Genomic DNA, 53,186 nt, shown 5'->3' with positions numbered 1-53,186 from the left:
GAGCTGCTCGGTGCCGGCCGTACGGACCTTGACCAGGACGGAGGCGGGACCGGCGATGATATGGGCCTCCTCGACGCCGTCGATGGCCTTGAGCGGCTCGGTCGTGCCGCCCATCCACACGCTGCCGTCGACCAGGACGTAGGCGAGCACGCCCCGTCCTGTGGCGACCGGGTCCACGTCGATGGTGGTGCGCCGGATGACGCCGCGTTCGCGTAGTTTGCGGACCCGCTCGTGGGTGGCGCCGCTGGACAGCCCCACCGCCTTGCCGAGCACGGCGTACGACCGCGTGGCGTCCTCCTGGAGCTGACCGATCAGCATCCTGTCAATGTTGTCCACAACAGGATGGTAGTCGGCCATGGCCTTCCATTGCCGGATGAGGTTTGCTTCTGCTATGACGACCGTGATTCCCACCGAGTTCGAGCCGTTCGACCCGCGCGCCGCCGAGATCCGCGGGGACCTGTGGACGGAGGTGCTGCACACCGGCACCCGCTGGGCCGAGGGCCCGGTCTACTTCCCGGCCGGACGCTTCCTGGTCTGGAGCGACATCCCCAACGACCGCCTGCTGCGCTGGGACGAGATGACCGGCCACGTCGGCCCCTTCCGCGAGCCGGCCGACTACGTCAACGGCAACACCCTCGACCGGGTCGGGCGGCTGATCTCCTGCGAGCAGGGCACCCGCCGGGTCACCCGTACCGAGGCCGACGGGCGCGTGACCGTGATCGCCGACCGGTGGAAGGGCAAGCGCCTCAACAGTCCCAACGACGTGGTCGTACGCTCCGACGGCTCCATCTGGTTCACCGACCCGCCCTACGGCATCATCAGCGACTACGAGGGCCACCGGGCCGAGCAGGAGATCGACGGCTGCCACGTCTACCGCGTGGACCCGGGCACCGCCGAGGTACGCGTCGTGGCCGGCGACTTCGAACGCCCCAACGGCCTCGCGTTCTCCACCGACGAGAAGCAGTTGTACGTCGCCGACACCCAGGCCAACCACATCCGCCTGTTCGACGTGCACGAGGACGGCCGGCTGACCGGCGGGAAGGTCTTCGCCGACACCGAGCACGGCAGCTTCGACGGCCTGCGCCTGGACGACACCGGCCGGGTCTGGGCGGCGTGCGGCAAGGCGGTCAACTGCTACGACCCCGACGGCACCCTGCTGGGCCGCCTGAAGTTCCCCGAGCAGGTGGCGAACCTGGTCTTCGGCGGCCCCAAGCGCAACCGCCTGTTCGTCACCGCCACCTCGTCCCTGTACTCGATCCTGTCCGGGGTACGCGGCGCCCGCCCGGTCTGGGGCTGAGTCACTCCCACCGGAACAGCCGTACGGCCAGCCCGCCGAACACCAGCAGCCCACCGGCCATGACGGCCAGGTGCGGCAGCTGGGGCGCGTTGCCCGCCCAGGTGTCGCGCAAGGCCTGGGCGAACGGCCCGGCCACGGAGAAGTCGCCGATCGTGCGCAGGACCGGGGACATGAGCTCGCGCGGGATCCACATGCCCGCGACGAACATCAACGGGAACATGATCACCGATCCGACCGGCGCCGCCACCTTGCTGGTTTTCAGCATCGCCGCCACCACCAGGCCCATGGCCAGGAGCGCCGCCGTACCGAGGAGATAGACGAGGGCGAAGGCGACGAGGGCGCGCGGCGGCACGGTGCCCAGCACGAGACGGGCGCAGACGATGAGCAACACCGTGGACAGGACGGCGATCGCGAGGTTGATGACGAGCTGGGCGGCCAGGACGCGGGCCGGGTGCACGGGCGTGGTCGACATCCTGCGCAGCACGCCGCGCTCGCGGTAGGCGGTCAGGGTCGAGGGCAGGACGGTGAAGGCCAGCGTGAGCAGCGCGAGCATGGTCATCATGGCCGGCATCTGGGTGTCGTTGAGCGACTGGCCGCTCAGCTCGGGCTTGCGCTCGGAGAAGCCCGGCATGCTGCCCAGGACGAGCAGCAACGCCAGCGGCAGCGCGACGGTGAACGCGATGCCCGGCCATTCGCGCAGCTGGAGCTTGGTCTCGACGGCGAGGATCTTCATCATGGGATGAGCTTCTTTCCGGTGATGGCGAGGAAGGCGTCGTCCAGGTTGGCCTGCTCGATGCGCAGGTCGGTGGGGACGATCTGGTGTTCAGCCAGCGCGAGCGTGACGGCGGGCGCGAGGTTGCCGGAGCCGGTGACGACGAGCCGGGCGCCGCTGCGCTCGACCGAGCGCACCTCGGGCAGGGCGAGCAGGATCGCCTCGTCCACGGGGGAGGAGGGCCGGAAGCTGACCTCCTGCTCACCGTCCACGGACGCCACCAGCCCGGCGGGGGTGTCGATCGCGGCCACCCTGCCCCCGTCGATGAGGGCCACGCGGTCGCAGAGCCGTTCGGCCTCTTCCATGAAGTGGGTGACCAGCAGGACCGTCACGCCGTCGGCGCGGATCCGCTCCACGAGCTCCCACACGTCGCGCCGCGCCTGCGGGTCGAGGCCGGTGGTCAGCTCGTCCAGTACGGCCACGCGCGGCCGCCCGACCAGTGCCAGCGCCACCGACAGCCGTTGCCGCTGGCCGCCGGAGAGCTTGGCGAACATGGCGTTCCGCTTGGCGGTCAGGCCGACCAGGTCGAGCAGTTCCGGCCAGTCGGCAGGATCGGGGTAGAAGGAGGCGTACAGGTCCATGGCCTCCCACACCTTGATGCGGTCGGGCAACTGGGAGCTCTGGAGCTGGGCGCCGAGGATACGGCGCAGCCGGTCGCGGTCGCGGCCGGGGTCGACGCCGGCCACGCTGATCCGGCCGCCGTCGCGGCGGCGCAGGCCGGAGACGCACTCGACGGTGGTGGTCTTGCCGGCTCCGTTGGGCCCGAGGATGCCGAAGATCTCGCCTTCCTCGACGGAGAACGAGACGTCCTCGACGGCCACATGGTCTTTGTAGCTCTTGCGGAGGTTGGTGACTTCGATCAGGTCCATGCCTCAGACGCTAAGAACACCCGGTTCCCTGGGGAATCGCGCTAGCTCCCAGGCAAGGGTGTACTTAGATGCAGTGTCTGATTCGCCGGGTTCCTGCACACTGAAGGGCATGAGATTCGGTCGCGCGATGCTCCTGCTCGCGATGGCGTTCGTCGAGGTCGGCATGGTGCTGGTCGCGTTGCCGATGCTCACGCTGGCCTTCGCGTTCGGCATGGTGTTCCTCTATCCGCCGCAGGTCATGATGATCCGGTGGGCGGCCGAGCTGACCCGGCGCTGGGCTCGGGAGTGGGCCGGGGTCGAGATCGCCTCGCCGTACCTGCCGAAGCCGCCGCCGGCGCAGCCTCAGCCAGACGGCTGGTACCGCCACGACCGCACGCTCTACAAGACCCCGCGGATTCCCGACTGGAGCAACCGCTGGAAGTGGCTGATCAGCGACACGGCCTCCTGGCGGGACTCGCTGTGGCTGCTGTGGGACCCGGTGGTCAAGTTCACGCTCGCGCCGCTGCTCGTCTTCCTGCCGCGCGTGGGGGTCCGGCTGTACGCCCTGTGGGCGCGCGCCCTGCTGGCGCCCACCGCGGCGAGCCTGCTGGCGGGGCGCGTACGCCACCTGGACAGGGTGCGCAACCTGGCCAACGACACGCAGGCCGCCGAGATGCGCAGGATCGAGCGGGACCTGCACGACGGCACCCAGGCCAGGCTGGTGGCGCTCGGCATGACGCTCGGCGCCGTCGAGGAACTCGTCGAGAAGGACCCGGCGGCCGCCAAAGCCCTGCTGGCCAAGGCCCGCGACGCCTCGGCCGACACGCTGACCGAGCTGCGCCGCGTGGTGCGCGGCATCCATCCGCCCGTGCTGGCCGAGCGGGGGATCGGCGACGCCGTACGGGCGATGGCGATGGACAGCCCGCTGCGTGTCGAGGTGGACGTGGACCTGCCGCACCGCCCCGAGGCGCCGGTGGAGGCGGCCGCGTACTTCGCCGTCAGTGAGCTGCTGTCGAACGCCGCCCGCCACGGTCAGGCCGAGTGCGCCCGCGTCGACATCAGCCAGCACGACGGCGACCTGCGCATCACCGTCGAGGACGACGGCCTGGGCGGCGCCGACCCCGCCAAGGGCAGCGGACTGGCCGGGATCGAACGCAGGCTGGCCGCCTTCGACGGCGTCCTGGCCCTGCACAGCCCGCCCGGCGGCCCCACCACGGTCACGATGGAGCTGCCGCGCTCCCTGCCCGAGAAGTGGTCGTCCGGCGCCCTGCCGAAGATGCCGCTGTGGAAGACCTGCGTGGTCGTCTTCCTGTGGCTGACCGCCTGGTGCCCGTTCTTCCCGCAGGGCATGGTGGCCGCCATCTTCAAGGTCTTCTCCGTCGACGAGAAGGCCTGGTTCCTCGCCCTCTACCTGCCGGAGCAGTGGCAGTGGCCGGTCATCGCCCTGATGATGCTGGTCGGCGGCACCATGTACGTGGCGGCCGTCCTGATCCCCGCGACCCATTCCCACAAGGGCCAGTGGGCTCCGCCCCGCCTATCATTCAACCGATGCTGAACCGCGTTCTCATAGCAGAAGACCTGTACCTGCTCCGCGACGGGCTCGTCCGCCTTCTCCAGGCGCACGGCTTCACGGTCGTGGGCGCGGTGGAGACCGGTCCCGAGCTGCTGAAGGCCCTGATCGAGCTGCGCCCCGACGTCTCCGTCGTGGACGTACGGCTGCCGCCCACCCTCACCGACGAGGGCCTCAAGGCCTCCCTGGAGGCGCGCAGGAAGATCCCCGGCCTGCCGATCCTGGTGCTGTCCCAGCACGTCGAGCAGCTCTACGCCCGCGAACTCCTGGCCGACGGCTCCGGCGGCATCGGCTACCTGCTGAAGGACCGCGTCTTCAACGCCGACCAGTTCGTCGACGCGGTACGCCGCGTGGCGGCCGGCGGCACCGCCATGGACCCCGAGGTCATCTCCAAGCTGCTGGCCAGCAACGCCCGCAACGAACCCTTAACCGCCCTCACCCCGCGCGAACGCGAGGTCCTGGAGGTCATGGCCGAGGGGCGTTCCAACGCGGCGATCGCGCAGCGCCTGTACCTGAGCGAGAGCGCGGTGGCCAAGCACACGGCCAACATCTTCGCCAAGCTCGACCTGGCGCCGTCGGACGACGACAACCGCCGTGTCCTGGCCGTTCTCACCTACCTCAACAGCCGGTGACGGGCTGCTTTGTCGGTGGCACCGGATACCTTCTTAGGAGGCAGGTGACACGAAAGGGTAGATCAGGTGAAATTCCGGGTTAGCCGTGATGTGCTGGCAGACGCGGTGGCATGGGCGGCCAGGGTGTTGCCCAGCCGGCCTGTCGTCCCCGTGCTGTCCGGGCTGCTGATCGAGGCGAGCGACGAGCTGAGCCTGGCGGCGTTCGACTACGACGTCTCCGCCCAGGCCAGGGTCGAGGCCGACGTGGCCGAGCCCGGCAAGGTGCTCATCCCCGGCCGCCTGCTGGCCGAGATCAGCCGGAGCCTGCCCGCCGAGGACGTCCAGATCGTGACGGAGGGCGCCGAAGCCATCCTGACCTGCGGCAGCGCCGAGTTCGGCCTGATCACGATGCCCGTCGACGACTTCCCGACCCTGCCCACCATGCCGCCGGGCATCGGCGCCATCGGCGGGGGAGTGTTCGCCAGCGCGGTGACGCAGGTGGCGCCCGCCTCCAGCCGTGACGACACGCTGCCCATGCTGACCGGCATCCGCGTCGATATCGAGGGCGAGAACGTCGCGATGGCGGCCACCGACCGCTACCGGATCGCCGCCCGCGACTTCACCTGGCGCCCCGCCCGGCCCGACGTGGCGGTCTCCGCGATGGTGCCGGCGCGGGTGCTGGTCGAGGTGGCCAAGTCGTTGCGCGGCGGTGAGGTGCTGATCGCGATGGGCGATGGCGTGGCCGGCTTCGAGAGCGTGGGCCGGAGCACGACGGTCCGCCTGCTCGACGAGCAGTTCATCGACTACCGCACCCGCCTGACCGCCGACTGGTCCATCCGCGCCGACGTCCGCGTGACGCCGTTCGTGGAGGCGATCAAGCGCGTGGCGCTGGTGGCGGAGCGCAACACGGCGATCAGGCTGACGTTCAGCAAGAACCAGGTGCTGATCCAGGCGGGCGGCGGCGACATCGGCCGCGGCACCGAGGTCGTCGAATGCGAACTGCGCGGCGGCGACGACATCCAGATGGCCTTCCAGTCCCACTTCCTGCTCGACGGCCTGACCGGCGTGGAGACGGAGCTGGCCCGCATCAACATGGAATCCTCCACCCGCCCGGCCCTCATCCAGGACGTGCCCGGCGACGCGGAGCCGGATTTCCGCTATCTCGTGATGTCCCTTCGCCAGGGGTAAACCCTCATTTCCATTACGGCGCAGCCACCCCCACGCCACCCGCCGCCGTGCGCGGGCGCCGATCGGGGGGATCGCTTCTCACGTCGGACAGATGCCCCACCGCAACGGCCCTCCGATTCCAGCGCCGGGAACCCCGCCTCGTGTGGGCCGGCAGGTCAGGTGGTGATCTCGCGGAACACGCGTTTGAAGGCCGCCCACTCCGCGTCCCCCACCTTGGCCGCGTGGCGGTGTTCGATCTCTTCCACCAGCGCGTCCGCCTTGGCCATCTGGTCCAGTCCCAGCTCCGTCGGCACGATCAGCTTGGCCCGCCGGTCCTTCGGGTCCGGCCGCCGTTCCACATACCCCAACTCCACCAGCTCGTCCACCAGCGTCCCGATGACCTGCTTGTGCTGCCCCGACTGCGCGGAAAGGTCGGTGGCGCGGCTGCCTTCGGGGTCCAGGTAGGCGAGGACGGCGCCGTGCCGGGGCCGGATGCGGCCGTGGCCCTGCTTGGCGATGGTGGCGAACAACTCCCGCTGGAAGGCGAACAACGTCCGGCTGGCGAGGATCCCCAGGTCGGGGTCGATCTTCTTGTGCTCGCTGCGCCGCACGGCAACCTCCATATAGTCACTAATCTTGACTATCATCAATCGTTACTATACTTTAGCCGCATGACGACCACTGTGGAACTCACCCGTTTCAAGGCGGCCAGAGCCGACGAGCTCCTGGCCGCGCGCCCCGCCATGTTGGCCGACTTCGCGAAGGACCGCGCGGGGTTCCTGAACGCCCGCCTGGTGCGCCTGCCCGGCGACGAATGGCTGGACGTCGTCGAATGGCGATCGCCCGCGGACTTCGCCGCCTCGCGTGAGAAGGGCGCCAACCTGCCCGGGATCGCGGCCTTCTTCGCCGCGATCGACGCCCTTGTGGTGGCCGAGGAGGGTACCCGTGAAGACTGAGGAGGGTCAGCTCTCGTCGGTGAGGGCGATGAGAATGTGCTCCATGCACGCGTGCCCGGCGCGCTCCGCCGCGGCGGCGTCGCCGGCGGCGATGGCGCGGGCGATCGCGTCGTGCGGGATGTAGCTCTTGTTGAGCGAGGTGCCCGCGGCGGTGATGCTGGCCCGCAGCGCGGCCGAGAAGTCCTCGTACAGGTCGATGAGCACCAGGTTGTGCGTGGCATGCGCGACGGCCATGTGGAAGGCCAGGTCGGCCTCCACGAACGCGTCGGGGTCGTCGGCCTCCCAGGCGCGGTCGCGCTCGGCCAGACGGCTCTCGATGTTGAGGATGTCGGTGTCGGTGCGGCGGGTGGCGGCCAGGCGGGCCGACTCGACCTCCAGCGCGCGGCGTACTTCGAGGATCTCCAGCTGTTCAGCCTGACGCAGCCGGCGCAGCATGGCCCCGGACAGCTCGCTGGTGGCCCGTACGTAGGTGCCGTCGCCCTGGCGGCAGTCGAGCAGGCCGGCGTGAGTGAGCGCGCGTACGGCTTCCCTGACGGTGTTGCGACCGACTCCGAGCTGCTCGGCCAGAACGGTCTCCGTCGGGATCTTGCCGTTCAACGGCCACGACCCTGACGTGATCTGCTCCTTGAGCTGATCGATCACCTGGTCCACGAGCGATGCCCGCTGTGCCGTACGCAGACTCACAGTCTGCCTCCTCCGGGGAAACCAATCATCCTATGAGTCAATGACTGGTAGACCCTAATTATTCCTGCCTGAGAGGCGCAAGTCTAAGCCTGCCGGGCAGGTGCCATCACCAGGGCCTCCACCCGAAAGGCCCTGGTCAGCGGAGTCGGCTAACTACTGCCGTGCGTGATCTGGGCGTCGGTTGTAACCCCCGCCATGAACGAGCGTACGCCTGCCGCTTCGAGCGCCCTGCGGTAGGCCGCCGTCTGCTGGTCGGGCGCGTTCGCCTCGCCGTAGAGGTCACCGAGCTCACGCCAGGAACGCGCGGCCTGCCGGTCGGAGCCGTACATCGGACGGCCGAGCCCGGCGAGCACGTCGCGGGCGGCGTTCAGGTGTACGGAGGCGTCGCCGCCCAGCCCCATCGAGACCTTGGCGGTCACCAGGTGCGCCTCGGCCTTGATCGGAGAGCTCGCGAGCAGGTCGATCGCGGCTCCGGCCAGCTCGCCCGCCTTGGCGGACTCGCCGGCGCGCAGGCGTACCTGGGCGTGGGCGACCAGGCTCTCGCCGTGCTCGGCCGTCATGCCGGGCAGCCCGGCGAAGACGGTCGTCGCGGCGGCGGCGAGTGTCTCCGCCTCGTCGACCGGAGACGTCTCCAGCTTCGCCCACCGCATGGCGGTGACGGCGAGCTGGCGCCCGATCCGGCCGGCGCGACCGGCCATGATGGCATCGTCGGCCAGGCGGACCGCCAGAGCGGAGTCCTCGCCCGCGGCCGCGGCGATGCTCGCCTGCCACAGGGCGTGGATCTCTCCGGAACGGTCCAGAACAAGCGATACGCCGCTTACGTCCAGCACCTGCTTGACGAAGGTGATCGCCGCCGAGTCGCCCTCCCCCTGCGTCTCGATCAGCGCCGCGGCGAGGTCCACCGCGAGCTCACCCTGCATGATCGCCAGCCTCGACGCCTGCGCGAGCGCGTTCGCGGCCAGGTCGCGTGCCCTGAGCCGGTCGCCGGCCCGCTGGTAGCAGCGGCTCAGCGCGACGGTCAGCGGCAGGTCGGCCAGGCGCTCGGGGTGGGCGGCGGCCTCGCGGCGCAGCCGTTCGAACGCCTCGACGGCCTGCCCGAGGCGGCCCTGTGCTTCGAGTGCGCGCGCACGGCCGAAGCGGGCCTGCGCGGTGAGCATCGCGTTTTCCTCGTCCGCGGCCTTCACGATCTCGGTGAAGCGCTCGGCTGCCGTGGCCGCGTCGCCGTGCTGCAGCTCCAGCTCGGCGTGTCTCAGCCCGAGCTCGGTGTCGATGCGCTGCCTTGGCTCGATGCCGTGCAGAAGGAATTCGGTGGTGCAGCCCAGCCGTTCGGCGAGAAGGCGGGCCACGACAGGAGTCGGCGTACGCTTGCCTGACTCGATGAGTGAGACGTAACTGTCTGACAGGTCGGGCCCGGCCAACTGGGCCTGGGACATCCGCCTGTTCAGCCGCAGTCCTCGGACGCGGTCACCGATGGTTCCCTGACTCGGCATCTCATCTCTCAAGGCGGGGAAGGGTCAACAACACGCAAATGATTGCATGAAGTAGCCGAATCGGGTATCCCCGCCCGAAGAATTCCCTACGAGGAGATTAATCGTCCCCCTCGTCCTTGCTGGGGAAAAGCATCTGGCAGACCTCCAGATACAGGGTCTCGGGGTAGGGAATGTACTCCACGTTGGACAGGGCCTGGTCCTGGCCCGCCGACTCGAGGATGAACTCCCCGTAACCGAGCATGCGCCCCAGCAGGGACCGCTGGAAGCTCATGTCCGTGACCTTCTGCAGCGGCATCATCGCGACCTTACGGGTGATCAAACCCGTGGTCAGTAGCATCCGCTTCGAAGTAACCACAAAGTAGTCAACCGACCACTCCGCGACTTTCCATACAAAACGGATCAAGAGCAGCAGCCAGAGCCACCAGACGACAACGAGGGCCGTGCCGCCCCCCTTGTCGCCGAAGAACTTGCTCAGCAGCCCGGCGATGATCAGGCCGCCGAAGACCTCGGCGACCGGACGGAGCAGCACGGCTGGGTGACGCCGCACCATGATGACCTGGTGTTCGTGGGGGAGTAGGTAGCGGTTGACCGACGACGGAGCAGAGTCCCCGTGGGTCACAAGTCTCATGCGAGGCTGTTCACAAATTGAGCCAGCGAGTCGGCCGCGTTGAAGACCGTGTCGAACGCCCCTCTGACCGCGTCAGCGGCGTCCGCTGGTCGCGCGAACAGGTAGTACGCAACGAATGCGATACCACCGTAGGTGAGGACTTTTTTGACCTGCACTGTCGCCTCCGTACCACTTACCCACTACACCCGCCGTATACGTTACCCACTACCTAGCCGGGGTAAAGCGCAACTGCGCCGGTTAGTTGTGATCTTCTTAGCCGCGCTCGCTGGCCACGAGCGCCAGAACGTGAAGGTGCTTACGCGCGATCCGCTCGACGAGGCCCGCATGGGCGTAGCCGGTCACCTCTAGCGCACCGTAATGAGCGGCTTCGACGCAGCGTGTGACCGTGGTCGCGGAGTGGACGCCGGCGAACTCGTCGCGCAGCGCCGTCTCGACGTCCGCGTACGGACTCGGATCGGCTTCGGTGCGATCGCTCATCGTGCTCCCTCACGCCCGCATCCCGGAAAATGGGACGGCTTCCTTACTCTTCGTACCCACACAAACACAGTATGTAACGAAGAGCAGGTCCATGGAGAGGGAAAGAGGTTCTCAGACCACGCCGTAGAGACGGTCGCCGGCGTCCCCGAGGCCGGGCACGATGTAGCCGTTCTCGTTCAGCCGCTCGTCAAGAGCGGCCGTTACCAAGCGGATGGGCTTGCCGGAATTGGCGAACACCTTGTCCATGTGCGCCAGGCCCTCCGGCGCCGCCAGGAGGCAGAGCGCCGTCACGTCGACCGCGCCCCGGTCGAACAGAAACTGGATCGCCGCCGCCAGCGTGCCGCCGGTGGCCAGCATCGGGTCCACGACGTAGCACTGCCGGCCGGACAGGTCGTCGGGCAGCCGGGTGGCGTAGGTCTCCGCCTGGAGCGTCGACTCGTTGCGGATCATGCCGAGGAAACCGACCTCCGCCGTGGGCAGCAGCCGCGTCATGCCCTCCAGCATGCCGAGCCCGGCCCGCAGGATCGGGACCACCAGCGGGTACGGCCGCGCCAGTCGTACACCATGGGCCTCGGCGACGGGCGTGCGCACCGTGACGTCGGTCACCCGGACGTCACGAGTGGCCTCGTACGCGAGCAGAGTCACCAGTTCGTCCGCGAGCCTGCGGAACGTCGGCGAGTCGGTGCGGACATCCCGCAGCGCGGTGAGCTTGTGCGCCACCAAGGGATGATCGACGACGAGGGTTTCCATAAGGGACAACGCTATCTTGTGTGGAACGTACCGGCACGTCGCGGAACTGGTTTTGATCACAATTTGGTCGGAGCCGCCCACGGCGGGTAGGCACGTCTGGAACGATTGGGTGCCCTACTAGTGGCCGTCAGGTCAGGGATCGGGTGGATGGACGATGGCAGACGAAGACGCCCTTGATTTTGCCGTCGTGGTCTACCGCGAGGACGGCTGCTGGGACGCCGAACTACTTCCTATCGGGCTCACCTCCGACCTGCACGGGCTGATCCACTCGCTACGCCAGCAGCCGAGCGAGAGCGGCACGATTGGCCTGGTCGCCGTTGGGGATGAGTTCTTCGTGGCGCTGCGCGTTCTCGGAGAGCGGGTCGATGTCTTCCTGTCCGACATCGCCGCCTCCTGGGATTTCCCGCTCGCCCAGCAGGTCCTCGAATACATCGACGTCCCGATCCCCGACGAGGATGAGCTCGACGAGATCCTCCAGGACGAGGACACGGTGCTGCCCGCGGGCGACCTGTCGATCTTCGCCGACCTCGGGCTCGACGAGATGGAGCTGGGCATCCTGTCCGGCGACATCGACCTGCTGCCCGAAGACGTCCTGTCCAGCATCGCCGGGCGACTCGGATTCTCCGAGCCGTTCGAGCGCGCCATCGAATCGGTCTTCGGCTGACTCACGGGAGTTCGGGATGGCCTCTAACACCTTCTCTGCGGCTTTCGTCAGGACCGAGGACGGCTGGAGCGGTGCCGAGGTCGACCTCAGCGCGGCCGAGTTCGTCGACGATCTCGGCGACGCCGTACAGGAGAGTCTGGGCCTGGCCGGCGATGAGCTGGCGCTGCTGTGCGTCGAGGTCGAGGACGAGTGGTTCGCCATCGCCCGCTACACGGGCGAGGAGGAGCCGCGCGTCTTCCTGTCCGACGCGCACGCCGGCCTGACCGACACCCTCGGCGAGCTGTTCGCCGAGTTCGCCGGTGTCGCGCCGGAGAAGGAGGGCAACGGGCTCGGCGTGAAGCCGTCCGGCGACTTCGAGCTGCTGAGCGACCTCGGCGTCAGCTCCGAGGAACTCCTGGAGCTCAGCATGGAGGAGGGCGTGCTGCCCGCCGACGTCCTGTCGGTCATCGCCGAGCGCCTGGCCTTCGCCGACGAACTGGACCGCCTGCGTTGACCCACGCGGCCGCCATGCGCCTGGCACTCCAGGAGGCCCGGCAGGCCGGGGCACGCGGCGAGGTCCCCGTGGGCGCCGTGATCCTCTCCGCCGAGGGCGAGGTCCTGTCCCGCGCGGGCAACGACCGCGAGGCGAGCGCCGACCCCACCGCCCACGCCGAGATCCTCGCCGTACGGCGGGCCGCCACGGCACGCGGCTCCTGGCGCCTGACCGGCTGCACGCTCGTGGTCACCCTGGAGCCGTGCACCATGTGCGCGGGCGCCGCTGTGCTGGCCCGGGTGGACCGGATCGTGTACGGCGCGGTGGATCCGAAGGGCGGCGCCGTGGGTTCCCTGTGGGACGTCGTCAGGGACCGCCGCCTCAACCACCGCCCCGAGGTCGTCATGGGCGTGCTCGCGGATGAGTGTTCCGCGGTACTTAAGGAGTTCTTCGCCACTCGGCGGATCCGGTAAGCTCATCGGCGGTGGTGTCGCCTAGTGGCCGAGGGCGCACGCCTCGAAAGCGTGTGATGGGGCAACTCATCCGTGGGTTCAAATCCCACCACCACCGCACCAAAAGAGCCGTTGACCTGTGTGTACAGGTCGGCGGCTCTTTGTGTCTCCAGGAAACGGTCACACCAGGGGCCGCGCGGAGGCCGGTGGCTCCCACGGAAGAACGACCAGATCGTGGCCAAGAGGGATTCGGCATCCGTGCGACGAGGCCGATGGAACGGCTGGTCCGGGCCCTCGATCACCGCACAAACGCCGGCGGGGAGGGGTGGACGTCGGGGGAAGCACAAGGAGCCGGCGGGTAAATGATCGAAAATGAACACGTCGGCCTGACTCTTCAGGAACAATTGCTGTTATGCGGGCATTGGGGAAGTTAATCGGCGCTGCCCTGATGGTTGCGTGGGCAACATCGGGGTGCGGGGTTGTTGACAGGGTGCTGGGTTCGAAGAGCTATACGGCCGCCAGCATCTCGATGGAACCGACCATCAAGGATGGTGAACGCTTCTCCGCCAGCTTGGTCGGCGACGATTACGTGCCGAAGATCGGCGATATCATCGTCTATCGCGAGCCGCCGGCCTGGCGCGAGAACCCGGAAGACGGCGAGGTCACCGCGGTCTCCCGCATCATTGGAACGCCCGGAACCTCCGTGGAGTGCTGCACCAGTTCGGGCAAAATCCAGGTGGATGGAAAGCCGCTCGACGAGCCATACGCAGTGGGAGATACCGCGGACTTCTCCTTTAGCGCGAGCGTCGGCAGCGGACGATTGTGGATCATGTGCGATAACCGGGATTCCTGTCTGGACTCTCGTACGCACCAGAACAAGGGTGCTCCCGGTGGCGGCACCATCGCCCTCTCCGATGTGGTCGGCGTTGTCGATCGCATCGGCGAACGGTAGGCGAGCCACGGAAGGTGGCCGCGGCGGTGAGCGGCCCGTACGGGTCGCCTCTTCACGTTTCTTGTGACCGTCCGCGATGACGTGTGATCATGGCCCGACTTGACTGTTTCTTTACCGGGGGTTTTTCGTGAAACGTCTGATCGCGCTCGTCTCCGGCCTGGCCCTGGCCGGGACGCTCGTCGCGGCACCGGCCCAGGCGGCGGCCGCGCCGGTGCGGCTGAAGCTCAGTTTCGGATGGTGCGAATCGGCCTGCGCGATCCGCATCAAGGTCGTCAACAACAGCCGTCGCAACATCGCCTGGGTGGGCGGGACCTGCCGCCTGCACATCAACGGCCGGTACGTCGGCAAGGGCACCATCTACGTGGGCCCGATCAAGCGCGGCCACTCCCGCACCAGCACCTGCAACGTCGTGGACGACCGCCTTGAGGACGCCTGGTACGACTTCCAGGACAACGGCGGCCTCTGGCAGCGCTACGCGAGCGTCAAGGCGAAGCCGTACTACCGTCGCTGAGCGTCAGCTCGGGGGCAGTTCGAGGACCCTGGCGTGCAGGATGGACCGCTGGTGCAGCGCGGCGCGCAGCGCCCTGTGCAGGCCGTCCTCCAGGTAGAGCTCGCCCTGCCACTGGACCACGTGCGGGAACAGGTCGCCGTAGAACGTCGAGTCGGCGGCCAGCAGCGAGTGCAGGTCGAGCATGGCTTTGGTGGTGACCAGCGAGTCGAGCCGGACCTGCCGCGGTGGTATCTGCGCCCACTCGCGGTGCGTCAGACCATGTTCGGGATAAGGACGTCCGTCGCCGACCAACTTAAAGATCACCCATTGATTTTAGGAGAGAATCCGATTTCTTGCGCTCTCCACCGCCGTCGGCCCAGGTCGGCGCGCGTCGCATTCGCCGCGAACACCGGCGGTGTGGCCGCCGGGGAAAGCCCTCAGATCGCTCCGGTGAACGTGTCGCAACGCTTGGGGTCACCGCTCTGGTAGCCGACCGTGAACCACTTCTCGCGCTGCTGTGAGGTGCCGTGGGTGAACGCGTCGGGCGTCACCCGGCCCTGGACCTTGCGCTGGATGCTGTCGTCGCCGACCGCGGCGGCCGCGCTGAGGGCCTGGTCGATGTCGGCCTGGGTGAACGGCTGGCTGTAGAAGCCGGTCTTGACGGCGTTGTTCGCCCAGACCCCGGCGTAGCAGTCGGCCTGCAGTTCCAGGCGTACGGCTCCGCTGCTCGCGCCCTGGCGGCTGTTGCCGACCCGGTTCATGGTGCCCAGGAGGTTCTGGACGTGGTGACCGTACTCGTGGGCGATGACGTAGGCCTGGGCGAAAGGCCCGCCTTCGGCGCCGTAGTCGCGCTGGAGGGTGTTGAAGAACGTGAGGTCGAGGTAGACCTTGCGGTCGCGGGGGCAGTAGAAGGGGCCCACCGCGGAGTCGGCCGCGCCGCAGGCGGTGTTGACGGCCCGGGAGAAGAGCACCGTCTTGGCCGGGGTGTAGGCGCCGCCGCCGCGCGCGGCGAAGGCCTGCTTCCAGTACGTCTGGATGCTGTTGACGATGCCGACGATGCGGCAGTCCTCGGACTGGTCGGCGTCGGCGCCGGTCTTGCAGCGCTCGGCCAGGTTCCCGCTGGGCGTGGCGGCCGGCGCGGGCGGCGCCTGCCCGCCTCCCTGCGGTTGCTGCTGGTCGCCGGTGAACGGGGACGGGACGATCTTGAACACGAACAGCGCCGCCACCGCCAGGATGATCAGCAGGCAGCCGCCGCCCTTGCCGCTGATCGGCAGCGACGCGCATCCGGCCGGCAGCATCCCTCCGCCGCCGCCCTGCTTCGGGCCGGTCGCTCGTACGTCCTCGATCTCGGACGGGTCGAGCTTCGCGTCATCGTCGAACTGCATGTGAGACGACTTCCCGGGTAGCAGCCCGAATACGCTCCGTAATCAGCCATTTCTGGCACCAGGTTACCCTTGTGGGGTGACAGCTGGTTTGGTGGGAATTGCACTGGTTTCGCTGGGCATGGTGCTGACGCCCGGCCCGAACATGATCTACCTGGTCTCGCGGTCGATCACCCAAGGCCGGCGCGCCGGTCTGATCTCTCTCACGGGCGTGGCGCTCGGCTTCACCGTCTATCTGACGGCGACGTGTTTGGGTCTGACCGCTCTGTTCGCCTACGTGCCCGCCGCCTATACGGCGTTGAAGCTGGCCGGCGCGGCGTACCTGCTGTGGCTGGCCTGGAACACCATCAAGCCCGGCGGCGCCTCCGCGTTCGAGGCCCGTGAGCTGCCCGTCGAGCGGCCGCGCAGGCTCTTCGCCATGGGTCTGCTCACCTGCCTGCTCAATCCGAAGATCGCGATCCTGTATCTTTCGCTGCTGCCGCAGTTCATCGACCCGTCGATGGGACATGTGCTCCTGCAGAGCCTCGCGCTGGGGTCCGTGCAGATCTTCATCGGCACGCTGGTCAACGCGCTGATCGCGCTGTCGGCGGGGGCGCTGGCGGCATTCCTCGCGACGCACCCGCGCTGGGTGCGCATCCAGCGGTACGTGACCGGCACCGTCCTCGGCGCCATGGCCGTCCACATGGCCACCGACCGCACCAAGGCGGTCGTCGCCTGAGGCCTAGGGTGATCGCGTGGATGACTTCTGGATGTCGGTGAACAAGCTCGTCGCCGCCGCCGCGGCCTACATCACGGACCCTCGGGGGCGCGTACTCCTGGTCAAGCCCAACTACCGCGACCACTGGAACTTCGCCGGAGGCCTGATCGACGAGGGCGAGCACCCCTCGCAGGCCTGTGCCCGTGAGGTGGCGGAGGAACTCGGCCTCACCACCACGCCCGGCAGCCTGCTGGTGACCCAGTGGCTCATGCCCCTGGACACCTGCCCGCTGCCGTCGGTGCACTTCATGTTCGACTGCGGCACCCTCGACCCCGGCACCCCGATCACCCTGCAGGCCGAGGAACTCGACGACTACGGCTTCTTCCCCATGGAAACCGCCGCCGAACTGCTCCGTCCGCACGCCTTCGCCCGTCTGTCCGCCGCGGCCTCCGCGCGCGACTCCGGCGCCCCAAGCTTCCTGGCGCCGGAGAACGTCTAGCCGGCCGGTCCTGCGCGCCGGGTCGCCCGCGCGTAGGACCAGACCGTCGCGGCCATCAGGCCGAGCACCACGATCCCGAGCACGCCGTGGTACCACTGCCAGCCCACGCCCAGCCCGAGGAACCCGTCCGCGATCATGACCACCATGCCCGCCCCGACGCCGAGGAACGCGACCCCGAGCACCGCCAGCATCAGCGGCCGCGGCACCCGGCGCCCCACCCCGGTCACCGTGGCCATGAAGAGCGCCGCACCGATCAGCCCGTTGGCGGCGGCGAACCACTGCGCCATGGAGACGTTCATCACGTCACGGGCATAGCGCGCGTACTCCTCGGCGGGCACCACCGGCCCACCGGGGAACCCCAGCTTCCCCTGGGCCGCGAACACCGCCTTGCCGGCGCCGTACCCGAGAAACAACACGGTCATCGTGTACGCCGGCCAGCGCATCATCGCCATGCCCCCGAACGTAGGCAGGCGGGCCGCGCGATCCCTCCCCCGGACGGGGGAGACCACTCCCACGCAAAGGGGATCGCGTGGACAGCGCGCCGGTCCGCAGGGCAGGCTGGTAGCCGTGACCGGCAGATCCGACCCGCGCCTGCGCGAGCTCGTCCTGCTGCGCCGCGTACGTGACCGGATCGACCGCGACTACGCGCAGCCCCTGGACGTACAGGCGCTGGCGCGCGGCGCGCACATCTCGGCCGGGCACCTCAGCAGGGAGTTCCGCGCCGTCTACGGCGAATCGCCCTACAGCTACCTGATGACCCGGCGCATCGAACGAGCCATGACCCTTCTGCGGCGCGGCGACCTGTCCGTCACCAAGGTCTGCTTCGCGGTGGGCTGTTCGTCGCTGGGCACGTTCAGCACCCGGTTTTCCGAACTGGTCGGCATGTCGCCGAGCACCTACCGCCGCCTGGCCGCCAAGGACGCCGAGGGCATCCCCGCGTGCGTCGCCAAGCGGATCATGCGACCGATCAGGAATCGAGAAGCGGCCGCCGCGCGTGCCGACCTACCGTGAGGTGCATGAACCTCACGATTCACCTGACATTCCTGCCCGCCGACGACCCTGAGAAGTCGCTCGCCTTCTACCGCGACGCGCTGGGCTTCGAGGTACGCAAGGACGTGGGCTACGAGGGCATGCGCTGGATCACGGTCGGGCCGCCGGGCCAGCCGGAGACGTCGATCGTCCTCGAACCGCCCGGCAGCGACCCGGGCCTCAGCGACGACGAGCGCCGCACGATCGCCGAACTGATGGCCAAGGGCAGCTACGCGGGCATCGTCCTGGCCACCTCCGACCTGGCCGCCACCTTCGAGCGCGTCCAGGCCGCCGGGGCCGACGTCGTCCAGGAACCGGCCGACCAGCCGTACGGCCTGCGCGACTGCGCCTTCCGCGACCCGGCGGGCAACATGGTCCGCATCAACCAGATCTGAACATCCGCCCCAAAGCAAAAAGAGGTTGTGCCGCCGATCACGGCACAACCTCTCCAGGCTGAGCGGAGGATAGGGGATTTGAACCCCTGATAGGTTGCCCTATACACGCTTTCCAAGCGTGCGCCCTCGGCCACTAGGCGAATCCTCCGCGGATGAGCTTACCGGACTCCCGGCGCTCTGGAGACCACGATTTCGCTGCAACAAGCACTGCCGGTTGTGGCTAGACTGTCCAAGGACCCCTCGCGCGGCGTCATCCTGTGAACCTCCCCAGGGCCGGAAGGCAGCAAGGATAAGCGGGCTCTGGCGGGTGTGCGGGGGGTCTCTTCGTTGGGAGCCCCCTGCAGGCGGGATGGTCGCATGAGCCTTGCGCTTTACCGCAAGTACCGCCCCGGGACCTTCGCGGAGGTCAAGGGGCAGGATCACGTCACGGAGCCGTTGCGCCAGGCGCTGCGCATGGGCCGGATCAACCACGCGTACCTGTTCAGCGGGCCGCGCGGATGCGGCAAGACCTCCAGTGCCCGAATCCTGGCGAGAAGCCTCAACTGCGAGAAGGGCCCGACTCCCGACCCCTGCGGTGAATGCGAGTCGTGCGTGGCGCTGTCCGCCACCGGGCCCGGCCACCTCGACGTGATCGAGATCGACGCCGCCTCCCACGGAGGCGTGGACGACGCGCGCGACCTGCGGGAGAGGGCGTTCTTCGCCCCCGTGTCCGCGCGTTACAAGATCTACATCATCGACGAGGCGCACATGGTGACCCGCGAGGGTTTCAACGCGCTGCTGAAACTCGTCGAAGAGCCACCGCCGCACCTGAAGTTCATCTTCGCGACGACCGAGCCGGAAAAGGTCATCGGCACGATCAAGTCGCGTACCCACCACTATCCCTTCCGGCTGATGCCGCCCGCGACGCTCCGGGCGCTGCTGGAGGAGATCCTCAGCTCCGAGAACGTCCCCTTCGAGCCCACCGCGCTGCCGCTCGTCGTGCGCGCGGGCGCGGGTTCGGCGCGTGACTCGCTGTCCATCCTCGACCAGTTGCTCTCGGGCGCCGAGGACGACGGCGTCACCTACGCCAAGGCCGTCTCCCTGCTCGGCTACACCGACGGCGACCTGCTCGACGAGGTCATCGGCGCCTTCGCCGAACGCGACGGGGCCAAGGTCTTCGGCGCGGTCAACCGCGTCATCGAGGGCGGCCACGACCCGCGCCGCTTCGCCGCCGACCTCCTCGAACGTTTCCGCGACCTGGTCATCCTCGCCAACGTTCCAGAAGCCGCGTCCAGCGGCCTGCTCGACCGCCCCGCCGACGAACTCGAGCGCCTGGTGCTCCAGGCAGCCTCCCTGGGCCCGGCCGAGCTCACCCGCGCCGCCGAGGTCTTCAACGCGGGCCTCACCGAGATGCGCGGCGCCACGTCGCCGAGGTTGCTGCTGGAGCTCATGTGCGCGCGCGTGCTGCTGCCGGGCGCGGCGGCGGGCGAGGAAGCGCTGCTGGCCCGCCTGGAGCGCCTGGAGCGCGGCGGCGTGGTCGCCCAGATGGCCGCTCGCACCCCCCCTTCCTCCGGTACGGCAGGCGCCTCCGGTCACCCGGGTGCCTCCGGCAGCGCTGGAGCGGTCTCCGGTGGGGTTGGGGCGGGTGGCGCGGCCGCCGTGGGTCATGGCGCGGCTCAGGGGGCCTCAGGCAACCCGGGCGGCGCGAGCCCCGGTGCGGGGGGTGGCGATTGGCCTGACGCGGTGCGGCCCGGCACCGGTGGCACGGGCATGCCCGGTGGCTCGGCGGTCGTGTCCGGTGGTGCGGCGGTCGTATCCGGTGATTCCACGGGAGCGTCCGGCAGTCCGGCGGGAACGCCTGGCGGGTCGGCCGGGGGGCATGCGGGTGATGGCACGGCCGGTGGTAGCGCCGATGCGACCGACGGCGGGTCGGCTGTCGCGGACGCCGGTGGCATGGCTACTGGGCAAGCGGCGGCCGGTGGGCCTGGGGCGATTCTGTCGCAGTGGCCTGCCGTACTGGCGGCGCTGAAGCAGCGGAGCATCGTCGTCTGGGCGAACGTCAGCACCAACGCGCAGGTCGTGGGCGTCGAGGGCAACATTGTCACGCTCGGCTTCGCCCAGGTCGGCGCGATGAAGAACTTCACCGGCGGCGGCAAGGACGCCGTCGTCGCCAGCGCCTTGGGCGATGTCCTCGGTGGCAAGTGGCGGGTGGAAGCGGTGGTCGGCGGCTCACCGGCCCCCGGCGGCCGCGGTGGCGCCCCCCAAGGCGGACGCCCCGGCCCGCAGAGCGGCAACCCGAGTCAGCAGAGCGGCAACCCCGGTCCGCAGGGCGGCAACCCGGGTCAGCAGGGCGGCAATCCCAGTCCGCAGGGCGGCGACGCGCCGAGCCCTCCTGCCACCCAGCAGGGCAACCCTGGCAACCAGACCAGCCCCCAGCCGTCCCCCGACCAGAGCGCACCGAGCCAGCCGGGCCCCACCGCGCCTGACAATCCGCCCCAGGCACAGGCCCCGGCGGCCGAGGACGCCGCCGGCTCGGCGAGGGCGACCACGGACGAGTCGTGGCCCGACGCGCCCGACGACATGAGCCCGGGTTCGCCGCCGATGCCCGATCCCGGCCAGGCGGCCGCGGTGAAGACCGGTGGCGGCATGGCGGCGGCCCGTTCGGCCGCTCAGGCGGCGGCCCAGTCGGGCCCGCGGGCCCCCAAGCCCCGCCAGGGCGGCGCCTCCGCCTGGCCGGACGCGGTGCCGAGCCGGAGCAAGAGCGCCGACTCCGACGAGGTGGACCCGCTCAACGACGCCGACGCCGACCTCGACGCCGTGGGCGGCATGGCCCTGCTCCAACGCGAACTCGGCGCCCAGGTCATCGGCGAGATCGACCACACGTAACCGGTCAGGGCGAGCGCAGGCGGATCCGCGCGGTGATCGCCCGGGGGTCGGTGGTGGGCAGGGTGGTGCTGAGCCGTTCCAGGATCTGCATGTCGTCGCGCCCGTTCGCGGTCTGCGCGTAGATCCACAGGTCTTCCGGTGAGCCGCTGCGGAGCAGGCTCGCGCGTACCTGGACTTCGAGCTCGTCCCGGGCCCTGCGCAGTTCCGGGGACTCCGAGCGGGGCAGCAGCGGGCCCGGGTAGGCGCGGGCGACGGCTGAGGGGTCGCCGGCGGCCAGGAGGCTGCGCAGCTCGACGAAATCGGCTTCGACGGGGGAGGTCAGCCGGTACGGCTTCGCGCCGACGGTGTCCCCGAGCTGGGAGCGGAGCCGGTGGATCTCGGCGCGGATGGTGACCGGGTTGCCGGCGTCGCCGTACAGGTAGAAGCAGAGTTGTTCGGCCGTCAGGCCGCGGGGGTGAAGCGCGAGCAGGGCGAGGATCTCGGCGTGGCGCAGGGACAGCGCGAGGTGCCGCCCGCCGAGGCGGGCGGTGGGCTGACCCTCGCCGAGGAAGGTGAGCTGGAGCGTGGGCGGCGCGCTCTCCGTGGTGACGCGCAGGAGGTAGCCGTCGTGGAAGGGCTCCAGGAGTACGGCGCGCCCGCCGGGAAGGACGTAGCGGCCACCGGCGGCGGGCCGGGCGATGCGCTCGCCGAGCAGCCCGCCGGGATCGCCGGCGATGACCCGGCCGGTGGCGGTGACCAGGATGCCGGCGTGGTCGCGCAGCCCGTCGAAGCGGCGGCGCAGGCGCTCGTCGCGCTCGTACATGCGGACGGTGAGCTGTGACTCGGCGAGCTTCGCGGTGGCGGTCACCAGGGCGACGGTGGCGGGGTGGAGGCTGGGGGCGGTGCCGCTGATGTCGACGATGCCGAGCACCTCGTCGGTGTCGGGGTCGACGATCGGGGCGGCGCTGCACGACCAGACGTGCAGGACCCGCATCAGGTGCTCTTCCGAGTAGACGTGCACGGGCGTGCGGTCGGCGAGGGCGGTGCCGATGCCGTTGGTGCCCACGCTGCCCTCTGACCATTTGTGCCCGTCGGCGAGGCCGACGCGGTCGGCGCGGCGCATCATCGTGCGGTTGCCATCGCGCCACAGGATGTTGCCATCACCGTCGGTGATGATGGCGACGTGGCCGCTCGCGTCGGCCATGGTGGTGAGCGTGCCGGCCAGGAGCGGCAGCAGCGGCTGCAGCGGGTGCGACTCGCGGACGTCGTTGATGCGGGACACGTCGTAGACGAGCGGCGCGGCGGCGTTCTCCGGATCGACGCCGGCTTCGATGGATCGCTCCCATGACGCCGAGATCAGCCGACGTGGAGCGCCCTCCGGCAAGGTGGCGCCCGTCCATGCGGCTTCATGGGCCCCGCGCAGTTTGCGGGAGTACGCATCGAGACTGGCGTAACTCATCGGCCACTCCAAGTAGTCAACCCCTATGAATCACCCTCGCGGTCAAGGGTTCCCAGCGCAAGCCGTTCAGGGGATTGCACAGGGTGATTGAACGATCGCAACCTGTGTGCAACGTTGCCGCCGCTAGCGTCCTCCACTGAAACGTCGGCGTGGTGCGGCCGCTCCGGCCGGCGTGCTGGCCGGGTCCCGGACGCTGGAGGGGGGCCGGGACCCGGCCATCAAACGGAAACACCTGCTCTCCGCAGTGCGGGACTGCGCCCAAACACCGTAGGCTCGTGGCAGTCAACGACGCGGAGCCATGAGGAGCGCACGAAGGTGAATCCAGGGGATGTCAACCTGCAGCAGCTGCTGGAGCAGGCACAGCTCATGCAGCAGCAGCTCGCGAGCGCCCAACAGGAGCTCAACGACGCGCAGGTCGAGGGCTCGGCGGGTGGCGGCATGGTCACCGCCGTGGTCAACGGGGCACGTGAGCTGCTCGAGCTGAAGATCGACCCGAGCGTCATCGACGCCGGCGACGCGCAGGACACCGCCGACACGATCGCGGACCTGGTGATCGCCGCCGTCCGAGACGCCTTCCGCGCGGCCGACGAGCTGCAGCAGGAGAAGCTCGGCCCGCTGGCCCAGGGACTGGGCGGCGGCGGTCTCGGACAGTTGCCGGGGTTCTAGGCCATGTACGAAGGGGTCGTCCAGAACCTGATCGACGAACTCGGGCTGCTGCCCGGCGTCGGTCCCAAAAGCGCGCAGCGGATCGCCTTCCACCTGCTCGCGGCCGATCCCGCAGACGTGAAGCGGCTGGCGCACGCCTTGCTCGAGGTCAAGGAGAAGGTGCGCTTCTGCGGTACGTGCGGCAACGTCGCCGCCGAGGAAGAGTGCCGTATCTGCCGTGATCCCCGCCGGGACACCCACGTGATCTGCGTGGTGGAGGAGTCCAAGGACGTCGTCGCGATCGAGAAGACGCGCGAGTTCCGCGGCACCTACCACGTGCTGGGCGGCGCGATCAGCCCGATCGACGGGGTGGGCCCCGACGATCTGCGCATCCGTGAGCTCATGACCCGCCTGGCCGACGGCCGGGTGACCGAGCTCATCCTCGCCACCGACCCCAACCTCGAGGGGGAGGCGACGGCGACCTACCTCGCCCGTCTGGTCAAGCCGATGGGCATCAAGGTGACACGACTGGCCAGCGGTCTGCCTGTGGGCGGTGATCTCGAGTACGCCGACGAGGTCACCTTGGGCCGCGCGTTCGAAGGACGGAGGCTGCTGGATGTCTGACCAGTGGAGCGCTCTCGCTGATGAGATCGCTGGACACGCACAGAACTACGTCGACGGCCTGACCAGGGTCGCGGGCGGCGAGGGCGGCGACGGCATCTGGTCGTTGCTGCTGGTCGAGGTGGCGCAGGTGAGCCTCGCGGGCGCGAAACTGGGCGCCAGCCAGGACGTGATCCTGGCCGGCAACTGGGAGCCGCCGCTGAGCGAGGATCCGGACATCGACGGCGTGCGTACGGCGCTGGCCGAGCTGCTGGGCGCGGTCGACGACTACGCCGAGGTCTTCGACCCTTACAAGGACACGGCGGTCACGCCGTACCGGCTCTCGGACGACCTGACCGCGGTCGCGGCCGACCTGATCCACGGGCTGCGGCACTTCGAGGCGGGCCGTCCGCACGAGGCGCTGTGGTGGTGGCAGTACTCGTACTTCAACACCTGGGGCAACCACGCGGGCGCGGCCATGCGCGCACTTCAGGCGCTCGCCGCGCACACGCGGCTGGACGTGGCTGAAGAGGCCCTGTCCACATAGTGGTCCGGCCCAGCGGTGTCACGGAGGCTCGTCGGTAGACTGGCAGCTCACAGTCCAGACCGGGAGACTCTCGTGGCGCTCGTTGTGCAAAAGTACGGTGGTTCGTCCGTCGCCGACGCGTCCTGCATCAAGCGGGTCGCGCAGCGGATCGTCGCGACGAAAAAAGCCGGCAACGACGTGGTCGTGATCGTTTCTGCCATGGGCGACACGACGGATGAGCTGCTCGACCTGGCCGAGCAGGTGTCGCCGCTGCCGCCGGGCCGTGAGCTCGACATGCTGCTGACCTCGGGCGAGCGCATCTCGATGGCCTTGCTGGCGATGGCGATCGCCAACCTGGGCCATGAGGCGCGTTCGTTCACCGGATCGCAGGCGGGTGTGATCACCACCTCCTCCCATGGCAACGCGCGCATCATCGACGTGACGCCGGGCCGTATACGTGAGGCGCTCGACCACGGCCGCATCGCGATCGTGGCCGGGTTCCAGGGCGTCTCGCAGGACACCAAGGACATCACCACCCTCGGCAGGGGCGGCTCCGACACCACCGCGGTGGCGCTGGCGGCCTCCCTGGAGGCCGACGTCTGCGAGATCTACACCGACGTCGACGGCATCTTCACCGCCGACCCCAGGATCGTGCCCGCAGCCAGAAAGATCCCCAAGATCTCCTACGAGGAGATGATGGAGATGGCGGCGTGCGGCGCGAAGATTCTGCACCTCCGGTGTGTCGAGTATGCTCGCCGCTTCAACCTGCCGATCCACGTACGCAGCTCTTTCAGCACCAAGGAAGGCACGTGGGTCGTGTCCGACCCTTACACCCCGAACGAAGCGAGTGAAGGAACCGAGATGGAGCAGCCGATCATCTCCGGCGTCGCGCACGACCGGAGCGAGGCCAAGATCACCGTTGTCGGGGTTCCCGACAAGGTCGGCGAGGCTGCCCACATCTTCAAAACCCTGGCCGACGCCGAGATCAACATCGACATGATCGTGCAGAACGTCTCGGCCGCGGCGACGGGCCGTACCGACATCTCCTTCACGCTTCCCACGACGGACGCCTCGACGGCGCTGACGTCGCTGAAGAAGATCCAGGACAAGGTCGGCTTCGAGTCGCTGCTGTTCGATGACCAGATCGGCAAGGTCTCGCTGATCGGCGCGGGCATGCGCTCGCACCCCGGCGTGACCGCGACGTTCTTCGCGGCCCTCGCCGACGCGGGGGTCAACATCGAGATGATCTCCACGTCGGAGATCCGCATCTCGGTGATCGTCGAGCAGGAAGGTGTGGACGCGGCCGTGGCCGCCGCCCACCGGGCGTTCGACCTTGACGCAGACCAGGTGGAAGCAGTGGTGTACGGAGGAAGTGGCAGATGAGCAGGCCTAATCTCGCACTCGTGGGCGCGACGGGTGCGGTCGGCACCGTCATGCGCGACATCGTCTCCAACCGGGCGGACATCTGGGGCGAGATCCGCCTCGTGGCCTCCCCGCGCAGCGCCGGGAAGGTGCTGAAGGTCCGTGGCGAGGACGTCGTCGTCCAGGCGCTGGCGCCCGAGGTCTTCGACGGCATCGACATCGCCATCTTCGACGTGCCCGACGAGGTGTCGGCCGAGTGGGTGCCGGTCGCGGCCGAGCGCGGCGCGATCGCGATCGACAAGTCCGGCACGTTCCGCATGCAGGCGGACGTCCCGCTCGTCGTCCCCGAGGTGAACCCCCTCGACGCCCGCCGGCGGCCGCGCAACATCATCTCCACCCCCAACTGCACCACGCTGTCGATGATGGCCGCGATGGGCGCCCTGCACGCCGAGTACGGCCTCCAGGAGCTCGTCGTCGCGTCCTACCAGGCGGCGTCCGGTGCGGGAGTGGCGGGTTCGGCCCGGCTCTACGACGAGATCGAGGCGCTGGCCGGAGACCGCAACATCGGCCAGGTGGCCGGTGACGTACGCCAGGTCCTCGACAAGAAGCTGCCCGCCGACTCGCCGTTCCCTGCGCCGCTCGCGTTCAACGTGGTGCCGTGGGCGGGCTCGCTCAAGGAGGACGGCTGGGCGTCCGAGGAGCTCAAGCTCCGCAACGAGTCCCGCAAGATCCTCGGCATCCCCTCGCTGAAGGTCTCCGCGACCTGCGTGCGGGTGCCGGTGATCACGACGCACTCGCTGGCGGTGCACGCGCGCTTCGAGCGCGAGGTGACGGTGGCGGGCGCGCACCGCGTGCTCACCGCGGCGCCGACGGTGGTGCTGGTGGACGACCCGGCCAACGGGGTGTGGCCGACGCCGCTTGAGGTGGTCGGCACGGATCCCACGTATGTGGGACGGGTCCGGCAGGCGATCGACTTCCCCAATACGCTGGACCTGTTCGTCTGCGGCGACAACCTGCGCAAGGGGGCGGCTCTCAACGCCGCCGAAATCGCCGAGCTGGTGGCTGCCGAGCTCTAGTTCTTCTGTTAGGGCTTTTCTGTTACGGCGAGGCGCTTTTAGCCTCTCTAAGTTACGGCGAGGCCGCCGGATCCGCCTCCGTCCGGCGTGGGTTGCCCCCGGTCATCGGGCGCTTCTCACGTCGGACGTGGTCCCCGCCGTCACAAGGCCCTCTTGACCGGGTCCCGCGGGCTCCGGCTGGGCGCCGTGCGCGTTGCGCCGGGTCCCGCCGTCCGGGTGCTCGCCGTACCGGCGCTGACAAGCGTTGGGGGGCCGGTACGGGTCCGGGCCGGTATGGGTCCGGGTCGGTCGGTTCGGCTGGGCGCGGCTCGGGCGTGGCGGTGTGGTGGCTGTGGGGCCCGGTTCTGGCTCTGGTCAGCGGAACAGGATGTCCCAGTGGTCGGACTCCTTGGCGAAGACTGTTCCGTCTGAGGAGCGGTACAGGGCTGAGCCGTCGCTACGGGTGCCCACGCGGGTGTGGCTGGTGGCGATGTGCCGGTCGACGCATGGGCTCAAGGAGATGTCCAGCTTGTAGCCGTGCTCGTGGCTGTAGCGGCCGGGCATGTGGCCCGCCTCGGTGCCGCCGGTCACCATGATCTTGCAGCCGCTGTCCCGCTTCAGCTCGATGATCTTGGCGATCGTGGCCGTGCGGACGGCGTCCAGCGAGGTGCAGTACCGCAGCCGCCGGTTGGCGCAGCCGCCCGTCGACTTCCAGCGCAGGCCGGCGTTCCTCAGGCGGCCCACTGCTGTGTGGTGCGAGATGCGTACGGCGGCCTGCCGGGTCTTCACCCGCTTCAGGTTCACCTTCGGGGGGTCGGCCGTCGTGAACCAGTGTCCGGTGTGAACGCCTCCTTCGATCGCGTACGTGCGCGTTACCGGTGGCGGCGACTTCCGTGCTTCTCCTGTCGAAGCAGCGGATGCGGCCGATGCCAATGCGATTATCGAGATCTCAAGGCCGAGGAGTGCGACGACCATCAGCCGCACCTTGCCACGTATCCACATGTCGATGCTCTTTTCGCGGAATAGCCCTCCCGCCAGAAACATCAATCCCACGCTTCACACCAGATGACCCCTTCCTCAGAGCGATCTTTGCCTTGTGGCGGCGATCACCGTGCGGCTCCATGACCTAAAGGCGGTCTTGCCCGTAAAGTGACGAGGGTGTCCGAACCCCGAAACCGAGGATCGGAGAGCACCCGAGAGGTCATCGTCGAGACGGCCTTGAGACTGTTTCGGGAGCGCGGCTTCGATGCGACGACGATGCGGGCAATCGCGGCCGAGGCCGGGGTATCCGTGGGTAACGCCTACTACTACTTCGCGAGCAAGGAGGCGTTGATCCAGGCCTACTACGACCGCGCCCAGACGGAGCACGAAGAGGCCTGCCGCGAGCTGCTCGCGACGGAGCGCTCGTTCGCGGCCCGGCTGAGCGGTGTGCTCGGTGAGTGGGTACGCGTCAGCGAGCCGTACCACGAGTTCGCGGTGAAGTTCTTCAAGCACGCGGCGGAGCCGACGAACCCGCTCAGCCCGTTCAGCGCCCAGTCCTCACCCGCGAGGGAGGCGGGCATCGCGATCTACCGGCAGGTGGTCGAGGGCTCGCGGGACAAGATGGACTCCGAGCTGCGTGAGGAACTGCCCGAGCTGCTGTGGCTGCTGTCGATGGGCATGGTGCTGTTCTGGGTGCACGACACCTCGCCGGGGTGTCAGCGCACGTACCGGCTGATCGAGGTGACGGTGCCGCTCGTGGACCGGCTCGTGGGCCTGTCCCATCTGCCTGGACTGCGGGGGATCACCAAGGACTTCATCGGGGCCGTGCATGAGCTGCGGGCTTGACCGGCGTGCCCGAGCACAGCGGCAGCATCGTGGCGGGGAGCGTGCAGGTGGGGCCGGTGTCCTCCGCCGCCACGGCGATCACGGAGGCCAGGAAGGGGATCGCCAGGCCGCCGGTCAGTACTACGGCCGCGAGCAGCCGGGTTCGTCTCACGGGGATGTTTTAGCACGTCAGAGCGCTGGAGGCGGTTAACCGCGATCAAGTGGCGCGTACATACCGGCTGGTTGGTATGGTCGGCCTAACACGCTGGAGGGTGCGATGACACAGAACTGGGGCATGACGATCCCCTTCTACGACCGCTCGCTGGCCGAGTCGAAGGAGTTGATCGCCGAACTGCCCGCGCTCGGCTACACCGACGCCTGGTCGGCGGAGGTCAACGGGACCGACGGGTTCATGCCGCTGGCCATGGCCGGGGAGTGGGCGCCGGGGCTGCGGCTGGGCAGCGCCATCGTCCCGGTCTTCACCCGCGGACCCGGGCTGCTGGCCATGTCGGCGGCCACGCTGGCCGATCTCGCCCCGGACCGCTTCGTGCTCGGCATCGGTTCGTCCTCTCCGGCCGTCGTGGGGCGGTGGAACGCGGTGGAGTTCGCGCGGCCGTACCAGCGCACCCGGGACACGCTGCGCTTCCTGCGTGAAGCGCTCGCGGGGGAGAAGGTGTCGGAGCGGTACGAGACGTTCGAGGTCAAGGGCTTCAAGCTGGAGCGGGCGCCCCGGGTGGCGCCGAAGATCGTGCTGGCCGCGCTGCGGCCCCGGATGCTGCACCTGGCGGCGAGCGAGGCCGACGGCGCGATCACCAACTGGCTCGCGCCGGAGGACGTGCGCAAGGTCCGCGCCGAGCTGGGCGGGGAGACCGAGCTGATCGCCCGGTTGTTCGTCTGCGTGAGCGAGGACGCCGACAGGGTGCGCGAGATGGGGCGCTGGATGCTGGCGGCCTATCTGACGGTGCCCGCGTACGCCGCCTTCCACGACTGGCTGGGGCGCGGTGAGGTGCTGCGGCCGATGCACGAGGCGTGGGCGGCGGGCGACCGGCAGGCCGCGCTCAAGGCCATCCCCGACGAGGTGGTCGACGCGCTGATCGTGCACGGCGACGCCGCGACCTGCCGGGCCAGGATCGGCGAGTATGTCGCCAACGGGCTCGACACCCCCGTGCTCGCGCCTGTCCCCGGCGGCGAGATCTCCATCGACCAGGCGGTACGCGCGCTGGCGCCGAAAGCCAGCTAAGGGAGAACCTGTGGACGAGATCCTCCGGCTGGACGCGGTCGGGCAGGCGCTGGCCGTACGGGATGGGCGGGTTTCGCCGCGTGAGCTGACCGAGGCGGCGATCGCGAAGATCGACAAGCACGACGGGGAGATCGGCGCGGTCGTGCACCGGCGGTTCGAGCGCGCGCTGGCCGAGACGGGCGAGTTGCCCGAGGGCACGCCGTTTCGCGGGGTGCCGATCCTGCTGAAGGACCTTGGCTGGGCGGAGAAGGGCGAGCCGTACAACGCCGGGTCGCGCACGCTGGACGGCGTCAGGATCGCCGCGGACGCCTACAGCGTGGCCAAACTGAAGGCGGCCGGGTTCGTGATCCTCGGCAGGACCAGCACGCCGGAGTTCGGCACCACGATCACCACGGAGCCGGTCGCGTTCGGGCCCACACGCAATCCCTACGACCCCGCGTACTCGGCGGGCGGCTCCAGCGGCGGCTCAGCGGCGGCGGTGGCGGCCGGGATGGTCGCGGTGGCGTCGGCCAGCGACGGCGGCGGCTCGATCCGCATCCCCGCCTCCCTGTGCGGCCTGGTGGGGCTCAAACCCACCAAAGGCCGCACCAGCTATGGGCCGTCGGGCGGCGAGGGCTGGAGCGGCTTCTCGGTGGCCGGGCTGGTCACCAGGACCGTCAGAGACACCGCCGCCGTGCTCGACCTGATCGCCGGCCTGGAGGAGGGCGACCCCTACACCGCGCCCGCGCTGCCCCGCCCGCTGGCCGAGGAGGTCGGCGCCGATCCGGGACGGCTGCGCGTCGGCTTCGTGACCCGCCACCCGCGCGGCGACGTACCCGAGCACGAGGACCTGACCGCCGCCGTCACCGGTGCCGCGAACCTGCTGGAGTCCCTGGGCCACCACGTCGAACCCGGCCACCCGGACGAACTCGGCAGCCCCGACTTCCCCCACCACTTCGGCGCCCTCGTCGCCGCGAACGTCGCCGCCGAAGTCCAGAGCGTCGGCGCGTGGCGCGGCCGCCCCGTGTCCCTGGACGAACTGGAACCACGCAACCGCGCCATGGCCGAGACCGGCGCCCAACGCACCGCCGTCGAGCACGTCCTGGCCGTCCAGTGGATGGACGGCTTCCGCCGCCGCATGGCCGCCTGGTGGCGCTCCGGCTTCGACGTGCTGCTCGCGCCCTCGCTCGGCGTGCCGCCGTTCCCGCTGGGCTGGCTGCCCCCTGACGACCTCAGCACCGGCTTCGGCCGCACCTCCCACGCCGTCTCCTACACCTCCGCCTTCAACGCCACCGGCCAGCCCAGCATCTCCCTGCCCCTGCACAGGACCGCCGCGGGCCTTCCCGTCGGCGTCCAGCTGGTCGCCGCCACAGGCCGCGAGGACCTTCTCGTACGGCTGGCCGCCCAGATCGAATCCGCCCGCCCCTTCGAGCATCCCGCCATGCGCTGATCGTTAGGAACCAACCGGATCGGGTAACACGTTATGTCGTGAAGGAGGTGGCGCACCTATGCCTAAAGCAAGCCGCGCGGCAGCGGTCTGGCGTACATATCGCGACGTGAGCGAGCCCGGCTCCCCGGGTCTGTTCAAGCGGGTCAGGGCGATCCCGCGCCTGATCGGCGCCGTGGCCCGGGGTCAGTACCCGGGCATGGGCAAGAGCAAGCTCGCCCTGATGGGGCTCGGCGTGGTCTACCTGATCTCGCCCATCGACGTGATCCCCGACTTCCTCCTGCTCGTCGGCGTGGCCGACGACTTCGGCGTGTTCCTCTGGCTGATGGGCTCCCTGATCGGGGAGAGCGGGCGCTACATCGGCTGGGAGCGCAGGGTCATCCAGGGCGCCGCCGTTCCTCCCGACCTTCCTCCTACAGCTCCTCGCGCCTGAGCCACGCTCGCGACGGCAACGGGTGCCCGAACAACCGGGCGGCGTTGCCGTACGCGACCCTGGCGATGTCGGCCGGCGGGAGCTGGCCGAGGTTCCTGGCCACCGCCTGCTGGGTGTCGGGCCAGGTCGAGTCGGAGTGCGGGTATCCGCTTTCCTGGAGGACGTGGTCGAGGCCGACCGCCAGCCGTACCCCTGACAGGGCGTGGTCGTCGAGCGTGCCGAAGAAGAAGTTGCGGCGCAGGACTTCGCTCGGCTTCAGCCCGCCCTCCCACGACGCCTCGCCCGCGACCGGGTGGTCGAGGGCGTAGTCGGCGCGCTCGGCCAGCATCGGCAGCCAGCCCACCCCGCCCTCCACGATGAGCACCCGCAGGTTCGGGAACCGCAGCGGGATGCCCGACCACAACCAGTCCGCGCAGGCGAACATGGCGCTCGTCGGCATCAGCGTGGTGATCGCCTCGATGGGCGTGTCGGGGGAGGGCACCGGCGACCAGCTGGAGTCCCCGGTGTGCAGGCAGACGACGGTGCCGGTCTCCTCACAGGCGGCGAAGAACGGATCCCAGTGGTCGGAGTGGATCGACGGCAGCCGCAGCCTCGTCGGGAACTCCGGGAACACGACCGCCTTGAAGCCGCGGGCGGCGTTGGCGCGGATCTCCTTCGCCGCCACGTCCGGGTCGGGCAGCCACGGGAGCTGAAGGCCGATGATCCGCTCGGGGTAGGTGCCGGCCCAGACGTCGATGTGCCAGTCGTTCCAGGCCTTGACGAGGGCCAGGCCCAGTTCTTGGTCTCTGGTCCGCGCGAACGGCATGCCGGACTGGCCGGCCAGCATCCCGGGAAAACAGAGAGCGGCCCAGATGCCGGCCGTGTCCATGTCCTGGATCCGGGCCTCGATGTCGTGGCAGCCGGGGCGCATGTTCTCGAACCTGACCGGGTCGAGGGTCCACTGCTCGCGGGGCAGGCCGGCGCCCACGTCGATGCCGGCGCACGGGTACGTGGCGCCGCCGTACCGCCAGACCTGGTGACCCGCCTCCGTCTCCACGACCTTGGGCGCGACCTCGGTGTACTTCTCCGCCAGCCGGTCCTCGAAGAGGTCGGGCGGCTCGATCAGGTGATCGTCGGCGGAGATGATCACGTAGTCGCGCCGCCTCGGTTCGGGGTCGGGGAGCAGCGGCGTAGTCACGCAGGTAACCGTACGACGACGGCATGACCTCGAACAAGCTGCCAGGCCCCCGTCAACCGCCCCAAAACCCCGCCCTACCGCCGCATTCGCCCCCGGAACTCCTTGACAACCGGTCTTGACGCGCTGGTGTCCGTGTGTTTCATGGGGTGGGAATCCTTCCGGGACACTCACGGTGTGCCTTGCGATCAGCTTGGTATGGCAGAGAAGCAGGCGCATCGCCTGCGGCTCATGGTCGGAGTCGGCGCACGATTTCAGTCATCGGCCATCGCGAGATGGGGTAGCGAATGTCGGAATCACACTGGGTGAGCGCTTCTGCGCCGTACACGCGGCCTCGTCCTGAGGGTGACCGAGACGCATGGACCGAAGAGGCCGCGCGTCGGGGTCATACCGGGACCAATCAACTGCGCGAAGTCGCCGAGGTTCTGCCGCCCTCTCCGGTGGCGGAGTTCTTCGATCTGCGGCCCGGTGATGTGGCCGTCGTACGCCGGCGGCTGGTCCTTCTGGACGGCCTGCCCAGCGAGCTCGCGGATTCCTACTATCCAGTCGCCCTTGCCCGCGGCACCCGACTCGCGGAACCGCGCAAGATACCCGGCGGAGCCATCACCCTCCTCGCCCAACTCGGGCATCACCCGGGCGACGTCGAGGAGCGCGTCCGAGCCCGCCCCGCTACCGAGGATGAACGGCACGAGCTCGGGATCGGCGAGAACCCATGGGTGCTGGTCCTCACGCGGCTCCTCCGATCAACTGAAGGCGTTCCGGTCGAGGCCACCGTGATGACGATGATCGCGGACGACCGGGAACTCCGCTACAAGATGATCATTGAGTGAAAGGCCCTTCGACCACGCGGGCAGCTAGGTGTTGTACACCTGCAAATCGTCCCAATGAACAGGCCAGCGCCGCGCCCCGCCGGGCAACTCGTCGGCGTCCGCATCCAGCTCCAGGAGCGCCACAGTGCCATAGCGGAGCACCATGACGACCGTCCCGTATTGGCCGAGCAATACGGCGGCATGACCGCGCGTGCGCGCCGGACTGTGCAACAGTTCGACGATTCGCGCACGACTGCCGACACCTGGGTCATCCCGTCGCATCGTGCTGTCCCTGCGCGGCCGATGTGAGGTCGTTGACCAGGTACGACAACGGGTGGTTCTCGCGCAGGTCGGCGCAGCGCATGGCTACGCGGTGGGCAGCGCGAGCGGTGTCCTGGGCCGGATGCCAGGCATAGACGGGACGTTTGCGTCCGGTGTCCCAGCCGGTCCGCCACCAGTACCGTTCCCCGTCGCACCACACCACCAGGCCGACCCACACGGACACCAGTGCCAGCCCGAATCCCGCGTGCACATCGGCGGAGACGCCGAGCCTCGCGAGCGCGTGTCGCAGGCTCTCGGCTGTGCTTACGGGGACTGGCGGCGCCATGATCTGGATTTCCGGCCTGGTCATGGACTCAGTTCAACGGTCGCGTGGTGATCGCCGAAAGCGCGTGATCAGCGGGAGCGGTGGGAACGCGTTCACACCCCGTGTGAATGCGACGCACCTGTGACGCCCGCCCTGGACGTCTGGCCTGTTCGAGGTGTCACGCTCTGCCTACACTCCGAACGGAGGATGGCAGCCGGGTACGGAGGGCCGAAGCGTGGGGGAGCCGAACATCCTGCTGGACTCTCTGCTCGCCGAGGCGGGTATCTCGCACGCGGGCCTCGCCGTTCGGATCAACGCCGTAACGGCGACCGCGCGCCGCCCAACCCGCTATGACCATACTGCCGTGGCCCGATGGATCAGGGACAGGGCGATCCCCCGGGGAGACGTCCCGGAGATCATCTGCGAGATCATCGGGCCCAGAGTCGGACGCGCTCTCGTGCTCTCGGACATCGGCATGGTCAGGCGGGGCGCGGACTCCAGTGACCTGGAACTGCCGCAGGCGGTGGAACAGGCAGTCGCACTCTGGCGAGGGGACCTCGGCAACAAGGTCTTCCTCGCGGGAGCGTCCATGATCGAAGGTCCCGCCGCCATCGCGCCGGTCTTCGAGTGGGAGAACCCGCCGCACGAGATGGACGTCTCCCGCAGGGGGCCACGGCCGGTCCACCTGGATGACGTTCAAGCACTCAGGAACACCCGCCGACGATACGAGCAGATGTACCGCCGTGTCGGTGGCGTGCCCGTACGGCCGCGCATCGTCGCGTTCCTCAACTCCAGTGTGACGCCCCTCCTCAAGGGCAGCCATGACGACAGGGTGGGCAGGGAACTGTTCCGAGCGGCGGGCGGCCTGGTCGCGCTTGCCGGAATCTGCGCCTACGACTCCGACCGCCAGGCGCTCTCCCAGCGCTACCTCTTCCACGCCCTCCGCATGGCAAAAGCGTCCAGCAACCTCGCGTTCGGCGGATACGTGGTGGCGCTGCTGGCCAACCAGGCCATGGCACGAGCCAGGTACCGCTACGTGATCCAGTACTCCGAGACCGCCCTGCGGGGAGCGCGTGGCCACCTCAGTCCGGCCTTGGCCACCGACCTCCACACCCTTCAGGCCAAGGCGTACGCGCGGTTGGGAGACAGGGCGAGCTGCCACGCGCACATGCGTAGCTCCGAGGCGACGGCCTCCCGGATACGGCATGCGGACGAACCGCCTGAGACCGAGTACGTCCAGCCGGGGCTCCTGGAATGCCAGCACGCCGAAGCCCTGCGACGACTCGGCGACCTCATGGCCACGCAGGAGTACGCGGAGGAGGCCCTGCGCTCCGCGGACGACTGCCATCTACGAGGTCAGGCCCACCGGCTCGCGACCCTGGCCCTCGTCCTGGCCGAGCGCGGCGAGTTGGACCGGGCCGCCGCGACGGCACAGACGATGCTGGACCGCGCGGAGGGCATGGAGTCCGAGCGCATCGCCGAGCGGATCGGCAGTGTGGCCACCGCCCTGCGTCCCTTCGACACGCGATCGGTGCGGGACTTTCTGGCGCGTGCGCGACACCAGTCCAGCGTCCCCTTGTAGCGTGAATCTGAGTTCAGGCCATCCAACCCCGGGAGTTACGCCGCATGCGCTGGCAGGTCCACTCCGAAGAACCTCTCTACACCGACCCGTGGCTGGACGTGCGGGTCGCGGATGTGGAGTTGCCCGACGGCAGGCACTTGGATCACCGCCTCATCCGCACAGCCCCGGGAGCCGGAGCCGCTGTCACCGACGATCAGGGTCGTGTCCTGCTGATCTGGCGGCATCGGTTCATCACCGACTCATGGGGCTGGGAGATCCCGATCGGCAAGGTTGAAGAGGGAGAGGAACCGATCGCCGCCGCCGCGCGGGAGGTCGAAGAGGAGACCGGATGGCGGCCACACTCGCTGCGCCCGCTGCTGTCGGTTCAGCCGACGAACGGCATCTCCGACTCGGTGCACCACATCTTCCGCGCCGACTCGGCCACGTACATCGGCCCGCCCACCGAGGGATGGGAGGCCGAGCGCATCGAGTGGGTTGCCCTCGCGGACGTCCGGCGGCTGATCGGCAAAGGCGACGTCGTCAGTGGCACGAGCATGGCGGCCTTGCTCTACCTCCTCACAAACGGGTGAGTTCGGCAGAAAGTGGTCTCCGTGTCGGAGGCCGCTTTGACCTGGCGCCAGTCGTCCGCCTGCCCGAACGTGTCCCGTATAGCCTCCAGGTCGCCCCTGAGCGACGGTCGTGCGGCGGTGTCCGGTTGCCGTCAGGTTCATCTCGTGCCTGCCTCACCCCAGGAGCGCCTGCTTTCCAGGGCGCGTGGCGGGGTTCGTCGGCGGCCCAGGTCGTGTTGCGGATCCAGGCGGGATACCCGGTCAAGGCTTGGGCGAAAGCGAGAGAGTCGGGCCTTGGCCCGACGGGATGGCGTGCGGAGCGCCTTCGTTCTGGGGTGGGCTCCAACTGCTTAACCACTTGGCTGGGCAACGGGTGGGGCCTGAAGAAGGCAGTCCGACCGGAGGGAGGCCCTTCAGGGGTTGAGCTTCGACTGGAGAAACGCCTGGAACCCTGGAACGCGCGAAGCGCGCCGATGTGCAAGACCTTGCCTTTGGGACCCGGGATCGCCTGGAGGGGGTGGGGTGGCGATCCCGGGCCGGAGGGTCCGCTGTCGTGAGGGTGCTGCTCACTGCGGACCCCGGCCCCTTCTACCCGGGGGAGATCGGGTCAGTCAGGAGATGGGCGTGCAGTTTGGTGATCGTCTTGGGGTCCAGGCCCAGGACGTCTGAGCAGTACGCCCGCAGTGAGCCATGGCGCTGGTCCATCTCTGCCAGGAACAACTCCATCGCCCCCGCCGGTGCCGCCCCGTACCCGGCCCACATGAGGGCGTCCTTGTTCCTGGTCTGCCAGTCCGCCAGGAAGCGGGGTGTGGCCAAGCCGGTCAGGGCGTAGTCCGCGACGATGTCCGTGGCCGCCACGCCCGCCAGCGACAGCACCAGCGCGGTCAGGATGCCGGTGCGGTCCTTTCCGGCGGCGCAGTGGATGACGACGGGGGCGTTGTCGGCCTCGGCGATGGTCTCGATGGCCGAGCGCAGGAGCGGGACGCCGTCCTCCGACACCTCCAGGTAGCGGTCGGCGAGAAAGCGTTCCACCCCGGTCGACGGGTCGAAGGTGGCGAGGTTCCAGGTGCGGCCCTCCACGGGGAGGTTGTGGTAGCGCAGCCCTTCGGTCTCGGGTACGCGCCCGCGCCTCTCGACCTCGGCGGGATGCCGCAGGTCGATGACGGTCCTGACCTTCAGGGAGCGGAACGTGGCGATGTCCGGCCCGGCCAGCCAGCCGAGCGAGTCGGCCCGGTAGAGCCGCTGCCACCGCACACTCCGCCCGTCATGGGCGACATATCCACCGACGTCGCGAAAATTGTGGATATTGGCGAACTCGATATGGCGGGTCACACCTAGAACGTAATCACACCTCGCCCGCGCCGGGAGCCTCGCGCGGATCCCGTCTCACACCTCGCCCGCGCCGGGAGCCTCGTGCGGGTCCCGTCTCATGCCTCGACGGCGCCGGGAGCCTCGTGGGGGTCCGCCTCACACCTCGACCGCGCCAGGCGTCGCCTGCGCGGCCTCCTGCCTGCCACCTCGCGCCGGATCAGCAGGGTCGACCTGGTCCGTAGACACCCCAAGCCTTGCCCCACTGCATGGCCGGGTCGCGTCGAACCTGTCTGCAACCCGCCTCCGCCTTCGACGCGGCACAGTTTTCTTCCTCGCTGGCTTAAGCGCTCCGGCTAACATCCCACGGGCTCGTATTCGATCGATGGCCGCGCGTAGGCGGTTGAGGCTATCGAGGGGGCGAAAGCGAGCGAGTCGGGCCTTGGCCCGACGGGATGGCGTGCGGAGCGATAGCGGAGCGCCTTCAGGGGTCGAGCTTCAGCTCGACTGGAGAAACGCCTGGAACCCGGAAACGCGCGAAGCGCGCCAATGTGCAAGACCTTGCCTCACGCCTCCACCGCGACAGGCGTCTCCTGCTCGGCCTTCCGATCGGCCACCTCGCGCCGGATCAGCAGGATCCACCCGCCGATCGCCAGCCCGATGAACAGCCACCACTGCACGCCGTACGCCAGGTTAAGGCCCCCGCCCGACCCCACGTCCGGCGCGGGCACCGGCTCCGGCGCCGCGGCCGCCGTCGGCTGCTGCTCGGTCAGCTCAACATAACCATCCACCAGCCGGTACGGCAGCGCCGCCCCGATCTTCCCAGGATTGATCAGGAGCACCTGCCCAGCCGGCAACCCGCCCCTCTCCTTGATCCCGCTGGTCTCCTCGGTCTCGGTCAGCCGTAGCCGCCCGGTGACATTCACCTGTCCGGCAGGCGGCGCAGGCACCTCGGGTGGCGCGTCCGCGCTCGCCCCCGCCTTCACCCACCCCCGGTTCACCAGCACGGCCTGCCCGTCGCCCGTGACGAGCGGGGTCAGCACGAAGTACCCGGGCCGCCCTTCCTGGGGCCGCCGCCGTACGACGAGAGCATGGGCCTGATCGTAGGTGCCAGAGGCCGTCACCAGCCGATAGCGGTCATCTTCGCTGACCGCACGGCCGGGCCGGGTCAGCGAGCCCAGCGGCACCGGCGCGGCGGTGATGTTGGCGGTGACGCGATCGCTGTTGGCCGAGCGTTCCTCGAACCGCCCGAACTGCCACCTGCCCAGGAAGACGAAGGCGGGGATGACCAGCAGCACCACGATGTGGAGCGCCACCCATCGAGGGGTCAGGAGGAACCGGTACACCCTTCAAGGGTAGGCACCGGGAGCGGTGGTTCCTCACTCAGCCCGATCTGGTCGAACGGGTTACCAAAGCGCAGGTGATCGCGTACGGTCGGGACTCGTGCCGCCCCTCAAGAGCAAGACGTCGTGAATGACCCTTCTTGTCGCGCCACCGGCGCCCTCCGCCTTCGTGTTGCCCCGCATGGGAACGCTCCTGCTGCACGCGGCACCGCGCGTACTGGAGAGCATGATTCTGCCCGTCGCGCTCTTCTACGCGGGCATGCTGGCCGGCGGCGAGGTGGCGGGCATGGCGGCTTCGGCGGCCTGGGTGTTCGGCGGCATGGCGGTGCGCCTGGTGCGCGGCCGGCCGATGCCGGGCACGGTGATCCTGGCCGCGGTGGGCATCACGGCGCGCGTGGTGGTCGCGCTGGTGGCGGGGGATGTGCGGTGGTTCTTCCTGCCGCCGACGTGCGGGGTGTTCGCGGTGAGCCTGGTGTTCCTGGCCACCGCCCGCGGGCGCAGGCCGCTGGCTGAGCGGATCACGCTCGACCTGGTGCCGCTGCCCGGCCATGTCGCGGGGGATCCGGTGATGCGGCGCTTCTTCGTCCGCCAGTCGCTGGCCTGGGGTTGCGCGCAACTGCTCAACGGCACGCTGACGCTGTGGATCCTGCTCAGCCAGACCATCGGGACGTTCCTGGCCCTGCGCACGTCGCTGGTGGCCCTGCTGATGACGGCGATGGCCGTGGCCTCGGTGCTGGACTTCCGCCGCTGCCTACGCGCTCTTCAGCTCCGCCCCTGAGCCGGGCTCCGGCGTGACCTCGCGGGGTCCGCTGACCTCGTGGCCGTCGGCGCACCGGAAGTACTGCTCGATGGGGGCGCCGCAGTCGCGGTGGGTGAGTTCGACCGCCGGGCCGGCGTCGTCGGAGAGGTACTTGTCACCGAAGTGCATGAGCGCGACCAGCAGCGGATAGAGGTCGCGCCCCTTCTCGGTCAGCCGGTACTCGTCACGCTGGCGCTGGCCGGGTTCGCGGTAGGGCACCTTGCGCAGCAGCCCCTCGTCGACGAGCCGGGCCAGGCGGGCGCTGAGCACCTGGCGCGGCGCGCCGGTCATGGCCTGCATGTCGGCGAAGCGCCGTACGCCGCTGAAGGCCTCGCGCAGCACCAGGAAGGTCCACTTCTCGCCGACGACGTCCAGGGTCCGCTCGATCGAGCAGTTGTTCACCCGGAAGGGCACGTTCATGCCGCATATCATACCTGAGTCTAGTTGACAGACTCAGGCGTGCCGCGAGACGCTGAGTCTATGAAGGGAACCCAGATTCGCCCCATAAGGACAGGGGACGAGGCCGCGCTCCGGTGCTTCCTCGCGGGGTTGTCGCTGCACACGCAGACGCTGCGGTTCTTCACGGGGTTCAGCCGCCCGTCGGCCGGCCTGATCGGTGCGCTGATGAAAATCGACGAGCTCAGGGACGCGCTGGTCGCCGTACACGAGGGCGAGATCGTCGCCCACGCGATGAGTTACCGGGGCTGCCGCACCGACGTCGAGGTCGCCGTGGTCGTCACCGACCGGTGGCAGGGGATCGGCCTCGGGCCGAGACTGGTCGACACGCTGCTGATCCGCGCCGCCATCCGCGGCGCGACCACCGTCGCCATGGACGTTCTCGGCGAGAACCGGCGGGCCCTGCGCCTGATCCGCAGGGCCTGGCCCGACGCGAAATTGACGGTCTCTTCCGGTTCGGTCGAGGTGACCGCTATGATCAAGCAGGCAGTGGTATTTGCGGAACAAGGTTCTGTTGGCTCACCATTGACTGCGTGAAGAGTGTCAAGAACGGACGCGACGGCCGTACCCGCATCATCGAGGGTGCCCTCCGCCGCTTCAGCCAGGACGGGGTGTCGGCCACCACGCTGGCCAGCCTCCGTGAGGAGAGCGGCGTCAGCGTCGGCAGCTTCTACCACCACTTCGCCAGCAAAGAACACGTCTTCGGCGTGCTCTACTCCGAGATCCTCGCCGTCTACCAGGCCGAGTTCCTGGCCGAGCTGACCAGCCGGAACGAGGCGCGCGACGGCATCGAGGCGGTCGTGGCCTTCCACATGCGCTGGGCCGGCGAGCACCCCGAACGCGCCCGCATCCTGGTCAGCGAGCGCCCGCCGCGCAAGAACGAGCCCGGCGGCCAGGAGGTCGCCGACGCCCGCCGCGCGTTCTTCCGCCAGGTCTCCGACTGGTGGAAGCCGCACATGAAGAACGGCCTGCTCCAGCCCGTCCACGCGACCATGTGCTACGTGCTGTGGCTCGGCCCCGCCCAGGAAATGTGCCGCCTGTGGTTCGCCGGCGCCCACACGCCCACCGACGAGGAGATCAAAGGCCTGGGCGAGGCCGCGTGGCAGAGCCTGCGCCAACGTCCGGACGCATAGGGACGAATACCCTCTGTGATGTTATTGTCACAAATGTGAGACGACCTCGGGCGCTGGTCCTGCCCACCCTGCCGGAGACCGCTCTCGCCAGCCTGGGCGAGATCGCCGACCTGGCCGAGGTTCCCGCCCGGCCCAGCCTCGGTTTCTCCGACGAGCAACTCGCCGACCTCGTCATCGAGACCGGCGCCTCGGTGATCGTCACAGAGGGTGACCAGGTCCGCGCGTCGGTCCTGTCCCTTCCGCTCGACATCGTGGCCTGTGTCGGCTCGCCGACGAACGTCGACCTGGCGCTGGCCGCCGAGCGCGGCGTCGCCGTACTCCATGCCGCCGACCGCGACCCCGACGCGGTCGCGGAGCTCACGATCGCGCTGCTGTTCGCGGTCAGCCGCCACGTGGTGACCGCCGATCGCGAGGTACGGCGCGGCCGCGTCTACCGGGGCAGAATCCCCCCTTCCGAGCGCCACCGCGGCCTGCGCCTGTCCGGACGCACGCTCGGCATCGTCGGCCTGGGCCGGGTCGGCAGGGCGCTGCGCTGGCGCGGCCAGGGCCTGGGCCTGAACGTGATCGCCTGCGACCCCTACACCCCCGACGCCGCCCACACGCTGCCGGAACTGATCGCCGAGGCCGACATCGTCTCCCTGCACGTGCCGGTGACCGAGGAGACGCGCGGCTTCATGGGCCACGCCGAGTTCGCCGCGATGCGCCCGGGAGCGATCTACCTCAACACCTCGCGCGGCGCGCTGCACGACCTGTCGGCGCTGGTGGACGCCCTGCGGTGGGGGCAGCTCGGCGGCGCCGGCCTCGACCACTTCGAGGGGGAGTGGCTGGACCCCGCCCACCCGCTGACCAGGCTGCAGAACGTGGTGCTCACCCCGCACCTCGGCGCGGCCACTGGAGAGAGCCATGTCGAGCACGCGCACGCGCTGGTGGCCGACATCGGGCGCACCCTGCGGGGAGAGGAGCCCGCCTACCTCTGCCCGCCGGTCATACCGGTAGCCGGACTCTTGTAGCGATCCGCCAGCTGTGGGCGTCGAGGGAGATGTCGAGCCTGAGCTCGCCGCGCTGCCTGCGCAGGCCGGGCACCCGCAGCCGGTCGTGCACGGCGAAGCGCCCGCGATAGGGGTAGCCGAAACCCAGCTCGCCCGGCAGCACCCTGAGGTCGTCGTGGTTGCCGCAGCTCGGGCAGATCCACGAGACCAGGTCCAGGCCGCGGTTGTAGTCGGTGCAGGCGCGGAAGTACTCGTCGGGCCTGAACCGGGACTCGCAGGCGAGGCAGGGGATCAGCACCTCCTACAGATACCGCGGGCGCCTTACTGCCCGCTTGCAGAACGCTTGGGTAGCTCCGTAACAGTATGGTTACGCAGAGTTTCTGATCTTGCGTCGGTGTCTGGGTGAGTTGCGGTCCGCGGTGGAAGGATGGGATCCGTGGAACGACTGCGCGAGCATCTGCTGGAGACCGGCTACACCATCGACGGAGTCCGCGACCGACTGGGCGCGGTGGCGGCCGGTGCGCTCGCGCGTGAGGAACTGGTCCCCGCCCTGCGGAGCACGGCCGAACGCGACCCGCTGGCCACCCTGATCCGCCTGTTCTGGCTGGGCGTCCCCGTCCCGGCCAAGAGCGTCGCCCCCGAGGTCCTGGCCTCGGGCCTGGTCACGACCGCCGGCGACGAGGTACGGGCCACCGTCCACCTGCAGCCCTGGGAGACCGACGGCTACCTCGTCTCCGACCGCAAGGTACGCCCCGGCGACCCCGCGCTGAGCCCCGACCACGTGGTGGGCGCGGGCGGCGCCTCGGCCAACCTCGCCCAGCTCGTCACCCGCCGCCCGGTGGAGCGCGCGCTCGACCTGGGCACCGGCTGCGGCGTACAGGTGCTCCACCTGGCCGGGCGCGCCGAGCGGATCACCGCCACCGACGTCAACCCGCGCGCCGTCGAACTGGCCGGCCTGAGCTGGGCGCTGTCCGGCGTCACCGGCGTCGACGCCAGGACGGGCTCGATGTTCGAGCCCGTCAGGGACGAGTTGTTCGACCTGATCGTCTCCAACCCGCCGTTCGTGATCTCACCCGCCGGCAAGCTCACCTACCGCGAGGTGGGCGGCGACGACTTCTGCCGCGCTCTGGTACGGCAGGCCCCCCGCCACCTCAACCCCGACGGCCAGGCCCACTTCCTCGCCAACTGGCTCCACGTCGAGGGCGAGGACTGGCGCGACCGCGTGGGCGGCTGGCTGGGCGAGACCGGCTGCGACGGCTGGGTGGTGCAGCGCGACGTCCAGGACCCGGCCGAGTACGTGGAGCTGTGGCTCAAGGACGCGGCCGAACAGGGCACCCCCGGCTACTCCCGGCACTACGATCAGTGGCTGTCGTGGTTCGACGAGCGCAAGGTCGAGGCGATCGGCTTCGGCTGGATCACCCTGCGCAACTCCGGCAGCCTGGACCCGGTGGTCAGGGTCGAGCATCTGACCCACCAGGTGGAGCTCCCGGTGGGCCAGTACGTGGACGGCGTCCTCGACGCGATCGCCGCCGCCCACCGCGCCACCGGTCTGGAGGCGGCCCGCCTGCGTACGGTCGAGGGCCTGCTGGACGAGCGCGTCGGCCGGCCGGGCGCCGAGGACCCGATGAAGATCGTGCTCCGCCAGACCCGGGGCCTGCGCAGGACACGGGACGTGGGCACGGTGGAGGCGGCCCTGGCGGGGGTCTGCGACGGAGACCTGGCCCTGGGCCCGCTGCTCAACGTGATCGCGGAACTGGTGGGCGACGGCGAGCAACTCGACGCCGACGCCCTGCGCCCGCTCATCGCGGAAGGCTTCTTCCACGTGTGAGCCGTCAACGGAAAAGGACATTGATTCCGCGTTGATTGGACGTTGACAGGGGCAGGAGACGCTAAGCGCACAGGCACGGACCTGGGGGGTTCGAGGTTCGTGTCTGGTCCGGCCGGTCGTCAAGTGAGGCGGCTAGCCGCCACGTGGAGCATCCGGATAACCGGGCCCCCTAGCGAAGCGTGGCGGTAGATGACCGGCCGGGCTGTAACCTTCCGCTCCCACCAAGGGGCAGCCTTGATCAACCACGTATGGATGACGCGACTCGACGACGAGCTGTACTCAGGTCTCGACGACCTGAGCGTTGTCAAGGAGGGCCTTGATGTCCCCGGCTTCGGGGGCGCCGAGCCTGGAGAAGATGTCGAAGGCCTGACGTAGGCAGTCGGTGCTGCGGGTCGTGCTCCCCAGGCCCATCAGCGCCTTGCCGAGGACGGCGAGCGAGAGCGCCTCGCCGTAGGGGTGGCCGATCTCCCTGCTGACCACGAGCGCCTGCTCGGCGTGGCGGACGGCGTCGGAGTAGCGCTCGGCGGTGATGAACGTCTCGGCCAGGCGCGAGCAGACCCGCTGCTCCCACACCCGCTGCTTGCTCGCCCGGAAGAAGGAGAGGCATTCGGCGTGGTGGTGGACGGCCTCGGCGATGCGGCCGACCCGCGACAGGACGATGCCGAGGTGGTAGCGGGCGCGGGCGGTGCCGGCGCCGCTGCCGATCTCGGTGAAGATGGCCAGGCCCTTCTCCGCCGCCGCGATGGCGTCCTCGGGGCGGCCGAGGCCGAGGTGCTCGCGGGCGGAGTAGGACAGGACCAGCGCCTCGCCGGCGGGCACGCCGTTCTCGCGGTAGAACTCCATGGCGGCGTCGAACCAGTTGAGCGCCTCGGTGTGGCGGCGCTGGCGGCCAACGACGACGGCCAGCGCGTTGCGCACCTCGCCGGTGACGACCTTCTCCTCGCGGTCCACCGACAGCTCGTGCACGATCCTGAACTGCTCTTCCGCCTGCTGGAGCTGGTTGCCGGCGAACAACACGCGGCCCAGCACGTACCGGGCGCGCAGTTCGCTGCCGGCGTCGCCGATGCGCTGCCCGGTGGCCAGTACGGCCCGGGTGGCCAGGTCGAACTCGCGGGTGTGGGTGCCCGACTCCAGCAGCGGCTCCATCGCCAGCAGCATGTCGGCCGCGGGCAGCAGTTGCTCGCCGGTGCGCGAGGCGGAGGCGGCCTGGTTGATCGCGGCGAACAGCGCGTCGCCCTCGGCGATCAGCCACGCCACCGCGTCGTCGGCCGAGGTGAAGACATGCCCGCTGCCGACCACGACCAGATTGTCGGAGATCATGCTGCCCTCGTACGCCAGCCGGTGCGCCGACTGGCAGGAGGCCAGATAGAACCCGAGCAGCCGCCGCAACGCCATCGTGCGCGCCTGCGGCCGCTCCGACTTCTCCAAGGTACGGCGGGCGAACAGCTTGAGCAGATCGTGGAAGCGATAGCGGCCCGGCGCCGGCGCCTCCAGCAGGCTGGCGTCGACCAGCGACTCCAGCAGGTCCTCGGTCTCGAACGTGCTCATCGACAGCACCGCCGCGGCCGCCCCGGCCGAGATGTCGGGCCCGTTGGGCAGCGACAGCAGCCGGAAGGCCCGCGACTGGCCGGCGTCGAGCTGGCCGTAGCCGAGCGCGAACGTGGCCTCGACGGCCAGGTTGCCCACCCGCAGCTCGTCCAGGCGGCGCTGCTCGTCGGCCAGCCGCGGCACCAGCGAGGCGACCGTCCAGGAGGGGCGGGCGGCCAGCCGGGCGGCCACGATCCGCACCGCCAGCGGCAGGAACCCGCACGCGGCGACCACGTCCATGGCCGCGCCGTGCTCGGCGGCCACCCGCTCGGGCCCGGCCACGGTGGCGAACAGCGACAGCGCCTCGTCCGGCTCCATCACGTCCAGGTCGATCAGGCGGGCCGAGGGCAGGTCGGCCAGCTTGACCCGGCTGGTGACGATCGCCGCGCACCCGGGTGTGCCCGGCAGCAGCGGGCTGACCTGCTTGGCGTCGCGGGCGTTGTCCAGCAGCACCAGGATGCGCCGCTCGGCCAGCAGCGACCGGTACAGCGCCGAGCGCTCCGACAGCCCTTCCGGGATCACGTCCGGCGGGATGCCCAGCGCGCGCAGGAACGCGCCGAGCGCCGACTCCGGCGCGGTCGCCTCGTCGGTGTAGCCGCGCAGGTCGGCATAGAGCTGGCCGTCGGGGAACTGGTCGTCGGACAGGTGCGCCACGTGCACCGCCAGCGCGGTCTTGCCCACACCGCCGATGCCGCAGATCGCCGCGACCGGGACGCCCTCGTGGGTGCCGCTCTGGGCCGAGGACAGCAGGGTGCGCAGCCGTCCGGCGATCTCCTTGCGGCCGGTGAAGTCGTTGACCGCGGCGGGCAACTGTGCCGGGCGCGGCAGCTCGTGCGCCGGCTCCTCCGCCTCATCGGTGTCGTCGGCGAGGTCGACCACGATCGAGACGGCCAGCGCCGGGTCGGCGGCCAGGATGCGCTGGTGCAGCACGGTCAGTTCGCGGCTGGGCTCCACGCCCAGCTCCTCGATCAGCGCCTCGCGGGTGTCGGTGAACACCGCCAGCGCGTCACCCTGCCGGCCGCACCGGTACAGGGCCAGCATCAGCTGGGCGCGCAGCCGTTCACGCAGCGGGTGGTCGGCGGTCAGCGCGACCAGCTCCGAGACGATCGCGGGATGGTTGCCGAGTTCGAGGTCGACGTCCATGAGCGTCTCGACCACGCTGAGCCGGCGCTCGATCAGCCGGTCGCGCTGGTGGTCGGCGTACGGGCCGACGGCGCCGGCCAGCGGCTCGCCCTCGAACAACGCCAGCGCGCCGCGCATGCCGTCGGCCGCCTCCGCGGGCTTTCCCGCCCGGCGGGCGGCCTCGGCCTCGGCGATGCCGCGTTCGAACCGGGTCAGGTCGAGGGCGCCGTCCGGCAGGCGCAGCGCGTACCCCCGGCCGACGGAGGTCAGCAGCTCGGGACGGGTGCGCGCGGGACGGTGGGGCTCCAGCACGGTGCGCAGCCGGGAGACGTAGGTGCGCAGGGCGCCCAGCGCGCGCGGCGGCGCTTCCTCGCCCCACACCGCGTCGATCATCTCCGTCGGCGTGACCGCCCGGCCTTCCCGCAGCAGAAGCATGCCCAGAATGGAGCGCTGCAACGGGGTACCCAAATCGACTTCCTGGCCGCCGCGCCACGCGCGAACGGGACCGAGCACAGCGAAGCGCAGTTCGCTTTCGATGGCGTGACCAGCCATGCCGTGTGTCTCCCAGGCAATGGAACGATTTGTTACCAAATGATAGATCCATACTTGCCTAACACATAGGCATGAGCCAATTCGTTAACCGAAGCGTTGATTCGGCGTTGATCGGGTGTTGAGCCTGGCCGGTGATGCTGATAGTGCAGCGGGCATGGCCCCGATACGGGGGCGGCCGTGCCCGTCCCCATAGATATGAGGGGCCCCGCCCTGATATGTCGGGCGGGGCCTTAGCGGACGGTTGCTATGCGGCGGCCTCGACAAGCCCGAGTCTGCCGGACAGGCGTTCTCGGACCGCGGGCCATTCTGAGCTCAAGATCGAGTAGAACGCGGTATCTCGGACCGTGTCGTCGGCGCCTCGGCTTTCCGCTCGCCGCACCCCGTCGAAGTGTGCGCCGAGGGCCTCGATGGCGGCCAGGGACCGTTCGTTTCTTACATCTGCTTTGAGCGTGATGCGGTGGACGTTCCAGGTCTCGAAGGCGAGTGAGAGCATCAGGAACTTGCTCTCCCGGTTCACACCTGTGCCCTGGGCCGAAGCGGCCAGCCAGGTGTAACCGATGTCCGCCACGGACGGGACGTCGCCCACCGTCGCGCGAGCACCCGGAGGCCAGGGCATGGGGCCCTGCCAGTACTCCAGGTTCATCAGACGGGTGGCACCGACCACACGGTCGGTGTGCAGCCACCGGATGGCGAAGGGCATCGTGCGGCCCTCCGCCTGCTCAGCCATGGCGGCCTCCACATAGGAGGCAACCTCGTCCCGGCCATGCGGGACGCGAGTGAAGGCATACGTGGAGCGGTCTTCACTCGCCGCGGCGGCGAGGTCTTCGACCGCCGCGAGGCTGAGAGGTTCCAGGCGCACGAGGCGCCCGGACAAGGTGACAAGAGCGGGCATGAGCACATGATGAGGGCTGCTGTGCCCACCTGTAACCACGTGACGCGTGTCAACATTCGCGGGTTGCGGAAAACAGGGTGTTTTCGCAGGTCAACCTGAGGAATCAGCCCAAAGATTCGCCCAACTGTGACACCAGCGAGCGGTGCCGTTCACGTGGCCGCCGCACCGACAGTTCTTTGAGTCCCATGAGCAGGTGGTCGAGGCTGCCGGAGATCCACGGCAGGCACAGCGGGTCGGCCGAGGTGAGAGCGGTCAGTCGCTCCTCGGTGCTCTCCCCGTAGAGAAGGCTCGTGGCCACCCGTACGCGCGCCGCCGAGGGGTCGTCCCCGAAGGCGTGGCCGGGCAGGACGCCGATCCCGTGCTCGTCGAGCAGGATCCGCGTGACCTCGGCGGAGCCGCCCAGCCGCAGATGGCCGAGGTCCGGGTAGAGGTAGAAGCCGCCCTGCGGCTTCGCCACCGCGCAGCCGGCCTCGACGAACCGGTCGTAGACCGCCCGCGACACCTTGGCGTGCAGGCGCCTGCTCTGGTTGACGCGTTCCACCAGCTCGGGCGGTTCGGTGAAGGCGTAGGCCGCGGCGTCCTGGACCGGCGCGGCCGGCGCCGACCAGATCTCGCTGGCCACCGCGAGCAGCTGCCTGCGCAACTGGCTCGCGCCGTCCGGCAGCCGTGCCACGCCGATGCGCCAGCCGCCCAGCGCCAGGCTCTTGCTCAGCCCCGTCGTGATGACCGTCCGCTCGGGCGCGAGGTCGGCCGGAGAGGTGTACGGCAGCGCCGTGTCGTGCAGCAGATCCCGGTAGATCTCGTCGGAGATGATGACCAGGTCGAGCTCGCGGGCGACCTCCACCAGCCGGTGGATGGTCCGCGGCGACGCGAGCCGCCCGGTGGGGTTGTCGGGCAGCGTCACCAGCAGCGACCGTACGGTCCTGCCCTGGGTGCGCGCGTGCAGCACCGCTGAGACGAGCTTGTCGGGATCGGGCGCCCCACCCTCGCCGGGGGGCGCCGGGACCATGATGGGCTTGGCGCCGACCAGGTCGGCCTGGGCCGCGTAGCTGACCCAGCTCGGCGCGGTCATCACGATGTCGCCGCCCAGCGCCAGGATCATGCCGTACAGGAGAGACTTGCTGCCCGGCCCGCACACCACGTAGTCGGGGTCGGTCGCCAGCCCCCGCCGGTTCCAGTAGCCCGCCGCCGCCTCGCGCAGCTCGGCCGCCCCCGCGACCGGCCCGTAGCCGTTGCGCTCGGATGCGGCGACCAGCTTGTCGCGCAGCGCCGGGTGGACGGGCAGCCCCGCCTCGCCGAAAGCGAGATTGAGCACGCGTTCCCCGGCGCGCCGTCTTCGCTCGATGTCCTCGTTGGCCGCCAGCGTGGCGGAGAGGGTAACCGTCATGTTTGTCACGTTCCCAGCGTGGTTGGATAGAGGCATAAGTACAAGCGAGGCTTCATGTGGGTAGGCATAAGGAAGTCCGATGCTCGATCTGCGCCGTCTGACCTTGATCTGCGAGTTCGCCCGCCGGGGCAGCATCGCCGCGACCGCCACGGCGCTCGGTTACAGCCCGTCCGCGGTCTCCCAGCAACTCGTCGCGCTTGAGCGGGAGACCGGTACGGCGCTGCTCGACCGGACCGCGCGCAGCGCCGAGCTGACCGACGCCGGACGCCGTCTGGTGGCCCACGCCGAGCGCATCCTGGCCATGGTCGAGGAGGCCGAATCCGACCTTTCCGCCCAGGCGGGCAGCCCCACCGGGCGCGTGGTCCTGACCGCCTTCCCGACGGCCGCGGTCGCCTTCGCGCCCGCGCTCGCCCGTACGCTGCGCCGCCACACCGAGCTGTCGCTCCGGCTCGGGCAGAGCCGCTCGGGCCGCGGCATGCGCGAGGTGCAGGCGGGTGAGGTCGACATCGCGCTCATCGACGACTGGTACGGCAGAGCCCGCGACAGCGACAGCACCCGGGTCTTCCCCCTCCTGCACGACCCCCTGGTGCTCGTGGTGCCGCGCAAGCACCGGCTGGCCGACCCCGACATCCCCCTCGACCTGGCGGAACTGCGCGACGAGCCGTGGATGGCGACCCCGGACGGCGAGCCGTCCCGCCTGGCCGTGGACCGGCTGTTCGTCGACGTGGGCGGCACCAAGCCCACGCCGTGGGAGTTCGAGGGACTCGGGACGATCCTGTCGCTGGTGGCCAAGGGCATCGGGATCGCCGCGGTCCCGTCCCTGGCGCTGGCGGCGGGCGTGCGCGGCATCGCGGTGCGCACCTTCCCCGGCGATCCGGTCGGCAGGGAGGTGCACGCGGTGGCCCGCACGTCCAGCGTCCACCGGCCGTCGGTGTCGGTGACCCTGCGGGCCATCCACGTGGCCGCCCGCTACATCGCGGCCGATCTGGAGCAGTTGCGGCTGGCCGAGCGATAGCCTCTGCCGCATGGCGCCCACCTACGACATCGAGCGGCAGCTGCTCGCCCTGCCCAGCACCCGCCTGGTCGCGGGCGTCGACGAGGTCGGCAGGGGCGCCTGGGCGGGGCCCGTCACGGTCTGCGCCGTGGTGAGCGACCTGTCCGAGCCGCCGGCGGGGCTGACCGACTCCAAGCAGCTCACCCAGCGCCGCCGCGAGGGCCTCATCGGCGACCTGGAGTCATGGGCCGCCGGCATCGGCTTCGGCGAGGCGTCCCACGCGGAGATCGACACGCTGGGCATGACCGAGGCGCTGTCGCGGGCGGCCAGACGGGCGCTCGAGTCCCTGCCGGTGCGCCCGGACGCGGTCATACTCGACGGCGCCCACGACTACATCGGCCCGCCCTGGCCGGTCCGCCTGGAGGTCAAGGCGGACGCGGTGAGCGTCTCGGTGGCGGCGGCCTCGGTGCTGGCCAAGGTGCGCCGCGACGCGTACATGGGCACGATCGGCTGCGACGAGTACGGCTTCGCCGACAACGCCGGCTACCCCTCGCCCATCCACCTGACCGCGCTGGCCGAGCACGGTCCCACGCCCCACCACCGCCTGTCCTGGTCCTACCTCGACGACCTGCCGAAGTGGCGCCACCTGAAGCGCCACCGCGACCCGCTCGCCTTCGAGGGCCAGGAGTCCCTGTTCGGCTAGATCGGGTAGTTGGCGCGGAAGACGCCGTTGGGGTCGCGCCGCCGCTTGATCTCCCGCAGCCGCTCGTGGGCGCGCGCGCCGAACGCCTGCGCCGCCTTCTCCCCGGGCTTCAGGAAGGTGTACGGCTTGCGCCCCTCCCCGCCCAGCGCGGCGGCCAGCGCGATCTCCTTGCCCTCCACGTCACCGGTGCCCGGGATGCCGAACATGTACAGCAGGTACGGATCGGCCACCGCCCCCGCCGCGCTGTCCGACGGCCGGGCCAGCGCCCCGCCCAGGTGCCGGATCTGCACGCTGAGCAGCGGGTCGATGGGCTCGCTCAGCAGCGCCGCCGCGTGCTCCAGGCTCGGCAGCAGTTCGGCGTGCGACTGGCCGGGGCCCGGGTCGGTCGGCTCCTGCTCGATGGAGCCGAGCTCGTGCACGGGCAGCTCGGCGTGGCTGTCGGAGATCAGGCCGGCGATCCTGCCGAACGGCGCGAGCAGCGCCTTGGCCTCCCGCTCCGGGCCGAGGTAGGTGGAGTCGAGCGCCACGAACGGCGGGGCGCCGGGGAACTGCAGCAGGTCCAGCCACAGGGTCAGCTCGTCCGGCGCCACGGCCGTCACTCGCCGGAACGCCTCCAGCACCTCGGGGGCCCGCTCGGCCGGCCAGAGCAGCCGCCCGCCGTACAGCTGGGGGGCGGGGTGCAGGTCGATCTCCAGGGCGGTCACCACCGCGAAGTCGCCGCCACCGCCGCGCAGCGCCCAGAACAGGTCGGGGTCGGACTCGGCGCTCACCCGGCGCGGCGCGCCCTCGGCGTCGACGATCTCGAAGGCGCGCACGCTGTCGGCGGCCCAGCCCCACATGCGGCTGAACCAGCTCAGCCCGCCGCCGAGGGTGTAGGCGGTCACGTTGACGGCGGGGGTGCTGCCGGCCAGGCCGGTCAGCCCGAGGGGACTGGCGGCTTCGAGGAGCCTGCCCCACTTGACGCCGGCGCCGACCCTGGCCACGCGGCCGTCCAGGGTGACCTCGTCGAGGCGGGAGGTGCGCAGGAGGATCGTGCCCTCGGTGTCGCCGCTGGCGCCGTGGCCGCTCGGCTGGGTGGTGACGGTCAGGCCGTTCCTTGCCGCGTGGCGGACCAGCGCGGCCACGTCGGCGGCGTGCGCGGCGTGGGCGACGGCCAGGACGGGCTGCTCGATCGCCAGGTTCCAGGGCTTGGTGGCCTGCTCGAACGCGGCGTCGCCGGGGCGCAGGATCGGGCCGTCGAAGTTCTCGATGTTCATGGTCTTACGCTCCAGCGGGTTTGCGGATGGTGACGTTGATGCGGTTCCAGGCGTTGATGTTGGCGATGGCCATGATCAGGGCGGCGAGCTGCTCTTCGGTGTAGTGGTCGGCGGCGGCGTCCCAGACGTCGTCGGGCACGCCGGCCGGGTTGTCGCTCAGGCGGGTGGCGGCCTCGGCCAGGGCCAGGGCGGCGCGCTCCTCGTCGGTGTAGTACGGCGCCTCGCGCCACGCGGCCACGGACCAGAGGCGCTCGTCGCTCTCGCCGGCCCGCTTGGCGTCGCGGGCGTGCATGTCGACGCAGTAGCCGCAGCCGTTGATCTGGCTGACCCGCAGGCGGAGCAGTTCCAGGGTGCTCTGGGGGACGTCGCAGCGGCGCAGGTGGGCCTCGACGGCCAGCAGGCCCTGGTACCCGGCGGTGGCGATCTCGATGCGGGCGCTCATGCGTTATTCTCGCTTTCC

62 protein-coding genes, 2 tRNA genes and 1 other RNA gene (1 of these 65 only partly in view) are annotated in these 53,186 nt (G+C 69.8%); 36 read left to right on the top strand and 29 right to left on the bottom strand.

Going from position 1 to position 53,186, the window contains the following annotated elements:
- A protein-coding gene (locus ACFWY5_RS27535; RefSeq protein WP_379635228.1) for an Lrp/AsnC family transcriptional regulator crosses the window boundary here: on the bottom strand, positions 1–336 show its 5' portion. The gene continues 102 nt to the left of window position 1, outside the view; 336 of the gene's 438 nt are visible here — the first part of the coding sequence; its start codon is at positions 334–336; its stop codon lies beyond the left edge, outside the window.
- Between the two features lie 55 nt (positions 337–391).
- On the opposite strand from ACFWY5_RS27535, the gene ACFWY5_RS27530 reads away from it, so the two are divergent.
- The gene (locus tag ACFWY5_RS27530) at positions 392–1,297 is read left to right on the top strand and encodes an SMP-30/gluconolactonase/LRE family protein (protein ID WP_379613091.1); all 906 of its coding nucleotides are present in this window, start codon (positions 392–394) and stop codon (positions 1,295–1,297) included.
- Between the two features lies 1 nt (position 1,298).
- On the opposite strand, the gene ACFWY5_RS27525 is transcribed toward ACFWY5_RS27530, so the two are convergent.
- Both ACFWY5_RS27525 and ACFWY5_RS27520 read right to left on the bottom strand, forming a co-directional pair.
- Positions 1,299–2,033: an ABC transporter permease gene (locus ACFWY5_RS27525; RefSeq protein ID WP_379635226.1), complete on the bottom strand. Its 735-nt coding sequence runs from the start codon at positions 2,031–2,033 to the stop codon at positions 1,299–1,301.
- Complete coding sequence (locus tag ACFWY5_RS27520; RefSeq protein ID WP_379635224.1) at positions 2,030–2,938, bottom strand: ABC transporter ATP-binding protein; 909 nt, start codon at positions 2,936–2,938, stop codon at positions 2,030–2,032. Before ACFWY5_RS27520 ends, ACFWY5_RS27525 begins: the two co-directional genes overlap by 4 nt.
- Before the next feature lie 109 nt (positions 2,939–3,047).
- Between ACFWY5_RS27520 and ACFWY5_RS27515 the strand changes: the two genes are divergently transcribed.
- The 3 genes from ACFWY5_RS27515 to dnaN all read left to right on the top strand — a co-directional run bounded on the left by ACFWY5_RS27515 (position 3,048) and on the right by dnaN (position 6,286).
- Entirely contained in the window at positions 3,048–4,472 is a 1,425-nt protein-coding gene (locus tag ACFWY5_RS27515) for a sensor histidine kinase (protein ID WP_379613094.1), read from the top strand.
- Complete coding sequence (locus tag ACFWY5_RS27510) at positions 4,466–5,119, top strand: LuxR C-terminal-related transcriptional regulator (protein ID WP_379613095.1); 654 nt, start codon at positions 4,466–4,468, stop codon at positions 5,117–5,119. Before ACFWY5_RS27515 ends, ACFWY5_RS27510 begins: the two co-directional genes overlap by 7 nt.
- Positions 5,120–5,185: 66 nt before the next feature.
- Positions 5,186–6,286, top strand: a complete 1,101-nt coding sequence (gene dnaN / locus ACFWY5_RS27505) for a DNA polymerase III subunit beta (RefSeq protein WP_379613096.1) — start codon at positions 5,186–5,188, stop codon at positions 6,284–6,286.
- 155 nt (positions 6,287–6,441) lie between these two features.
- Here the strand turns inward: dnaN and ACFWY5_RS27500 are convergent, their stop codons facing one another.
- Positions 6,442–6,876, bottom strand: a complete 435-nt coding sequence (locus ACFWY5_RS27500) for a MarR family winged helix-turn-helix transcriptional regulator (RefSeq protein WP_379635222.1) — start codon at positions 6,874–6,876, stop codon at positions 6,442–6,444.
- A 60-nt stretch (positions 6,877–6,936) separates the two neighbouring features.
- On the opposite strand from ACFWY5_RS27500, the gene ACFWY5_RS27495 reads away from it, so the two are divergent.
- Positions 6,937–7,221: a hypothetical protein gene (locus ACFWY5_RS27495; RefSeq protein WP_379613098.1), complete on the top strand. Its 285-nt coding sequence runs from the start codon at positions 6,937–6,939 to the stop codon at positions 7,219–7,221.
- A 6-nt stretch (positions 7,222–7,227) separates the two neighbouring features.
- Here ACFWY5_RS27495 and ACFWY5_RS27490 read toward each other — a convergent pair whose 3' ends face one another.
- The 6 genes from ACFWY5_RS27490 to upp form a co-directional block, all read right to left on the bottom strand.
- A complete protein-coding gene (locus ACFWY5_RS27490) occupies positions 7,228–7,905 on the bottom strand; it encodes a FadR/GntR family transcriptional regulator (RefSeq protein WP_379613099.1) in 678 nt (225 codons plus the stop codon).
- A gap of 149 nt (positions 7,906–8,054) precedes the next feature.
- The gene (locus ACFWY5_RS27485) at positions 8,055–9,395 is read right to left on the bottom strand and encodes a helix-turn-helix domain-containing protein (RefSeq protein ID WP_379613100.1); all 1,341 of its coding nucleotides are present in this window, start codon (positions 9,393–9,395) and stop codon (positions 8,055–8,057) included.
- Between the two features lie 97 nt (positions 9,396–9,492).
- Positions 9,493–10,023, bottom strand: a complete 531-nt coding sequence (locus ACFWY5_RS27480; RefSeq protein ID WP_379613101.1) for a PH domain-containing protein — start codon at positions 10,021–10,023, stop codon at positions 9,493–9,495.
- A complete protein-coding gene (locus ACFWY5_RS27475; protein WP_165977494.1) occupies positions 10,020–10,178 on the bottom strand; it encodes a hypothetical protein in 159 nt (52 codons plus the stop codon). Before ACFWY5_RS27475 ends, ACFWY5_RS27480 begins: the two co-directional genes overlap by 4 nt.
- A 97-nt stretch (positions 10,179–10,275) precedes the next feature.
- Positions 10,276–10,500, bottom strand: a complete 225-nt coding sequence (locus tag ACFWY5_RS27470; protein ID WP_184959181.1) for a hypothetical protein — start codon at positions 10,498–10,500, stop codon at positions 10,276–10,278.
- Positions 10,501–10,611: 111 nt separating this feature from the next.
- Positions 10,612–11,250, bottom strand: coding sequence for a uracil phosphoribosyltransferase (upp, locus tag ACFWY5_RS27465; protein WP_379613102.1), 639 nt, complete (start codon positions 11,248–11,250; stop codon positions 10,612–10,614).
- 154 nt (positions 11,251–11,404) lie between these two features.
- On the opposite strand from upp, the gene ACFWY5_RS27460 reads away from it, so the two are divergent.
- The 6 genes from ACFWY5_RS27460 to ACFWY5_RS27435 all read left to right on the top strand — a co-directional run bounded on the left by ACFWY5_RS27460 (position 11,405) and on the right by ACFWY5_RS27435 (position 14,301).
- Entirely contained in the window at positions 11,405–11,914 is a 510-nt protein-coding gene (locus ACFWY5_RS27460; protein ID WP_379613103.1) for a tRNA adenosine deaminase-associated protein, read from the top strand.
- A 16-nt stretch (positions 11,915–11,930) separates the two neighbouring features.
- Positions 11,931–12,407, top strand: coding sequence for a tRNA adenosine deaminase-associated protein (locus ACFWY5_RS27455; protein WP_379613104.1), 477 nt, complete (start codon positions 11,931–11,933; stop codon positions 12,405–12,407).
- A 14-nt stretch (positions 12,408–12,421) separates the two neighbouring features.
- Positions 12,422–12,859: a tRNA adenosine(34) deaminase TadA gene (gene tadA / locus ACFWY5_RS27450; protein ID WP_379613105.1), complete on the top strand. Its 438-nt coding sequence runs from the start codon at positions 12,422–12,424 to the stop codon at positions 12,857–12,859.
- A gap of 10 nt (positions 12,860–12,869) precedes the next feature.
- Positions 12,870–12,956: transfer RNA gene (locus tag ACFWY5_RS27445), tRNA-Ser, on the top strand.
- A 294-nt stretch (positions 12,957–13,250) separates the two neighbouring features.
- The gene (gene lepB / locus ACFWY5_RS27440; protein WP_379613154.1) at positions 13,251–13,790 is read left to right on the top strand and encodes a signal peptidase I; all 540 of its coding nucleotides are present in this window, start codon (positions 13,251–13,253) and stop codon (positions 13,788–13,790) included.
- A gap of 127 nt (positions 13,791–13,917) precedes the next feature.
- Entirely contained in the window at positions 13,918–14,301 is a 384-nt protein-coding gene (locus ACFWY5_RS27435; RefSeq protein ID WP_379613155.1) for a hypothetical protein, read from the top strand.
- Between the two features lie 3 nt (positions 14,302–14,304).
- Here ACFWY5_RS27435 and ACFWY5_RS27430 read toward each other — a convergent pair whose 3' ends face one another.
- The gene (locus ACFWY5_RS27430; protein WP_379613156.1) at positions 14,305–14,604 is read right to left on the bottom strand and encodes a type II toxin-antitoxin system VapB family antitoxin; all 300 of its coding nucleotides are present in this window, start codon (positions 14,602–14,604) and stop codon (positions 14,305–14,307) included.
- A 113-nt stretch (positions 14,605–14,717) separates the two neighbouring features.
- On the bottom strand, positions 14,718–15,665 hold the full coding sequence (locus ACFWY5_RS27425) for a neutral zinc metallopeptidase (protein ID WP_379613157.1): 948 nt from the start codon (positions 15,663–15,665) through the stop codon (positions 14,718–14,720).
- A gap of 91 nt (positions 15,666–15,756) precedes the next feature.
- Here ACFWY5_RS27425 and ACFWY5_RS27420 point away from each other — a divergent pair, with 91 nt between their 5' ends.
- On the top strand, positions 15,757–16,380 hold the full coding sequence (locus ACFWY5_RS27420; RefSeq protein ID WP_379635219.1) for a LysE family translocator: 624 nt from the start codon (positions 15,757–15,759) through the stop codon (positions 16,378–16,380).
- A 16-nt stretch (positions 16,381–16,396) separates the two neighbouring features.
- Positions 16,397–16,858 (top strand): NUDIX domain-containing protein, encoded by a 462-nt coding sequence (locus ACFWY5_RS27415; RefSeq protein ID WP_379635217.1) that lies wholly within the window; start codon positions 16,397–16,399, stop codon positions 16,856–16,858.
- On the opposite strand, the gene ACFWY5_RS27410 is transcribed toward ACFWY5_RS27415, so the two are convergent.
- Positions 16,855–17,310 carry a hypothetical protein gene (locus tag ACFWY5_RS27410; RefSeq protein WP_379635215.1) on the bottom strand — a complete coding sequence of 152 codons (456 nt, stop codon included), beginning with the start codon at positions 17,308–17,310 and terminating at the stop codon, positions 16,855–16,857. The two genes, ACFWY5_RS27415 and ACFWY5_RS27410, sit on opposite strands and share 4 nt — an antisense overlap.
- Positions 17,311–17,425: 115 nt before the next feature.
- On the opposite strand from ACFWY5_RS27410, the gene ACFWY5_RS27405 reads away from it, so the two are divergent.
- Both ACFWY5_RS27405 and ACFWY5_RS27400 read left to right on the top strand, forming a co-directional pair.
- Positions 17,426–17,869, top strand: a complete 444-nt coding sequence (locus ACFWY5_RS27405; RefSeq protein WP_379635213.1) for a helix-turn-helix transcriptional regulator — start codon at positions 17,426–17,428, stop codon at positions 17,867–17,869.
- Positions 17,870–17,874: 5 nt separating this feature from the next.
- Positions 17,875–18,282 (top strand): VOC family protein, encoded by a 408-nt coding sequence (locus tag ACFWY5_RS27400; protein ID WP_379613162.1) that lies wholly within the window; start codon positions 17,875–17,877, stop codon positions 18,280–18,282.
- A 63-nt stretch (positions 18,283–18,345) separates the two neighbouring features.
- On the opposite strand, the gene ACFWY5_RS27395 is transcribed toward ACFWY5_RS27400, so the two are convergent.
- Positions 18,346–18,430 (bottom strand) — tRNA-Ser (locus tag ACFWY5_RS27395).
- A gap of 83 nt (positions 18,431–18,513) precedes the next feature.
- On the opposite strand from ACFWY5_RS27395, the gene ffs reads away from it, so the two are divergent.
- An RNA gene (ffs, locus tag ACFWY5_RS27390) (signal recognition particle sRNA small type) lies at positions 18,514–18,609 on the top strand.
- 30 nt (positions 18,610–18,639) lie between these two features.
- Complete coding sequence (locus ACFWY5_RS27385; RefSeq protein WP_379635211.1) at positions 18,640–21,147, top strand: DNA polymerase III subunit gamma and tau; 2,508 nt, start codon at positions 18,640–18,642, stop codon at positions 21,145–21,147.
- A 4-nt stretch (positions 21,148–21,151) separates the two neighbouring features.
- Here ACFWY5_RS27385 and ACFWY5_RS27380 read toward each other — a convergent pair whose 3' ends face one another.
- On the bottom strand, positions 21,152–22,585 hold the full coding sequence (locus tag ACFWY5_RS27380; RefSeq protein ID WP_379613164.1) for a GAF domain-containing protein: 1,434 nt from the start codon (positions 22,583–22,585) through the stop codon (positions 21,152–21,154).
- Between the two features lie 315 nt (positions 22,586–22,900).
- Between ACFWY5_RS27380 and ACFWY5_RS27375 the strand changes: the two genes are divergently transcribed.
- The 5 genes from ACFWY5_RS27375 to ACFWY5_RS27355 all read left to right on the top strand — a co-directional run bounded on the left by ACFWY5_RS27375 (position 22,901) and on the right by ACFWY5_RS27355 (position 26,794).
- Complete coding sequence (locus ACFWY5_RS27375; protein ID WP_379613165.1) at positions 22,901–23,251, top strand: YbaB/EbfC family nucleoid-associated protein; 351 nt, start codon at positions 22,901–22,903, stop codon at positions 23,249–23,251.
- Between the two features lie 3 nt (positions 23,252–23,254).
- A complete protein-coding gene (gene recR, locus ACFWY5_RS27370) occupies positions 23,255–23,854 on the top strand; it encodes a recombination mediator RecR (RefSeq protein WP_379613166.1) in 600 nt (199 codons plus the stop codon).
- Positions 23,847–24,377: a DUF5063 domain-containing protein gene (locus ACFWY5_RS27365; protein WP_379613167.1), complete on the top strand. Its 531-nt coding sequence runs from the start codon at positions 23,847–23,849 to the stop codon at positions 24,375–24,377. The genes recR and ACFWY5_RS27365 overlap by 8 nt, the downstream gene beginning before the upstream one ends.
- A 72-nt stretch (positions 24,378–24,449) precedes the next feature.
- The gene (locus ACFWY5_RS27360; protein WP_379613168.1) at positions 24,450–25,739 is read left to right on the top strand and encodes an aspartate kinase; all 1,290 of its coding nucleotides are present in this window, start codon (positions 24,450–24,452) and stop codon (positions 25,737–25,739) included.
- A complete protein-coding gene (locus ACFWY5_RS27355; protein WP_379635208.1) occupies positions 25,736–26,794 on the top strand; it encodes an aspartate-semialdehyde dehydrogenase in 1,059 nt (352 codons plus the stop codon). The genes ACFWY5_RS27360 and ACFWY5_RS27355 overlap by 4 nt, the downstream gene beginning before the upstream one ends.
- A gap of 354 nt (positions 26,795–27,148) precedes the next feature.
- On the opposite strand, the gene ACFWY5_RS27350 is transcribed toward ACFWY5_RS27355, so the two are convergent.
- Positions 27,149–27,577, bottom strand: coding sequence for a hypothetical protein (locus ACFWY5_RS27350; protein ID WP_379635206.1), 429 nt, complete (start codon positions 27,575–27,577; stop codon positions 27,149–27,151).
- A 345-nt stretch (positions 27,578–27,922) separates the two neighbouring features.
- Between ACFWY5_RS27350 and ACFWY5_RS27345 the strand changes: the two genes are divergently transcribed.
- Entirely contained in the window at positions 27,923–28,600 is a 678-nt protein-coding gene (locus ACFWY5_RS27345; RefSeq protein ID WP_379635204.1) for a TetR family transcriptional regulator, read from the top strand.
- Here the strand turns inward: ACFWY5_RS27345 and ACFWY5_RS27340 are convergent.
- Positions 28,569–28,751 (bottom strand): hypothetical protein, encoded by a 183-nt coding sequence (locus ACFWY5_RS27340; protein WP_379613171.1) that lies wholly within the window; start codon positions 28,749–28,751, stop codon positions 28,569–28,571. The genes ACFWY5_RS27345 and ACFWY5_RS27340 overlap by 32 nt on opposite strands.
- Before the next feature lie 105 nt (positions 28,752–28,856).
- Here ACFWY5_RS27340 and ACFWY5_RS27335 point away from each other — a divergent pair, with 105 nt between their 5' ends.
- Genes ACFWY5_RS27335 through ACFWY5_RS27325 form a run of 3 tightly spaced genes read left to right on the top strand, consistent with a single transcriptional unit; the run spans position 28,857 to position 31,678 of the window.
- Positions 28,857–29,819 (top strand): LLM class F420-dependent oxidoreductase, encoded by a 963-nt coding sequence (locus tag ACFWY5_RS27335; RefSeq protein WP_379635202.1) that lies wholly within the window; start codon positions 28,857–28,859, stop codon positions 29,817–29,819.
- A 10-nt stretch (positions 29,820–29,829) separates the two neighbouring features.
- Positions 29,830–31,248 carry an amidase gene (locus tag ACFWY5_RS27330; RefSeq protein ID WP_379635200.1) on the top strand — a complete coding sequence of 473 codons (1,419 nt, stop codon included), beginning with the start codon at positions 29,830–29,832 and terminating at the stop codon, positions 31,246–31,248.
- 58 nt (positions 31,249–31,306) lie between these two features.
- A complete protein-coding gene (locus ACFWY5_RS27325) occupies positions 31,307–31,678 on the top strand; it encodes a YkvA family protein (RefSeq protein ID WP_379613174.1) in 372 nt (123 codons plus the stop codon).
- Here the strand turns inward: ACFWY5_RS27325 and ACFWY5_RS27320 are convergent.
- A complete protein-coding gene (locus ACFWY5_RS27320) occupies positions 31,659–32,855 on the bottom strand; it encodes an amidohydrolase family protein (RefSeq protein WP_379613175.1) in 1,197 nt (398 codons plus the stop codon). The genes ACFWY5_RS27325 and ACFWY5_RS27320 overlap by 20 nt on opposite strands.
- 284 nt (positions 32,856–33,139) lie before the next feature.
- On the opposite strand from ACFWY5_RS27320, the gene ACFWY5_RS27315 reads away from it, so the two are divergent.
- Positions 33,140–33,682 (top strand): GntR family transcriptional regulator, encoded by a 543-nt coding sequence (locus ACFWY5_RS27315; RefSeq protein WP_379635198.1) that lies wholly within the window; start codon positions 33,140–33,142, stop codon positions 33,680–33,682.
- Positions 33,683–33,706: 24 nt separating this feature from the next.
- Here the strand turns inward: ACFWY5_RS27315 and ACFWY5_RS27310 are convergent, their stop codons facing one another.
- Both ACFWY5_RS27310 and ACFWY5_RS27305 read right to left on the bottom strand, forming a co-directional pair.
- Positions 33,707–33,943: a hypothetical protein gene (locus ACFWY5_RS27310; RefSeq protein WP_379635196.1), complete on the bottom strand. Its 237-nt coding sequence runs from the start codon at positions 33,941–33,943 to the stop codon at positions 33,707–33,709.
- Positions 33,930–34,292, bottom strand: a complete 363-nt coding sequence (locus ACFWY5_RS27305; protein ID WP_379635195.1) for a hypothetical protein — start codon at positions 34,290–34,292, stop codon at positions 33,930–33,932. Before ACFWY5_RS27305 ends, ACFWY5_RS27310 begins: the two co-directional genes overlap by 14 nt.
- A 190-nt stretch (positions 34,293–34,482) precedes the next feature.
- Here ACFWY5_RS27305 and ACFWY5_RS27300 point away from each other — a divergent pair, with 190 nt between their 5' ends.
- The gene (locus ACFWY5_RS27300; protein ID WP_379635193.1) at positions 34,483–35,829 is read left to right on the top strand and encodes a transcriptional regulator; all 1,347 of its coding nucleotides are present in this window, start codon (positions 34,483–34,485) and stop codon (positions 35,827–35,829) included.
- Between the two features lie 44 nt (positions 35,830–35,873).
- Positions 35,874–36,398 carry an NUDIX domain-containing protein gene (locus ACFWY5_RS27295; RefSeq protein WP_379635191.1) on the top strand — a complete coding sequence of 175 codons (525 nt, stop codon included), beginning with the start codon at positions 35,874–35,876 and terminating at the stop codon, positions 36,396–36,398.
- 567 nt (positions 36,399–36,965) lie between these two features.
- Here ACFWY5_RS27295 and ACFWY5_RS27290 read toward each other — a convergent pair.
- Positions 36,966–37,709 (bottom strand): tyrosine-protein phosphatase, encoded by a 744-nt coding sequence (locus ACFWY5_RS27290; RefSeq protein ID WP_379635189.1) that lies wholly within the window; start codon positions 37,707–37,709, stop codon positions 36,966–36,968.
- Between the two features lie 542 nt (positions 37,710–38,251).
- A complete protein-coding gene (locus tag ACFWY5_RS27285; protein WP_379613182.1) occupies positions 38,252–39,031 on the bottom strand; it encodes an SURF1 family protein in 780 nt (259 codons plus the stop codon).
- A gap of 127 nt (positions 39,032–39,158) precedes the next feature.
- On the opposite strand from ACFWY5_RS27285, the gene ACFWY5_RS27280 reads away from it, so the two are divergent.
- Positions 39,159–39,806: a VC0807 family protein gene (locus tag ACFWY5_RS27280; protein ID WP_379635187.1), complete on the top strand. Its 648-nt coding sequence runs from the start codon at positions 39,159–39,161 to the stop codon at positions 39,804–39,806.
- Here ACFWY5_RS27280 and ACFWY5_RS27275 read toward each other — a convergent pair.
- On the bottom strand, positions 39,780–40,247 hold the full coding sequence (locus ACFWY5_RS27275) for a winged helix-turn-helix transcriptional regulator (RefSeq protein WP_379613184.1): 468 nt from the start codon (positions 40,245–40,247) through the stop codon (positions 39,780–39,782). The two genes, ACFWY5_RS27280 and ACFWY5_RS27275, sit on opposite strands and share 27 nt — an antisense overlap.
- Positions 40,248–40,307: 60 nt before the next feature.
- On the opposite strand from ACFWY5_RS27275, the gene ACFWY5_RS27270 reads away from it, so the two are divergent.
- Genes ACFWY5_RS27270 through ACFWY5_RS27260 form a run of 3 tightly spaced genes read left to right on the top strand, consistent with a single transcriptional unit; the run spans position 40,308 to position 42,426 of the window.
- Positions 40,308–40,820 (top strand): GNAT family N-acetyltransferase, encoded by a 513-nt coding sequence (locus tag ACFWY5_RS27270; RefSeq protein ID WP_379613185.1) that lies wholly within the window; start codon positions 40,308–40,310, stop codon positions 40,818–40,820.
- Positions 40,817–41,416: a TetR/AcrR family transcriptional regulator gene (locus ACFWY5_RS27265; RefSeq protein ID WP_379613186.1), complete on the top strand. Its 600-nt coding sequence runs from the start codon at positions 40,817–40,819 to the stop codon at positions 41,414–41,416. The genes ACFWY5_RS27270 and ACFWY5_RS27265 overlap by 4 nt, the downstream gene beginning before the upstream one ends.
- A 35-nt stretch (positions 41,417–41,451) precedes the next feature.
- Complete coding sequence (locus ACFWY5_RS27260) at positions 41,452–42,426, top strand: NAD(P)-dependent oxidoreductase (protein ID WP_379635185.1); 975 nt, start codon at positions 41,452–41,454, stop codon at positions 42,424–42,426.
- On the opposite strand, the gene ACFWY5_RS27255 is transcribed toward ACFWY5_RS27260, so the two are convergent.
- Positions 42,401–42,703 (bottom strand): hypothetical protein, encoded by a 303-nt coding sequence (locus tag ACFWY5_RS27255; RefSeq protein WP_379613188.1) that lies wholly within the window; start codon positions 42,701–42,703, stop codon positions 42,401–42,403. The genes ACFWY5_RS27260 and ACFWY5_RS27255 overlap by 26 nt on opposite strands.
- A 129-nt stretch (positions 42,704–42,832) precedes the next feature.
- Between ACFWY5_RS27255 and ACFWY5_RS27250 the strand changes: the two genes are divergently transcribed.
- Positions 42,833–44,233 (top strand): methyltransferase, encoded by a 1,401-nt coding sequence (locus ACFWY5_RS27250; protein WP_379635183.1) that lies wholly within the window; start codon positions 42,833–42,835, stop codon positions 44,231–44,233.
- Between the two features lie 279 nt (positions 44,234–44,512).
- On the opposite strand, the gene ACFWY5_RS27245 is transcribed toward ACFWY5_RS27250, so the two are convergent.
- From ACFWY5_RS27245 to ACFWY5_RS27235, 3 genes are all read right to left on the bottom strand, one after another.
- Positions 44,513–47,494: a BTAD domain-containing putative transcriptional regulator gene (locus tag ACFWY5_RS27245; protein ID WP_379635181.1), complete on the bottom strand. Its 2,982-nt coding sequence runs from the start codon at positions 47,492–47,494 to the stop codon at positions 44,513–44,515.
- Positions 47,495–47,738: 244 nt separating this feature from the next.
- Positions 47,739–48,386 (bottom strand): GNAT family N-acetyltransferase, encoded by a 648-nt coding sequence (locus ACFWY5_RS27240; RefSeq protein WP_379613191.1) that lies wholly within the window; start codon positions 48,384–48,386, stop codon positions 47,739–47,741.
- A gap of 103 nt (positions 48,387–48,489) precedes the next feature.
- Positions 48,490–49,773 (bottom strand): pyridoxal phosphate-dependent aminotransferase, encoded by a 1,284-nt coding sequence (locus ACFWY5_RS27235; protein ID WP_379613192.1) that lies wholly within the window; start codon positions 49,771–49,773, stop codon positions 48,490–48,492.
- Positions 49,774–49,852: 79 nt separating this feature from the next.
- Here ACFWY5_RS27235 and ACFWY5_RS27230 point away from each other — a divergent pair, with 79 nt between their 5' ends.
- Together ACFWY5_RS27230 and ACFWY5_RS27225 are read left to right on the top strand one after the other, a co-directional pair.
- Positions 49,853–50,788, top strand: a complete 936-nt coding sequence (locus ACFWY5_RS27230; protein WP_184959225.1) for a LysR family transcriptional regulator — start codon at positions 49,853–49,855, stop codon at positions 50,786–50,788.
- Positions 50,789–50,798: 10 nt separating this feature from the next.
- Positions 50,799–51,470, top strand: coding sequence for a ribonuclease HII (locus tag ACFWY5_RS27225; RefSeq protein WP_379613193.1), 672 nt, complete (start codon positions 50,799–50,801; stop codon positions 51,468–51,470).
- On the opposite strand, the gene ACFWY5_RS27220 is transcribed toward ACFWY5_RS27225, so the two are convergent.
- Both ACFWY5_RS27220 and ACFWY5_RS27215 read right to left on the bottom strand, forming a co-directional pair.
- Positions 51,467–52,726: an FAD-binding oxidoreductase gene (locus ACFWY5_RS27220; protein ID WP_379635179.1), complete on the bottom strand. Its 1,260-nt coding sequence runs from the start codon at positions 52,724–52,726 to the stop codon at positions 51,467–51,469. The genes ACFWY5_RS27225 and ACFWY5_RS27220 overlap by 4 nt on opposite strands.
- Positions 52,727–52,730: 4 nt before the next feature.
- Entirely contained in the window at positions 52,731–53,168 is a 438-nt protein-coding gene (locus ACFWY5_RS27215) for a carboxymuconolactone decarboxylase family protein (protein WP_379613195.1), read from the bottom strand.
- Positions 53,169–53,186 lie beyond the last annotated feature (18 nt).

Source organism: Nonomuraea sp. NPDC059007 (assembly GCF_042740555.1).
Taxonomy (GTDB): domain Bacteria; phylum Actinomycetota; class Actinomycetes; order Streptosporangiales; family Streptosporangiaceae; genus Nonomuraea.
The sequence above is the reverse complement of the archived record's forward strand: the minus strand, read 5'-3'. Positions and strand labels throughout refer to the sequence as shown.

Coding starts and splice junctions, on each gene's coding strand:
- ACFWY5_RS27530 (WP_379613091.1), top strand. CDS start 392: ATGACGACCGTGATTCCCACCGAGTTCGAGCCGTTCGACCCGCGCGCC.
- ACFWY5_RS27525 (WP_379635226.1), bottom strand. CDS start 2,033: ATGATGAAGATCCTCGCCGTCGAGACCAAGCTCCAGCTGCGCGAATGG.
- ACFWY5_RS27520 (WP_379635224.1), bottom strand. CDS start 2,938: ATGGACCTGATCGAAGTCACCAACCTCCGCAAGAGCTACAAAGACCAT.
- ACFWY5_RS27515 (WP_379613094.1), top strand. CDS start 3,048: ATGAGATTCGGTCGCGCGATGCTCCTGCTCGCGATGGCGTTCGTCGAG.
- ACFWY5_RS27510 (WP_379613095.1), top strand. CDS start 4,466: ATGCTGAACCGCGTTCTCATAGCAGAAGACCTGTACCTGCTCCGCGAC.
- ACFWY5_RS27495 (WP_379613098.1), top strand. CDS start 6,937: ATGACGACCACTGTGGAACTCACCCGTTTCAAGGCGGCCAGAGCCGAC.
- ACFWY5_RS27485 (WP_379613100.1), bottom strand. CDS start 9,395: ATGCCGAGTCAGGGAACCATCGGTGACCGCGTCCGAGGACTGCGGCTG.
- ACFWY5_RS27480 (WP_379613101.1), bottom strand. CDS start 10,023: ATGAGACTTGTGACCCACGGGGACTCTGCTCCGTCGTCGGTCAACCGC.
- ACFWY5_RS27470 (WP_184959181.1), bottom strand. CDS start 10,500: ATGAGCGATCGCACCGAAGCCGATCCGAGTCCGTACGCGGACGTCGAG.
- upp (WP_379613102.1), bottom strand. CDS start 11,250: ATGGAAACCCTCGTCGTCGATCATCCCTTGGTGGCGCACAAGCTCACC.
- ACFWY5_RS27460 (WP_379613103.1), top strand. CDS start 11,405: ATGGCAGACGAAGACGCCCTTGATTTTGCCGTCGTGGTCTACCGCGAG.
- ACFWY5_RS27455 (WP_379613104.1), top strand. CDS start 11,931: ATGGCCTCTAACACCTTCTCTGCGGCTTTCGTCAGGACCGAGGACGGC.
- tadA (WP_379613105.1), top strand. CDS start 12,422: ATGCGCCTGGCACTCCAGGAGGCCCGGCAGGCCGGGGCACGCGGCGAG.
- lepB (WP_379613154.1), top strand. CDS start 13,251: ATGCGGGCATTGGGGAAGTTAATCGGCGCTGCCCTGATGGTTGCGTGG.
- ACFWY5_RS27425 (WP_379613157.1), bottom strand. CDS start 15,665: ATGCAGTTCGACGATGACGCGAAGCTCGACCCGTCCGAGATCGAGGAC.
- ACFWY5_RS27410 (WP_379635215.1), bottom strand. CDS start 17,310: ATGGCGATGATGCGCTGGCCGGCGTACACGATGACCGTGTTGTTTCTC.
- ACFWY5_RS27400 (WP_379613162.1), top strand. CDS start 17,875: ATGAACCTCACGATTCACCTGACATTCCTGCCCGCCGACGACCCTGAG.
- ACFWY5_RS27385 (WP_379635211.1), top strand. CDS start 18,640: ATGAGCCTTGCGCTTTACCGCAAGTACCGCCCCGGGACCTTCGCGGAG.
- ACFWY5_RS27380 (WP_379613164.1), bottom strand. CDS start 22,585: ATGAGTTACGCCAGTCTCGATGCGTACTCCCGCAAACTGCGCGGGGCC.
- recR (WP_379613166.1), top strand. CDS start 23,255: ATGTACGAAGGGGTCGTCCAGAACCTGATCGACGAACTCGGGCTGCTG.
- ACFWY5_RS27365 (WP_379613167.1), top strand. CDS start 23,847: ATGTCTGACCAGTGGAGCGCTCTCGCTGATGAGATCGCTGGACACGCA.
- ACFWY5_RS27355 (WP_379635208.1), top strand. CDS start 25,736: ATGAGCAGGCCTAATCTCGCACTCGTGGGCGCGACGGGTGCGGTCGGC.
- ACFWY5_RS27335 (WP_379635202.1), top strand. CDS start 28,857: ATGACACAGAACTGGGGCATGACGATCCCCTTCTACGACCGCTCGCTG.
- ACFWY5_RS27325 (WP_379613174.1), top strand. CDS start 31,307: ATGCCTAAAGCAAGCCGCGCGGCAGCGGTCTGGCGTACATATCGCGAC.
- ACFWY5_RS27315 (WP_379635198.1), top strand. CDS start 33,140: ATGTCGGAATCACACTGGGTGAGCGCTTCTGCGCCGTACACGCGGCCT.
- ACFWY5_RS27310 (WP_379635196.1), bottom strand. CDS start 33,943: ATGCGACGGGATGACCCAGGTGTCGGCAGTCGTGCGCGAATCGTCGAA.
- ACFWY5_RS27305 (WP_379635195.1), bottom strand. CDS start 34,292: ATGACCAGGCCGGAAATCCAGATCATGGCGCCGCCAGTCCCCGTAAGC.
- ACFWY5_RS27295 (WP_379635191.1), top strand. CDS start 35,874: ATGCGCTGGCAGGTCCACTCCGAAGAACCTCTCTACACCGACCCGTGG.
- ACFWY5_RS27280 (WP_379635187.1), top strand. CDS start 39,159: ATGACCCTTCTTGTCGCGCCACCGGCGCCCTCCGCCTTCGTGTTGCCC.
- ACFWY5_RS27275 (WP_379613184.1), bottom strand. CDS start 40,247: ATGAACGTGCCCTTCCGGGTGAACAACTGCTCGATCGAGCGGACCCTG.
- ACFWY5_RS27270 (WP_379613185.1), top strand. CDS start 40,308: ATGAAGGGAACCCAGATTCGCCCCATAAGGACAGGGGACGAGGCCGCG.
- ACFWY5_RS27250 (WP_379635183.1), top strand. CDS start 42,833: ATGGGATCCGTGGAACGACTGCGCGAGCATCTGCTGGAGACCGGCTAC.
- ACFWY5_RS27245 (WP_379635181.1), bottom strand. CDS start 47,494: ATGGCTGGTCACGCCATCGAAAGCGAACTGCGCTTCGCTGTGCTCGGT.
- ACFWY5_RS27240 (WP_379613191.1), bottom strand. CDS start 48,386: ATGCCCGCTCTTGTCACCTTGTCCGGGCGCCTCGTGCGCCTGGAACCT.
- ACFWY5_RS27235 (WP_379613192.1), bottom strand. CDS start 49,773: ATGACGGTTACCCTCTCCGCCACGCTGGCGGCCAACGAGGACATCGAG.
- ACFWY5_RS27230 (WP_184959225.1), top strand. CDS start 49,853: ATGCTCGATCTGCGCCGTCTGACCTTGATCTGCGAGTTCGCCCGCCGG.
- ACFWY5_RS27225 (WP_379613193.1), top strand. CDS start 50,799: ATGGCGCCCACCTACGACATCGAGCGGCAGCTGCTCGCCCTGCCCAGC.
- ACFWY5_RS27220 (WP_379635179.1), bottom strand. CDS start 52,726: ATGAACATCGAGAACTTCGACGGCCCGATCCTGCGCCCCGGCGACGCC.
- ACFWY5_RS27215 (WP_379613195.1), bottom strand. CDS start 53,168: ATGAGCGCCCGCATCGAGATCGCCACCGCCGGGTACCAGGGCCTGCTG.